We start from the raw sequence: 57,671 nt of genomic DNA on the forward strand, positions 1-57,671 counted from the left end.
GGCAGAGCATTTCGTAGATGTTCTGGTCGTTGAGGTCCAGCTCGGCGAGGTCGATCTTCTCGCCCTTGTATTCCTCGACCAGGTCGAGCATATAGTGCAGCGCGGAGAGCATGCCGAGCCCGAGCAGGTCGAACTTCACCAGCCCCGCCGCGGCGCAATCCTCCTTCTCCCACTGAAGCACGCTGCGGTTTTCCATGCGCGCCCATTCGACCGGGCACACCTGGCTCACCGGTTCCCGGCACATCACCATGCCGCCGGAGTGGATGCCGAGGTGCCGCGGGAAGTCTTCGAGGGCGAAGGCGAGCTGCACGACGTCGTTCGGGATGTCGTGGTCGTGGTCTTTTTCCGTGCTGCGCAAAGCGCCCCAGCGGTCGATTTGCTTGCTCCACGCGTCCTGCTGGCCGGGCGAGTAGCCGAGCGCTCGGGCGGCGTCGCGGATCGCGGAGCGGGCGCGGTAGGTGATCACGTTCGCGACCTGGGCGGCGTTGAGCCTGCCGTGTTTGCCGTAGACGTACTGGATCGCTTCCTCGCGCCGGTCGGACTCGATGTCGATGTCGATGTCCGGGTAGCCGTCGCGGTCGGGTGCGAGAAACCGTTCGAAGAGCAGGTGGTACTCGATGGGGTCGACCTTGGTGATCCCGAGCGCGTAGCACACCGCCGAGTTGGCCGCGGAACCCCTTCCCTGGCAAAGAATGTCGTTTTTCCGGCAGAACCGGACGATGTCCCAGACGATCAGGAAGTACCCGGGGAAGCCGAGCTTCTCGATCACCTCCATCTCGTGCTGGATCTGCCGCCAGGCCTCGTCTTCGTGGTCTTTGCCCGCGTAACGCTCCTTGAAGCCCTCCTGGACGAGTTTTCGCAGGTGCGTGGTCTCAGTCTCACCGGGCCGCACGTCGAACGGCGGCAGCTCCGGCTTGAGAAGCTCAAGCCGGAAGGCGCATTCCATGCCCAGCAATGCTGACCGCTGCACCGCGCCCGGGTATCGCTGGAAGACTTCCGCCATTTCGTTGCCAGAGCGCAGGAACGCGGCGGCGTCGCCGGGCAGCCAGCCTTCGAGGTCGTCGATGCTGCGCCGGGCGCGGATGGCGGCGAGGGCGTCAGCCAGCCTGCCGCGTTCCGGACGAGCGTAGTGCGCGGCGGTGGTCGCGACGGTGGGCAGCTTGAGTTCGCGGGCCATCTCGGCGAGCAGGTCGTTGTGCGTGCTGTCGAGCGGCTGGCCGTGGTCGATCAATTCGACATAGACCTGGGTGTGGCCGAAGAGATCGACCAGCCTCCGCAGTTCGGCGAACGCGGCGTCCGTACCTTCGCGCACCAGCGCGGACCGCACGGATCCCTTGCGACAGCCAGTAAGCACCGCGCATTGCCCCGCGACTTCCTCCGCTACGGCGGACAGATCGTAGATCGGACGGCCTTTCTCGGCCCGTTCCTCTTTTTCGTCGGCGTGGCCCCGCAACTGCCCGGTAGTGATCGCGCGGCACAGGCTGCGGTAGCCGTCGCTGCCGCGGGCCAGCAGCAGGAGGTGTTCGCCTTCGGGGTCGGCGACGCCGTTTTGCGGCCCGGACAGCCCGAAGCTCAGCTCGGTGCCGAATACCGTGGCGACGCCTAGTTCTTTGGCCGCTTCGGCGAAACGGACCACGCCGTACATGCCGTCGTGGTCGGTGAGCGCGATCGCGTCGAGCCGCAGCCGCGCGGCTTCCTCCACCAGTTCCTCGGGGTGGCTGGCGCCGTCGAGGAAACTGAAGTTGGAGTGGCAGTGCAGTTCGGCGTACGCCACTCGCGGCCCGGCTTCCAGGTCGCTGCGCGGCGGCGGGATGTCGGCGGGGCGGCGGTACGCCTCGCGTTTGCGTCCCCACGCGGGACTGTCGCCGTGGTCGCCGGGCGGTGTCCCGCCCGACAGCGCCCGCGCGAGGTCCTTCCACGGGACCGGCGGGTTGTTCCAGCCCATCGTCAGTCCATCCGGTTCTCGGGTGCTCGGCGGGGTTCCGGGATCAGCAGTGCGACCGGCACCGGGTCGAACGGGCACGGCGGTTCGACCGGGACTCGGGGCGCCGGCAGGTCGTAGTCCATCAGGTGCGGTTTCCTTCCGTTGTCTTCACCGGGTTTTCCGGTTTGCCGACCGGTTCGCAGTCTTTGTCCGTCAGTCATAACTTCCCTCCACTGTCCACACCGGATTTTCCGTTCCGGAGCAGAGGACGAGCACTGCCTCCGGTGCCTCGTTTTCCCCTGCCGCAAGCACTAGTTGCAGCCGGGCTTGCTGTGGTCCGGTCGAACGACGGCCCGACGTGACCAGCCATGGACCGGCCCATCCGGTGATCAGCCGCGGCGGCCCGCCCGCGACGCACAGTCCGTGCGGCGGCGCGGTCAACCGTTTGCGCGCGGTGAGGCCGACCGGCCGCCCCTGGTCGTCGATGACCTGGACGGGCAACGGTTGTTCCAGCACCGTCGCCGGGGACGGGGAGGGCAACCGGGCAGGCCACGTGGCGTCCGGTGGTCCGACAGGTTCCCGCGGATCGCCCCACGGAATGAGCCGGACCCGGCTCGCCGGATCACGCCCGCCGTCGAGCAACGGCGTGACCACGCCCTCCGGGCCGAGCAAGCCTTGCACCCGCACGAACGCCCGGCCAGCCCGTTCGGCAGCCAATTCCTCGTCCTCGCCTGGGCCAGTGCCGGGATCGCTTCCCCGCCACAGCCCCAGCTGCAATGACCTCCCTTCGACAGTCTCTTCCGGTTCGAGCCGCAACCGCGCGACCCCGGCCGTGGGCCGTTCGCCGGGCGCGGCCTTGAGCCAGCCCTCGAACTGCCACCGGACCCGGTCCGCAACCCCTTGCGGCGTCAGTGGTTCCGCACAACGCCAGACGCGACCGAGCTGTTCGCCGTTCTCGGTGGTCGCGTATATACCCAATCGAGTGCACGCGAGCCCGCGATCAGCGAGCGCGGCGTGGAATCGCGCGCCGAGTTTTTTGGCCACGAACGCGGCGACATCCACTCGGGCGAGCACCGGATCGAACGATTCGGCGAGCGACAGTTCCGGCGGCGGGCTGCGGCGCAACGGCGGCCGGTCGGACAGGCCCCGGGCCAGCCGGTGCGCGAGCACGCCGGTGCGCCCGAACCGAGCGGCTACGTCCCGCTCGCCGAGTTCGGCGAAGGCGCCGAGCGTGCGCAATCCGAGCCGGACGAGCAGGTCGACCAGATCCGCTCGCTCAGCATCCGGCTGGTCCAGCTCGGTCACCGGCAACGGGGCGAGAAATTCGGCACTCCGCCCCGGCTCGACCAGCGCGCCTTGCCGCGCGGCGAGGGTCGCCGCGAACAGCCCTTCCGCCACGCCGACCTGGCATTCGACCCCGGCTGCCGCGGCCACCTGGTCCACCAGTTTCTCCGCCAGCCGCGGTTCGCCGCCGAAATACCCGGCCGCCCCCGCGACGGGAACCGCGAGCAGCCCTGGCCGCACCACTTCCAGCCCGACGACCAGTTCCTCCACCGCCGACGCGACGTTCTCGAACAACCGCGCGTCCCGCGCCTCGTCAACGCCGAACACCGCCAGGTCGGGGCACTGGGATTCCGCTTCCCGCCGCCGCATGCCGCGCCGGATGTTCCGCGCCCGCGCGACCGCGGTGCACGCCACGACCCGGTTCGCGTGGAACACCGCCGCCGGCCGGGTAAGCACACTCCCCGCCGCGGCGACGGCAGCGACCGCGGGCCAGTCCGGACACCACAGCACCAGCATCCGCGCTGGATGGCGACGCGGGTCTTGCTGTCCTTTGTGGACATTTCGGTTCACCCGACTGCTTCTTCCCGTGCTGCGACGCGCTTCTCGCCGCGGGAAATCCGCCCGTCCGGACCGGGCAGAAGGACCTGCGCCGACCGGGGCCGGGCCGCTGCACCGCGTCCGCGGGCGTGCACTTCGACCGGACGGGAACGGAGGTGTCCGGCGCCGTGCTCGAGCACCCCGGTCCAAGCGCCTGGAGTGCAGTGCAGTTCGACGTCCGCGGAAGGCCAGTGCCCCAACGAAAGCAGCACCGCCCCGCGATGCCGAGCCCGCGCCGCGAGCCGGCGCGCGACGTCCGGCCGGACTGACCGAGGCTCGGTGACGACGAGGTCGACGCCGTCGAGCAAAGCGGCCATCACTGCCTGGTATTCGGCCCCCGGCTGAGGAACCAATGCGAGCCGCGAAACGGCGACCCCATGCTCAGCCGCCGCGACAATCCCCAGCGACGGGGCCCCGACCACCGCCGCCCACGCCCCGGCGACGGTCGCCTCCGCGAGCAACGCGAACAGCAGCGAGGTGGAGTGGTGAACCGCGACGATGCTCCCGCGCCGCAACCCAGCCCCGGGCAGGAGATCGGCCAGGGCCGGGGCGACGGGAAGCATCCGCCCGGCGGCCTGCCCCCAGTCGGCCCGGGAAGCCCGCTCCGCGGCGACGGTGCTGGCGGTGCTGACGCCGGGGAGGGCGGTCAGTTTGGCCAACGGATGTGCCGGATCCGCCGGTGAGGATGGGTCAGCGGGATGGAGCCGAGTCGGAGGACGGAGTTTCGAGGGTTCGGGGGTTGCCGGGTCGGGTGAGGGTGTCGGGTGCAGTGGGGTCGGAGGGGTGAGCGGAGTTTCGGGCTGAGTTGCCGGATCCGGTTCAGCGCCTGAAGGAGTTTTCGGACGCAGAGGAGACGGTGGATTGGAGGGAGTTTCCGGATCCCTTGACGAATCAGCCAGGATCGGCGGACGAAGCCGGGTGGGCGGCTCGTCCGAAGTCGTCGGCTCAGGCGAGTCAACTAGCGGGTGTAGGCCAGCCAGCGGCGCACTCGGGGTCGAGGGCGCGGGCGGAGTTTCCGGGCTCGAGTCGGCTGGAGTGAACGAGCGAAGCTGGCTCGCCGGTTTGAGTGAAGTCGGTGAATCACCGCGCGGGCCAGCAGATGACACGGTCCCGGAGGGAAACGAACGAGGCTCACTCCCGGGTTCTGCCGATGAGCCTGACCGGGTCTGCGACTCGGGCGAAGTTTCCAGGCTCAAGTCGGCTGGAGCAAACGAACATAAACGAGACGGCGAATCATGGTCAGCAGGTGAGCCAAAAGGCTGCGGGCGTGCTGGTGAATCCGGCTGACTCGCCGGCTGGAGCGGAGCCGGTGAATCACCGTGCAGGCCAACAGATAACGCAGTCCCGGCGGGAAACGAACGGGGCTTACGACCGGGTTCTGCCGATGGGCCTGACCGGGCCTGCAAACGAAGCCCGGTCGACGAAGCGGTTTCTGCAGCCCCGCTGGAACTGGATGGCGTCCATGGTCCGAACGCTGTGTCCAGAGAACTCAGCCGGGTACGGGATCCGGTCTCCCCCACCGAGAACGTCAACCTCGGCGAACCCGAGGACATCGCGGCGACCGGCGTCCGTTCCTTCGCCAATGCTTCGATCGCCGACCACGGCACCAGTACTTCCCACGAGCGTGCCGGCCGCGCCTCCGGCACGCTCGTGGGCGCGGAAGCCTGGGGTTCCGCGGCGGAAAAGACCTCCCGAGACGACCGGCCAGGTTTCTTCAGCGGGGCCGCAATCCCCGCAGCGCCAAGGGGATCGGCCGCAGCAGGGTCAGCGGGCAGAACCGGAGCGCTCAGTTTTCCGGGCACGGCCGAAGAGCCACTCGCCTCAGAAGCGGCCTCGGCCAGAGACCAAACGCCGCCTATTCCCGGCACCGCCGCAGCGCGACCCACTCCAGAAGCCGCCCCGGCCGCAGCTACAGCGTCACCCGTCGCAGAAACTCCCACGGCCGCCTCAGCCAAGGCTAAAGCGCCGCCCGCGCCAGACGCCACTCCAGCCAAGGCCGAAGCACCGCCCACGCCAGACACTGCCTCGGCCAAGGCTAAAGCGCCACTCGCACCCGAAGCCTCCCCAGCCCAAGCCGAAGCGCCACTCGCACCCAAAGCCGCCCCGAACGCAGCCCGAGCTTCCCTAGCCCGGGAAGCCCCCAAAGCCGTCCCGGCCATGACTGAAGACCCGGTCGCCGCCACAGTCCCCGAAGCCACCCCGGCCAGGGCCGAAGCACCTCCCGCTCCAGCAAAACCAGCCAGAGCCGAAGCGCCACCCGCTCCGGAACCAGCCGCACCCGAACCGTCCGCGAAGGTCACCCCGGCTTCACAAACCGCCCCCGCGGCCTCTGAAGCCTTTCCCGCGATCTCCGAAGCAATCCCCGAAGAAGCAGCCCCCGAAGCCGCTCCGGTCGTCACCGGTTTCCTCCCTTCCTCCGAATCGACCGACGGCCCGTCCCGGGCCAGGTCGTCACACCAAAGCCCGGGACGGACGCCGACACCGCGGGGAAGGCGGTTCCGCATCCTCATCCGTGCGGAAACCGCACGGTCACCCAACAATCACACCCAAAAACACACCGCTGCGCCGAACAGAATCGAACACCCGTTCGACACCATCCAGTCTCGCCCGCCCCTCCCCGGCTGTCAAGCGCGAACGGAGAAAGAACCCGGAAGATCACCGGACACCAGGAAAACCGCTCTTTACACTGGGAACCCTGATGAAGACAGGACACATCGCCCTGCGGGGTTTCGCCGAAGCTGACCTGCCCGTACTCGACCGGTTCTCCACGGACCCGGACGGCGCCGGGACTTTCCAGTGGACGAGGTTCACCGGACCGCAGGCACGACGCCGGTTCGCTGAGGACGGGTTCCTCAGCCCCGCGTCAAGCGCGGTCGCGGTGACTGTCGACTCGGTCGTCGCCGGGATGGCCACCTGGGAAGCGGCCGACCGGGGCGGGCCCGCCGGCGGGTGCTTCCGGGTCGGCGTCGCGCTGCTGCCCGACTATCACGGCCACGGCACCGACGCGAAGGCGTACCAGCTGCTCGTCGACCAGCTCTTCCGGCACACCCGCGCGCACCGGCTCGAAGCCTTCGTCGACAGCGAGGACCTCGCCGGGCAGCACACGCTGGAGAAGGTCGGCTTCCACCGCGAAGGCCTGCTGTGCCAGGTCACCTGGCGCGACGGCGGCTACCGCGACGAGGTCGTCTACGCGATCCTGCGCGAGGGATGAAAAACCGGCCGGGACCGAAAGTCCCGGCCGGCCAGCAACAACAATCAGTGCGCGAAGTGGCGCGTCCCGGTCAGGTACAACGTGATCCCGGCGGCCTCGGCGGCGGCGATCACCTCGGCGTCGCGGATGGACCCGCCGGGCTGCACGACAGCTCGCACGCCGGCCTCGATCAGCACCTCGAGCCCGTCCGGGAACGGGAAGAACGCGTCCGACGCGCCGACCGAGCCCTTCGCCCGGTCGCCCGCCCGCGAGACCGCCAGCCGCGACGAGTCGACGCGGTTGACCTGTCCCATGCCGACGCCGACGGTCGCCTGCTCGTGCGCCAGCAGGATCGCGTTGGACTTCACCGCGCGCAGGGCCCGCCACGCGAATTCCAGGTCCGCCAGGGTCTGCTCGTCCGCGGGCGAGCCGGTGGCCAGCGTCCAGTTCGCCGGGTCGTCGCCGGGGGCGTCGATCGCGTCGGCGGTCTGCACGAGCACGCCGCCGGAGATCGGCCGGACCTCCACCGGGGCCGCGTTCTCGAGCGCGGGCAGCTTCAGCAGCCGCACGTTCTTCTTGCGCTGCAAGATCTCCAGCGCTTCCGGCTCGAAGTCGGGGGCGAGCACGACCTCGGTGAACACCTCGGCGATCTGCTCCGCCGCCACGACGCTCACCGGCCGGTTCGTGGCGATCACGCCGCCGTACGCGGACACCGGGTCGCAGGCGTGCGCCTTGCGGTGCGCTTCGGCGATGTCCGTACCGACAGCGATCCCGCACGGGTTGGCGTGCTTGATGATCGCGACAGCCGGCTCGGAGAAGTCAAAGGCGGCGCGACGTGCGGCGTCCGTGTCGACGTAGTTGTTGTACGACATCGCCTTGCCGTGAAGCTGCTCCGCGTGCGCGAGCCCCGGCTGCGCGCTTCGGTACAGCGCTGCCTTCTGGTGCGGGTTCTCGCCGTAGCGCAGTACGTCCGCACGGTCCCACGTCGCGCCGAGGAAGTCCGGGAAGCCGCTGTCGTCCGCAGGCGCGTACGCGTTGGCGAACCAGGACGCGACAGCCGTGTCGTACGCAGCCGTGTGCGCGTACGCCTGCGCAGCGAGCCGCTTGCGGTCCGAGAGTTCGAAGCCGCCCGCGGAGACCTGCTCAAGCACCCACGCGTACCGCGCCGGGTCCACGACGACAGCGACACTGCCGTGGTTCTTCGCCGCCGCGCGCACCATCGCGGGACCGCCGATGTCGATGTTCTCGACGCAGTCCTCGGGGCTCGCGCCGGATGCGACAGTCGCCTGGAACGGGTACAGATTCACCACGAGCAGGTCGAACGCCGCGATGTCGAGCTGCTTGAGCTGCGCGACGTGGTCGTCATTGCTCTGGTCGGCGAGCAGACCGGCGTGCACGCGCGGGTGCAGCGTCTTGACCCGGCCGTCGAACGACTCGGGGAACCCGGTGACCTGCTCGACCGGCGTGACCGGAACCCCGGCGTTCGCAATGACCTTCGCCGTGCCGCCGGTCGACACGATCTCCACGCCGGCCGCGTGCAGGCCGGTCGCGAGCTCGAGCAGGCCGGCCTTGTCCGAGACGCCGATCAGCGCGCGCCGGACCGGGCGCCGTCCCTGTGCTGTGCTCACGAAAACCTCACCTTTCGTCCGTCCACGGTGCACCCACCACGGCCGAGTCGCTCGATCGTTTCAACCAGCAGCCTGCGTTCCACGGCTTTGATCCGCTCGTGCAGGACGTCTTCGGTGTCGTCGGTCTCCACCGGCACCGCCTCCTGGGCGATGACCGGCCCAGTGTCCACCCCGGCGTCGACGAAATGCACCGTCGATCCGGTGACGCGCACGCCGGCGGCCAGCGCGTCGGCGACCGCGTGCATCCCGGGGAACGACGGCAGCAGCGCGGGGTGGGTATTGATCACGCGGCCCGCGAACCGCGACAGGAACTCCGGCCCGAGGATCTTCATGAAGCCCGCGGACACCACGAGGTCGGGCTGGTAGGCCGCGACCGCCTCGGCGAGCGCGCGGTCCCACGCGGCCCGGTCCGGATGATCCGCGACCCGCACGGTGAACGACGGCACGTCCGCCCGTTCCGCTCGGGCAAGCGCCTCGATGCCGGTGCGATCGGCTCCGACCGCGACGACGGTGGCCGGGAACCCGGGCTGCCCGGCGGCGTCGAGCACAGCCTGGAGCAACGTGCCGGACCCGGACGCGAGCACGACGATCTTCACCGGAGTGGGCAGTTCCAAGCGGCTGGCCAGAACGGGCTCCTTGCACGGCGGTGCGCCTCGGGCGCACGGCGCTTCACCAGGTCGCCCCAACCCTAACGGTCGTCCTCGGCGGGCTTCGCGTCGCCGGAGTCCTCGGTGGACTCGGTCACAGCCTCCGGCTCTTCGGCGGGGGTTTCGGGCTTGTCTTCAGGCTTGTCCCCGGTCGCGGCGGCTTCGGTTTCCGGCTCGTGCTCGGGCAGGTCGAGGCCCAGTTCCGCGTCGGCCTCGGCGTCGAAGTCCTCGTCGTCCTCAACCAGGTCCGAGTCCTCCTCGGGGGCCTCGGATTCGTCGTCGGGTTCTTCAGCGTCTTCGGAATCTTCAGCGGCTTCGGCGTCTTCGGATTCCTCGGCCTCGTCCGTGTCCGCGACCTCCTCATCGGACTCGGACTCCTCCGCCTCAGCACCTTCGGACTCGGCTTCGGGCTCGGCCTCGTCCTCCACCTCAAGCGAGCCGACCGGCCGCATCGGAGCGTGCGCCCCCGCGAAGAAGGCCACGAACCCGGCCGGAATCACGATCCAGCAGAACGCGACGATCGACGCCACCCCGACCGGCACGCTGACCGGGTCGAACGGACCGTCACCCAGCCGTCCGCCGGCGAGCGTGCCGAGCAGCACGCAGCCGAACCCGACCACCGCGCCCGCCACGACCACCACCCGCAGCCGAGCCGCCGGATCGTCGTCCACCGCGCGGACCGACCAGCCGACCAGCACCCCGACCGCCAGCGGCAGCACCAGCAGCGCCGGCCACCACGACGCGGCGTGCTCGGGGATGCCACCGAGCAGCGGAACTCCGGGGACGGAACCGCCTCGGTAGCCGATGAGGTGCACGCCGAGGCCGCCGATGCTGAATCCGGGTCCGCTCACGAACGACATCGCGGCGACCACGGCGTTCGGCAGGTATAGGACGGAAAGCAGGAACAGGCCGAAGCTGCTGCCGAACGACGGCTCGAACAGGCTGGACACCGTGCGCGCGGACAGCGCCATGGCGGCGGTCAGCGTCAGAGCGCCAGCGGCCAGCAACGCGAACAGCCCGAGCAGGCCGGCGCGCAAACCGCGAAGAGCCAGCGGGTCGAGCCGGTCGGCCAGTACCTGCGGCATTCCGAACCGGCGCAGCACCCCGGCGGTGGCGGCGAGTCCGGAGATCACCGCGGGCACCACCGCGGCGAGCGCGAGATTCGCCCGGACCGGTTCGCCGATCGACAGCAACGAAATCAGCAGGCCGAACAGCAGATGCGCGCCGGAAATCGTGGCGATCAACGGGACCGTGTGCCGCAGCCTGGCGCAGCGAAGCCGTTGCACGGCCCTGGCCGCCGCCCGCGCGACGAGCAGCACCACGCCGACTGTCGGCAGCAGCGGGAGCATGCCGAGCGGATGGCCGCCGATCCCGAGTTCGACCTGGTAGGCGGCCAGCCAGCCAGGCCCCGCCGACAGCAGCACGCCGCCCGCGGAGAAGATCGCGTGCTCGGCGGTCAGCGTGACGAGCGCGAGCAGGGTGGCGACCACCGCGTAACCGGTGACGAGCGGGCCGAGCGCCGCGACGAGCAACACCCGCAACCGGGGTGCCTGCGGGACATCCTGGTCATGGGAGTCGCCCACCGGCTCGTCGCCCGCGGGGCGGCCGGGACTGGTGAGCACCTGCATGTCCCCGACCATGACATCCGCGCTCGGCCGTCCGGGTGAGGCACGCCGCCCGGTTGACGTGGTGAATCCAACGCCCACCCGGTCGTGGCACCAGGTCAATAAAAACACCCGCTGTGACACGGAGAGTCACAGCGGGTGGGTAATGCGAAGGGTTTTCAGCCTTGCTGTCCGAAACCTCCGGGCGGCGTGCCCGGTTTGTTCTGCTCCGACGGCGGCTGGAAGAACTGGCCCTGCTGCGGCGCGTACGTCGTGGCCTGCCCGCCCGGCGGCGGCGTCGCGGGCGGCTGCTGCTGGGAGGACGGCGGCTGCTGCTGCCCCGGAGCCTGCTGCGGCGGCTGCTGGCTCTGCTGGCCGAGCCCCGGCTGGTACTGCGTCGGCTGGTACTGGCCCTGCTGCCCGTAAGGCTGCTGGTAGGCCGGGGCGGACGGCTTCGGGGCCGGCGGCTTGAGCACCTCGTACTCGAAGAGCAGCACGGCGACCGACGCGGCCATCTGCAGGAGACCGAGGATCAGCACCACGATCACGATGGCGGACGTTCGCCCGGAGATGACGGCGTCGAGCGCGCCCAGCCCGCCGAGCACGCTGAACAGCGCGGCGAACGGCAGCGTCTTCGGCCCCTTCGGCAGCAAGTTCAACGCCGACAGCAGACCGCCCACGAGCAGGAACAGAATGGGCTGCCCAGCCGTGCCCGCTTCGGTAGCGAAACCGAGGAAGTACTCCACCAGCCCCAGCCCGGCCACGCCGAGGGAGAGCAGCAGCGGAAGGTTCGGCGGCGCTCCGGCGCCCGCGGCAGGCGGGCCCTGCTGCGGCTGGGGCTGCTGCGGGAACCCGCCCGACGGGGGCGGTCCCTGGGACGGCTGGCCCTGCTGGGGGTAGCCGGGCCCGCCACTGGGGAAGGTCATCGGAAACTCTCCTGTCTCATCGACCGGCGGTTCGGGATCCTGCGACGCCCGGGGCGCACCGGCGGCGTCCCCCCGCTCACGAGTGACTGCACGCTAGCGCATCCGCCATGGGCGTCCGCGACGTTGGACGCACTGACCGCCGGATCGGTTGCGGCCGGAAACGACGAAGGCCGGGCACCGTATCGGTGCCCGGCCTCCGCCAGTGGAGTCGCTGCTGGTCAGCCGAGGCTGTTGTACAGCTCACGCGCGAGAACAGCGGTCTCGCTCGGGGTCTTGCCGACCTTGACGCCGGCGGCCTCGAGGGCCTCCTTCTTCGCCGCGGCGGTGCCGGACGAACCGGAGACGATCGCGCCCGCGTGTCCCATCGTCTTGCCCTCAGGGGCGGTGAAGCCCGCGACGTAGCCGACGACCGGCTTGGTCACGTTCTCCTTGATGTAGGCCGCGGCGCGCTCCTCGGCGTCGCCGCCGATCTCGCCGATCATCACGATGACCTTGGTGTCGGCGTCCTTCTCGAACGCCTCGAGGGCGTCGATGTGGGTGGTGCCGATGATCGGGTCGCCGCCGATGCCGACCGCGGTGGAGAAGCCGATGTCGCGCAGCTCGTACATCATCTGGTAGGTCAGCGTGCCCGACTTCGACACGAGGCCGATCGAGCCCGGGCCGGTGATGTCGGCCGGGATGATGCCCGCGTTCGACTTGCCGGGGCTGATCACGCCGGGGCAGTTCGGCCCGATGATCCGGGTCTTGTTGCCGGTCGCGACCGCGTGCGCCCAGAAGTAGGCGGAGTCGTGCACCGGGATGCCCTCGGTGATGACGACGGCCAGCGGGATCTCGGCGTCGATCGCCTCGATGACCGCGTCCTTGGCGAACTTCGGCGGCACGAAGATGACCGACACGTCGGCGCCGGTCTCCTTGATGGCCTCCTCGACCGTGCCGAACACGGTGAGGTCCTTGCCCTCGATGGTGACCGTCTGGCCGGCCTTGCGGGCGTTGACGCCGCCCACGATGTTGGTGCCGGACTTCAGCATCTTGGTCGCGTGCTTCATGCCCTCGGAGCCGGTGAGCCCCTGGACGATGACCTTGCTGTTCTCGTTGAGGAAGATCGACATCTCACGCACCTGCCGCGGCGAGCTCGGCAGCCTTGTCGGCCGCGTTGTCCATTGTGTCCACCACGGTGACCAGCGGGTGGTTCGCGTCGGCCAGGATCTGGCGACCCTCGACGACGTTGTTGCCGTCCAGGCGGACGACCAGCGGCTTGGTGGCCTCGTCGTCCAGGATCTTCAGCGCCTCGACGATGCCGTTCGCGACCGCGTCGCAGGCGGTGATGCCGCCGAAGACGTTCACGAACACGCTCTTCACGTCGGTGTCGTTGAGGATGACGTCCAGCCCGGCCGCCATGACCTCGGCCGACGCGCCGCCGCCGATGTCGAGGAAGTTGGCCGGCTTCACGCCGCCGTGCTTCTCGCCCGCGTACGCCACGACGTCCAAAGTGGACATCACGAGGCCCGCGCCGTTGCCGATGATGCCGACCTCGCCGTCGAGCTTGACGTAGTTGAGGTTCTTGGCCTTGGCCTTCGCCTCGAGCGGGTTCTCGGCCTGCTTGTCGACGAGGTCCTCGTGCGCCGGGTGGCGGAAGGAGGCGTTCTCGTCGAGGGTGACCTTGCCGTCGAGGGCGATGATCTTGTCCTGCGGGTCGCGAACCAGCGGGTTGACCTCGACCAGGGTGGCGTCCTCGGAGACGAAGGTCTCCCACAGCTTCACCACGACGTCGGCGGCCTCGTCGATGATCTCGGCCGGGAAGTTGCCGGCCTTCAGGATCTCGAGCGCGGTGGCCTTGTCGACGCCCTTGATCGCGTCGACGGGGATCTTCGCGAGCGCGTCCGGGCGCTCGACGGCGAGCTGCTCGATCTCCATGCCGCCCTCGGACGACGCCATCGCGAGGAAGGTGCGGTTGGCGCGGTCGAGCAGGAAGGAGAAGTAGTACTCGGACGCGATGTCCGAGGCTTCCGCCACCAGCACGCGGTGCGTGATGTGGCCCTTGATGTCGAGGCCGAGGATGGCTTCCGCCTTCTCCTTCGCCTCGTCGGGCGTCTGGGCCAGCTTGACGCCGCCCGCCTTGCCCCGGCCGCCGACCTTCACCTGCGCCTTGACGACGACCTGGGTGCCGATCTGCTCCGCGGCGGCCTTGGCTTCTTCCGGGGTGCTTGCCACGGAGCCCGGCAGAACCGGTACTCCGTGGGCGGCGAAGAGATCCCTCGCCTGGTACTCGTAGAGGTCCACTACTCCAGTCTCCTGACGACACGCCACTGTGGTGGTCCGTTTTCCGGACCGCGCTGTCGGACCAGTCGAGGTTAGCGACCAGCGCAGACGCAGGGGACGCCGCACCTGGTGAAGTCGGTCACCGTGCGCGGTCAGAGGGTGTGCCGAGGGTGTGAGACCGCACACCGACAAGCATTTCGGCGGCCTTTTCGGGGCTTTCCTCGCCGAGTTCGACGACGGTGGTGCCGGGAAGCGCTCCGGCAAGCCCCTCGGGGAGCGGTCCGCCGAGGAGGCCCAGAATGTCTGGATCCTCCTGTTCGGCGGTGCGCACGATCTTCTCAGCCGTGTCGAGGTGTCCTACATGGACGACTTCGAGACCGGCGTCGCGCAGCATTCGCGCCAACGGAATCGCCGCGGTTTCTTCGGCCAGCTCCACGAGAACGACGCGGCGCGGGCTCACTTCTTCGCACCGGCGGCCGCGGTGACGGCGGCGACCACTGCCGCCACGACCGCGGCGAGCCCGAGCCAGAACCCCGCGCCCGGCTGTGCGCCGCCGAATGCCGAGCTGACCAACGGGACCTCGGCGACGTGCAACGCGAGGAGCACGGCCGTTCCGGCCAGCCCCGCCGCCGCGGCGCCGGGCCGCGAACGGACGCTCAACCCGAGCGTCCCGAGAACGACGAGCAGCGCGGCGAGCAACCCCCACGACGGGGTGTCGAAATCGGACCAAAGACCGGGCGTCGCGTAATCGGGCGCGGTGAATACCGGCGTGCCGAACGTCGCGATCGCCAGCACCGCGGCGATTCCGGCGGGAAGCAGGACTCGGGGCCGCGGACCTTCGGTACCGGTGTCGTCGCGTTCCACCACGCCGGTGATCACCGCGGCCAACGCGGTGAGCCCGGCGAGCCCCAGCGCGATCGCGGTGAAAACGGCTCCCGCACCGAGGCGGTAGTTGATCGCGCCGCCGAGCCCGCCGAGCCCCGTCGCTTCGGAGGCGGTGATGGCCGTGCTGAGCACGGCTGTTCCCGCGAGGACGACGCCAGCCCACAACACCGCGAGAATTCCGCGCGCGGCTGACGCCGTGCGCCGGGCGAGAAGGAAAGGTGTTGGCAGCACGACAAGAATCGCCGCGACCAGCAGTTGCCACCGGGCCGGACTGTCCGTGCCGGTGCCAAGCTGCGGAGCGTACGCGCCGATCGTCGCCGCGATTCCAGTCAGCAGTGCGAGCAAGGCGGTGAGCGCGCGCCAGATGGTCAGCCCTGGCACGCGGGCCTCGCCAGCCAGATCGGTGCGCTCAGTTTGCGTCTGCTGCGGTGTCGCAAGTGGAGTGAGGACGAGGACCAGCACCATCGGCACGACGGCGAGATACGCGCCCGTCGACACCTCCAGCCCGGGCACGGCCAGCCCGGCGACGAATGTCGGCACCGCGACCGCGAGCACCGCCGCGACGAGCCCGCCGAGCGTCCCGCGAGCGACGCCGTCGGATCCGGCGAAAACCCCGAGCACCGCCGCGATCGGCAACGCACCCGCGAGGAGCAGGTACCCGGCGAGCGCTAGTCCGGGACCCTCAAACGCTGACCGCGCAAGGAGAAACGGGTCGTCCGAGAGCACGGGGGTCATCAGCAATCCGACCGCGGCGACGACGGTGAGCAGCGGAATGATCAACCGCCAGCGGCGTTTGTCGTCGCCTCCGTCGATCTCGTTGCGTTCGCGCACGACGCGCGCGGCCGCGATCCCGGCGACGAGCGTCAGCAGGTGCCCGGCGATCAACAGCCAGAACCCGATGCCGACACCGCTGCGGTCGAGAAGCCGGTCCGGGAGGTACAGCTCGGGGCGGATGGTCCTGGAGCCGTTGACGAGGAATTGGAGATCGAGGATCAGCCGCCCCGGCGCGAGAGCGGCGAGACCGGTGACGAGACCAGCGGCGAGCCCGTGCCGCCCGCTGCGAGCCGCCGCGACCGCGATCCCGGCCGGGACGACGGCGAGGATGACGAGGAGCGGCCAGGAGAGGTAGCCAGGCCCGGCGTCCGGCGAGACCGGTGCGATGGCGCCGGCGGCCAGGGCGAGTGAGCCGACGCCGAGGAGAGCGGTGGCGGCTCGAAGCCTTGGCGAGGGGGTCTGGTCGGTGAGCTCCAGGAGGTTCTGCGGCTCGCCTTGCTGGCTCGACTCTCGACGGCTGGGGATGGTGCGGGGCGTGGACCTCGGCTCAGCCGGGATGGAAGCGGGGTTTTGACGGCTGGTCAGGCCTGCCTCGTCCCGCTGTTGCCTGGCGGACGACGCTTCTTCTCGGCTTCCTGCTGCGTTCTCGTCGCGCGGGTCGGCTGAGCCTCGCTTGGAAGTCGCTCTGGCACGGCGCACCTCGTCGGGTCCTTGCGCTGACTCGCCACGGTCTGCCGAGTTCCCCTCGGAAGTCGGCCCAGTTCGGCGCGATTCAGCTGCCCCTTCCGCTGGCGTCGACGCTTCGCGGCGGGACGAGCTTTCGGCAGAAGTCGCTCCGCCGCGGTCGGCCGGACTTGCCGGCCTCGGCTCGTCGCCGCTGGACGAGTCAGCCGACCGTCCGGCGGAAGCGGTCCCGCGGCCACGGGGCGAGTCGGCTGGGTCCGATTTCGCCCGACTGGCGTCGCGGCGTGCTCGGGCTCGGGCGGCCGCCTTGCGCTCGGCGAGGCTGGGACGCCGGGGTCCGGCGGAACGGCCCGGGATGTCCGGGGCGGAATCGCCGTCGGAAGGCTCTGGGGTCGGCGGAGTCATCGCTCGCGACGCTAGCAAGGACCGGTCTCGGCGCGGGGACAGCAGGGCCGCCTCGACCAGGCCGGAACGCACTTCCAGGTGAATTCCCCGCCGGATGAACCTCGGGCCGTCCCCGCGCGTCTGACGGGTGCGAAGAAAAAATCCGCCGATCCGCGTAAGAGGGGCGCGGGCCGGAGGTCTCGACGGCAGAGGGAGCGGAGTGCCGGAGGGAGCGTCGAGGAAAAAGTTCGGGGAAGTCGCGTAAGAGAGTGGCGTTCGGGGCGTCACTCCGGCGCGGGACGAAGCACGGGGACACATCGCGGGGGCGATGGACGAGGTCGGATGCCTGTTCGCGGCAGGTGCCCGACCAGGTCGCGGAGGGGAGCCGCGGCGGGTGTCGGCAGGTCGTGGGGACGGCTTGCCGGGACTGAGGTGGAGAGGGCCGAGACCTGCCGGGGAGGGCAGGTGAACGGCCATCTTGCGGAGGGGAGCCGCGACAGGCTTCGGCAGACCGTGGGGACGGTCCGCCGAGGATCGGGGACAGGGACGGCCGAGACCTGCCGGGGAGGGCAGGCATTCGGCCGCACCGCCGTGAACAGCGGAAACGGGGATCCGACCGAGCGGGAGAGGGTTGACCGAGCCCGCGTGGACGCCGGTAACCACTTGCGTCGCGGAGGTTGCCCGCCGACGGGTTCCAGGGGGTTGGAGACGCGGGCCGAGGGGCAGAGCCTTGCGGGCGAAAGCGGTGAACCGCAGCGCCAAGGTCGTCGGAGGATGCTGGCAGGCCGCAGAGACGGTTGCCGCACCGAGCCGGAGAGGCTGGGCGTTGGCGGGAAACCGGGTTTGACCAGGCGAAGCCATCTCAACGCGGCCGAGTGCCGCGGACGGGCTAGGTCTGCGGTCCAGGCAGATGGGAGCGGGATGGTTCGTCACCGGATGGCTGGCGCGAAGCCTTCGAAAAGTGCCGAGCAGACTTGGTTCGAGTGAGCGGCGTCACATAATTCGGCGTGAAACTGCTTCAACGCACCCGGACGGCCGGTTATTTCGTCTGCGAGGCCGCCGGGAGGGCCTTCGGTGGCCTTGGTCCATCCGAAGGTATGTGACTCAACACACAATCAGGGAAGTAGTTTCCGATTAACTTTGGGTAGTTTCCACAGCTAGAAGCTCGATGCGCGCCACTCGTTCGGCCGAAAGGCCGGTCGCGTCTTGCTCATTGAGGCACCGTTTCGTTACTGTCCTCCGGTCCCCATTACAGTCAGGTCACGAAGCACGACGCTGAGCGAATCACCCCCGAGGTTCGTTCACGGGATCCCCCGCCCGAGTCCGCTTCCGCCCGACTCCCCGACGATGGAAGGCCCTGTCTTGGCTTCACACCGCTCCCCCGGCGGCCAAGCCCCTTCCCCGGCGCTGAAAGACGCACTGGATGGTGCGGTCATCCGCGTCCGGGGACAGCACCGCATCTCCCCGCCCTCCTCCGCCCTTCGCGGGCGAGTCGTAGTCGCGGCCGTCGCGGCTGGCGCGTTCGCCGCAGCCGCCGCCGGGCAGACCTTCAAGGGCAGCAGCGGCGGCGACTCCGACGCCTCCGCCACCCCGCTCGCCAACGCACAGAACGCGAGCGCCTCGTTCACCCTCGGCAGCGCGGGCTCCGGGGGAGCTCCCGAACTGCTGCCGACCGGCCACGCCGTCGACCCCTCCGCCGAAGCCGCGAAGATGGCCGACGCCGCCAAGGTCACCCAGGCACGCGTCCAGGCGGAAAGCGCGGCCGCGCGCCAAGCCGCCGAAGAGGCCTCCCGCCCGAAGACCTGCCTCCCCGCTCACGGCACGTTCACCTCCGGCTTCGGCGCCCGCTGGGGTACGAGCCACCTCGGCATCGACATCGCCAACTCCATCGGCACCCCGATCTACGCCGCCTCCGACGGCACCGTCATCCAGGCCGGCCCCGCCAGCGGTTTCGGCCTCTGGGTACGCATCCAGCTCGACGACGGCACCATCCAGGTCTACGGCCACATGAACAGCTTCTCCGTCCGCGAGGGCCAGAAGGTCAAGTGCGGCGAGCAGATCGCCGAGATCGGCAACCGAGGCGAGAGCACCGGACCGCACCTGCACTTCGAGGTGTGGCAGGACGGCACCAAGAAGATCGACCCGCGCCCGTGGCTCGCCGCCCGCGGCGTGAACGTCTGAGCCGACCCGCGTTTCTTGCCCGTCGGGCGGGGCCCGGCACAGTGGTAGTTACCGCCGCATGAGGCCGCGTGAGCTTGATCCGCACGGATCGCTCTAGACGGCTCGCGGCGGAAACGCCTTCGCACGCAAGAACCCTGGCGACTGTCCCGCATCGCGTTGTGCGCTGGGCCGACTCGATCAGCGGCAGAACTTAGGCGCTGCTCGGCGAAGCAAGACGACGCCTCTTCTGCCAGCCCACCCGAGACGCAGAGACGGCCGTGATCCCCGCCTTCCCGCAGCGCCCCGGTTGAAAGTCGCTCCGAACAAGCGGCGCGCACCAGCAGGGAAAACATCGCCAGTCAGGTGCAGGGACGCGGTCGACGGCGTCACGGATCATTGCCTGGTAGGCGACGGACGAAGTAGGCGACTGCTACCTGCCACACCGTGCACAGGTCCGCGCGTCTTCGCCACGGCATCCATCGCGCGACGCCCTCGTCGGCGCGCGATGCTCCTCCGCACACGACGCATCTGCCGTCTGCGCCCAATGCGTGCTGCCTCAGCAGCGCGCACCATGCCGCGGCCAGCCGTGCCACATCCCCTGGCACGTCCCGAGCTGGCCGGGTCGCCGTCCCCACAGCAACCGTCCCCGCGACTCTCCTCAAGTACTCCTGTACCCCAGCGGCAAATACCCCAAACAGCACCGCGTCCATCCCCCTGCGTCCCTTCATAGCGTACCGCATTTCATCGAACTTGTGTTCGATGAAGCTCAGTATGCCGGAGGGGACCGACAAGATCATCGGGTTCGCCGGGGAGTTCACTCGGTTCGGCGAAAGATGTCCAGAACGGGGCGGGATAAGCATCGCGACCCCAGCGAGAGCGGCAAAGGCAGGGCGGTGACGGTGCTAGGACGGCTGGAGAGGCAGCTGAAGCCGAGCAGCGCCGTGCGAAGGCCGAGCGGATCCTGAAACAGTGGTGCGGTATCGGCGTGGCCGGTCTTCGCCGAGGCAAGCCAGTCGGGGTAGCCCGCGCTGACAACCGGATCAAGAGGAACCTGACCCCTGGGCAACGGCTCTCGTCAACACGGCATTGCTTGCCCAAAACCCTTGCGTGTTCCGGCAGAAAACGGCACGGCTTGCTCGCCACCCTGGCTTCCGAGTCGGGCACGACCGCGCGGGCCTACAGCCCCCTTTCGGCACGGCACGGCACGGCACGGCACGGCACGGCACGGCACGGCACGGCACGGCACGGCACGGCACGGCACGGCACGGCACGGCACGGCACGGCACGGCACGGCACGGCACGGCACGGCACGGCACGGCACGGCACGGCACGGCACGGAGGATCAAAGCCCCCAAGCCGCTCCGGCCGCAATCACCGCGGCCGAAACAGTCATGACAACAGCCACGACCACAGCCGCAGTAGCCGCGCCGGTAACCGAAAAACCAGCAGCCGTCAGAGTTTCACCATCGGCACGCTGCCGATCAGCATCAACCGGACCTTCCCCGAAGCTCCGAAGTCGATCGTCGCAGTCGCGCGCGGACCGACGCCGTCGCAGGAAATGACTGTGCCCAGGCCGTACTTGTCGTGGCTGACTCGGTCTCCGACGTCCAGCTTCAGCGCCACCGTGTCCTTCCAAGCCTTCCCGAACGGCGAACTCGAGGACGTCGACGACGAGGACCGGCGGCCCCACGTGGTCGCGGCTCGGGGGCCTGACGAGGAGCCGGAAGAAGAGCCGAAGTTTCCGAAGCCGGGCGAGGACGGTTCGAGGCGGCGCCAGTCGACGAGGTCCGGGGGCAGCTCGTCCAGGAAGCGGGAAGCCGGGTTCATCTGCGGCTGACCCCATGCCGACCGGGTGAGCGCCCGCGACACGTAAAGCCGTTGCCGCGCACGGGTAATCGCCACGTAGGCCAGGCGGCGTTCCTCGGCCAGTTCAGCCGGGTCGCCCAGGGCCCGCATGTGCGGGAAGACGCCGTCTTCCCAGCCGGTGCAGAAGACGACCGGATACTCCAGGCCCTTGGCGGTGTGCACAGTCATCAAGGTGACCACGCCCGCGCCACCGTCGCCTTCCTCGCCGCCGTCTGGCGAAGGGATCGAGTCGGCGTCCGCGACCAGCGAGACTCGTTCCAGGAAAGCGGGCAGGGAGCCGGGTGCGGGGACGCCGTCGTCCAGGACCAGTTCCGCGTTTTCGTCGTTGGTGACCTCGGCGGTGAACTCGGCGAATTCGCGGGCCACCGTCACCAGTTCGGTGAGGTTTTCGACCCGTGACGCGTCCTGCGGGTCGTCCGATTCCTCGAGTTCCGCGCGGTAGCCGGTGCGCTCCAGGACCGCTTCCAGCAGGTCGTGCACCTCGGTGCCGGACGACGCCATCTCCTGCAGTTCGTCCAGCAGCGTGACGAAACCGGTGATCGCCTTGGCCGAGCGCGGGTTCAGCAGCGGCACCTTGTCCTCGACCGCGTCGCGCAGCGCGGCCCAGAACGAGATCCGCTCCCGTTCCGCATGCGTCGCCACGACCGCCTCGGCTCGGTCGCCGATGCCGCGCTTGGGGACGTTGAGGATGCGCCGCAGGCTGACCGTGTCGTCCGGGTTCGCGAGCACGCGCAGGTACGCGATCATGTCCCGCACTTCGCGCCGCTCGTAGAACCGCACGCCGCCGACGACTTTGTACGGCAGGCCGAGCCGGATGAAGATTTCCTCGAACACCCGCGACTGGTTGTTGGTGCGGTAGAACACCGCGACGTCCGAGTAGTCCGCCTCGCCCCTCTCCGCCAGCGAGTCGATCTCCCCGGCGACGAACGCGGCCTCGTCGTGGTCGTTGTCCGACACGTAGCCGACGATCTTCTCGCCGTCGCCCGAATCGGTCCACAGCCGTTTGGCGCGCCGGTTGGGGTTGCGGGCGATCACCGCGTTGGCCGCGGACAGGATCGTTTGCGTGGAGCGGTAGTTCTGCTCCAGCAGAATCGTGTGCGCGTTCGGGAAGTCGCGCTCGAATTCCTCGATGTTGCGGATGGTCGCGCCGCGGAAGGCGTAGATGGACTGGTCCGCGTCGCCGACCACGCACAGTTCCGCGGGTTCGATCCCGGTGTCGGTGGCTTCGGTTCCGGCGAGCGCGCGCACCAGCGTGTACTGCGCGTGGTTGGTGTCCTGGTACTCGTCGACCAGGACGTGCCGGAAGCGCCGCCGGTAGTACTCCGCGACGTCCGGGAACGCTTGCAGCAACGACACTGTCTGCATGATCAGGTCGTCGAAGTCGAACGCGTTCGCGCTCGAAAGCCTGCGCTGGTACTCGGCGTAGACCTCGGCGACCCGGCGCTCCAGGTCGTTGGCCGCCTTCGAGGCTGCCTCTTCCGGATCGACCAGTTCGTTCTTCAGGTTCGAGATGTGCACCGCGAGCGTGCGCGCGGCGTACTTCTTCGGGTCGACGTCGAGATCGCGCGCCACGAGCGTGATGAGCCGCTTCGTGTCGTCCGAGTCGTAGATGGAGAAACTCGACGACATGTCGAGCGTTTTCGCCTCGCGGCGGAGGATCCGCACGCACATCGAGTGGAACGTGGACACCCACATCGCGTTCGCGCGCTTGCCGACGAGCGCCGCGACGCGTTCGCGCATCTCGGCGGCGGCCTTGTTGGTGAACGTGATCGCCATGATCTCGCCCGGGTGCACGCCGCGCTCGGCGAGCAGGTAGGCGATCCGGCGCGTGAGCACGCGCGTCTTGCCCGATCCGGCTCCCGCGACGACCAGCAGCGGACCTCCGGCGTGCGTCACCGCCTCGCGCTGGGCGGGGTTGAGGTCCTCGAGCAGGTCTGCGGTTCCCGGCCGGGCAGCGCGGGCGGGCGGGTCTGCGGGGAGATCGAAGAGGGTGTCCATCGTCTGTCAACGCTACCCCGGGGGTACGACAGTCCCGGAACAGCCACGGGGGTCGGCCTGCGCTTCCGGACGTACGCCGCAGTGTCGCCTCGCGCCCGACGCGCGACGCCGCTCCCGAGCGGAGCATCGAACGGTATGGACGACAAGATTCCCGCCCGGCTGAGGGCTTCCGACGGCGATCGCGAGCGCGTCGCCGAGATCATCCAGGCCGCCGGTTCCGACGGACGGCTCACTCTCGAAGAGGTGGAAGAGCGGCTGCGCACGGTCTACGCCACCCGCTACGCCGACGAGCTCGGCGAGCTCACCGCCGATCTTCCGCGGCCAGCGCCGGTCCGGCCCCGCGGCGGCGGCTGGCCGCTGACCCGGGCCGCGCTGCGCGAACATCCGGCGCTGCGCGTCCACCTCGGCATCGTCGCCGTGCTCGCGACCTTGCTGATCGTCCGCTGGGCGGTCGGCGGCGCGCTGTTCTTCTGGCCGGCGATGCCGTTGTTCTGGCTGTTCCTCAGCCTGGTCGTGCACGCGCGCGTGCGGGCGTTCCGGCAGCGGCCGGGCGCGCCTGTGCCATACTGAATCCGTGCGGCACAGCAGCGAGCGATTTTTTTACGGGACCCGGACTCCGGCTCCCGTGATCGCGTAGTGCCCCACCCGCCATCACCCGCAGCCCCGGAGTCCACTGGACCCGGGGCTTTCGCCGTCCCTGGGCAACCGGGAGTCCGGACTTCAGAGAGGTCCCGATGAACGCGCAGACGCAGAACGCCGACGGACAGCCAGCCGAGCACACCCCGGCGGGCGAGGACATCTCGTCGCTTCGCGAGGAGATCGACTGGCTCGACTCCGAAATCCTCCGGCTCGTAAAGCGCCGGGTCGAGGTGTCGAAAACCATCGGCGCGGCCCGGATGGCCGCGGGCGGCACGAAAATCGTCTACAACCGCGAGATGGACGTGCTGGCGCGCTACCGCGAGCTGGGCCCGGAGGGCAGGCAGCTGGCGATGCTGCTGCTGAACCTCGGCCGCGGCAGGCTGGGCCGCTGACGCGGTATCCGGGACATCCCCGATCCGCGCGGCCTGGAAACCGGGCAGACTGGACACATGATTAACCTCATCGCCGTCATCATCGCGATCGCGAGCGTGCTGGCGTCCCTCGGCCACGTCGGCTACCTGGCGCTGCTGAACAACGCGGCGGGGAAGCGGGCGGGCGGGGCTCCGGTGGCGCAGTACGTGCGCAGCCGCTGGGCGCTGGCCGGCGGTGCCACCGCGGCCTCGCTGTTCGCCTGGTTGCTCACTTCGGGCAACGTCGTGCTGGACGTCCTCGCCATCGTCATCGCGGTCGGTAGCGGCGCGACGTCGGTGAAGGCCCTCCAGTCCACGCAGGCGAAGTACCGCAGCGGCGGCTGACTGGCCCCCGAACTGGGCAAACCCCGGGCGACACGCTGCGCTGCGTGACGTGCCGCCCGTTCGGGCGCGCCCGGTCGAGTGAAACCGGTGCAAGTTGCAGGATGGGTGAAGACATTCGCCTGCCGGTTTCCTACTGTGAAGTCCGTGAGGACCCTGGCGTTTGCGCCGGGCTATGCCCGGAGTACGCGCGGGAGCTGCGGCTCCGCGCGTCGTTCTCCGCGTGCGCGTGCATTTGCTCGGGAGTTCGCAAGTGTGGACGCAAGGACAGTTCTCCGCTCGTCTGCTCCGTTCGGGTTGACGACCGCCTCGGTGCCGTCACGCCCCCCTCGCGGAGGGGTCGGACCGGCATGACGGGAAACACGATGGGCGGTTCGCGGCACGCTGACCGGCCCGCGGTGCCGGACGCCGAGGTCACCGTTCCCGGACGGCACCGCGTCCGCGCCGACGGCACCTGGACCCCGGTGGTGCCGCCCCGCGCCGCCGGACATCACCGACATCGCACCGGTGCTGCCCCGGCCGTCAACGGAGCCCCGACGCAACGGGGCAGCGAGAATCCGCAGCAGCGCGGCGCACCGGCTCCGCGCGCGAACCGCGTGCCCGACGACGGGAACCGCCCGGCCCCCAACCCGCCGGTTTTCCCCACCGCGAGCGGCACGTTGCCGATCGGCGAACCCCCGTTGCCGCAGCCGCAGCGCCGTCGGGCAGCGGTTGATCCGCAGATCCGCCGAGCCCCCGCGGAACCCCCGCGCCGCCGAGCCGCCGCCCCGGATCGGCTGGCCGAACCCAGCCAGACCGCCGTCTCCCCCGCAGAACCGCCGCGCCGCCAAGCCGCTCGGCAACCAGAATCCCCACGCCGCCGGGCCGAATCCCGCGCCGCCTTCGCTCCCCCGCAGGACCGGATTCCCGAGGACCACCGCGCCTTCGCCCCGCCGGAGAGCGCACTTCCCCAGCCGACGCGACGCAGCCGGCAAGAACGGGTTGCCACCACCTCCGCCGCGCTGGCCAACCGGCCGGACAGCCCCCGCGAACGTGTCGAACTGAACCAGGTCGCGGAAGAACCTCCCCGGCGCCAGCGCGTCACCCTCGCCGAGCCGTCCGTCTCGCCGAAGGAACAACAAGAGCAGCAGGACGACGAGGTGCGCGTGTACGCCGCGCCGATGCTGGACGGCCTCGGCACGTTCGACCTCGGCTCGGTGCCCGCCTCGGTCACCCCGCCGAAGACCTGGCGCAAGGCCGCGTGGTTCGCCACCGGCGCGTCCGGCGCGGTGGTCGTCGGCCTGCTGTTCGCCGGGACGTTCCTGGTCGGCGGGCCTGCCAGCACGACGACCGACGCGGTCGGTGGCGGCGGCTGGCCCGGCAGGCAGAACGGCGGCAACCCGAACCTGAGCGCGCTCCTCCCGGACGGGCAGCACGGCGGAATCAGCAGCAACGTCCCGCGCGGCGGCACCAGCACCAGCCCCGACGGCGGCACCTCGGACAACGGCACGCACCCGCAGCAGGGCACCGGTCCGAACAGCTCCGCGAGCAGCAGCTCCGCCGACGTGACCACGCCGTCCGGCCCTGGAACGGGCACCGGCAGCAGGACGTCCTCGCCGACCACCACGGACTCGTCCTCGTCCAGCGAACCGCCGGAGAAGCCGCCGGTCACCCCCGCTCAGCGGGAGACGAAAGAGCCGCCGTTTTACACCGCCAACGACCCGAACACGATGGGGAACAACTCGGAGAAGTTCTTCAACACCGTCACCACCGACCCGTCGGAGGCATCGTCGGTCACGTCCGGCGACCTCAAGCAGCAGGGCCCGCAGGGGCTGCGCAAGCGCTACGCCGACGTCGCGTACTTCGAGGTCAAGAAGGTCACCATCGATCCGCAGCACGGCACCACGGTGAACACCGTCGAGGTCACGCACAAGGACGGCAGCAAGAGCACCGAACAGCGCACGCTCACCTTCGACGACAACGGCAAGATCACCGACGACGGCCGCTGACCAGGACACTGTCTGCAAATGCCGATGCACGTGCGGTGCGGTGAGCGGTTGTTCCCTCGTCCGGTTGGGTGACATAAGCTGCCGTTCGTCGTACGACGGCGGCATTCCGGCGACGGAGTCTGGCGGCCGCCCGTCGGCACAGGGTTACCTGGCGACTACGAGGCCCGGATCCGACCACGAATCGGCCGGACCGCCCCGGGGACACCGCCACCGTGCCGGGTCCCGCCCCGAACCCCCAGAGCGAGGACTTTCGTGCTTGAACGGCAGCGAACCCGGCGAGAACCCGACGCCGTGCGCGTCGAGGACGTGATCCCGCCGGAACTGCTCGACGACGTGGCCGAGGCCGACCGCGAATATCTCGAGCAGGTGTTCCGCGAACCGCAGAAGTACCTGCCGCCGCGCACCCGCCGCCCGGTCGTCCAGACCGAGGAACCCGTCGAAGAGCCCGAAAGCAAGCTCGCCCGTCGCGCGAAGCTGGCCGGGCTCGTCGGGGCGGGCGCGCTCGTCGCGGGCGCCGTCGTCACCGCCTCGCTGCTCAGCGGCGGCCCGCGGCCCACCGTGCCGGTCGCCGGGGAAACCGCGATGCCCGCCGGATTCAGCGGCGCGGCAGCGCTCGGCGGCCAGGCTGTGCCGCAGCAGCGCAAGAGCCACTCGTACGGCGGCACGACGTCGGGGCAGAGCGAAAGCACGACGCCGTCCAAGCACACCGACGCCGCGGCCACGACGCCGTTGAATTCGGGGGCCACGACTCCGGAAACCACTTCCGGCACCTCGTCGTCCGCCGCGCCGACCGCCGCGTCCTCGGCGGAATCGCACAAGAAGTCCGCCACCTCGTCGGCCGCCGCGCCGGACCCGGTGAAGCTCGAAGCGGTGCGCAAGTTCTACGCCTCGATCGACCATCAGCCGGAGAACGCGCTTTCACTGCTCGCCCCGAACGTCGCGCGCGGCGAGATGGGCGATCTGGTCCGCGCGTGGAGCGGGGCTGACTCGATCGACGTCCAGGAATTGCACGTCCAGGACGACGGTTCGGTCTTCGCCGTGGCGCTCGTCCACCAGGCCGACGGCACCCTGTTGCGCGTGACCCAATTGTTCGACGTGGCCGAGCAGGATGTGATCTCCCAGGCCCGCGTCCTGTCGGCGGTCTACTCCTGACCTGCGCGAACGTGGTGGTGCCGGGTCGCGGCGAGTGTGCCGCGTGCGTGTGCGCAGAGTGAGCGCCTAGCCTAGTCACGGGTCGGTCTCGGCAAAACCGGCACACGGTCCACAGCAGGTGCCTACGCTCCGGTGCTGCGGCGGGTTCGAACTCACCCCTTCGGGGTAGAAAAGTCCCGCCCCGGGAAGTCGGAGCCCCAAAGGGAGGTCGCGTGAGCGACGAGGGTCGTCTGGTCGCCGACCGGTACCGGATCGTCGGGAAAATCGGTTCCGGCGCGATGGGGGCCGTCTGGCGCGCCCACGACGAGGTGCTGGGCCGTACGGTCGCCATCAAGCAGCTGCTTCTCCAGCCCGGGCTGGAGCACCACGAGGCGGAGGACGCCCGGCAGCGCACCATGCGCGAGGGCCGGATCGCCGCGCGGCTGCACCACCCGAACGCGATCACCGTGTTCGACGTCGTCACCGACGACAACGGCCAGCCCTGCCTCATCATGGAGTACCTGGATTCCACCAGCCTGGCGCAGGTGCTGCAGGAAAAGGGCACCCTGCCGCCGCTGGAGGTCGCCCGGATCGGCGCGCAGATCGCCGCCGCCCTGAGCGAGGCGCACGCGGTCGGCATCGTGCACCGCGACATCAAGCCGGGCAACATCCTGCTCGCCGGCAACGGCACGGTGAAGATCACCGACTTCGGCATCTCGCGGGCCAAGGACGACGTCACGGTCACCAAGACCGGGATGATCGCCGGCACCCCCGCTTATCTGGCCCCCGAGGTCGCGATCGGCGGCGACCCCGGCCCCGAATCGGACGTCTTCTCGCTCGGGTCCACGCTGTACGCCGCTTGCGAGGGCCAGCCGCCGTTCGGCCTGTCCGAGAACACGCTGAGCCTGCTGCACGCGGTCGCCGCGGGGCAGATCAACCCGCCGCGGCAGTCCGGTCCGCTGGCGAGCGTGCTCGCGGTGCTGCTGCACCCAGAGACCCAGCACCGGCCCACCGCCGAGGAATGCGAGGAGCTGCTGTCCGCCGTCGCGCGCGGCGAGACCCCGCTCGGCGGCCCGGACGGCGACACGATGATGGCCTCGTCCTCGGGAACCCTCGGCGCGGCAGCGCTCGGCGCGGCTGGGAGCGCGGCTGCCGCTGGTCTGCTGCATCACGACGACGAGCCGGCCGGCCACTCCGGCACGCTGCTCGCCGACCCGGGCGCCACCCAGCAGTACGACCCGAGCGCGCAGCAGTACTACGACGAGGACCCGTATCCGCCAGGCTCCGGCTACCCGGAAAGCGACTACGACGACCACGGCTACCACCAGGACGGCTACCAAGAGCCGCCGCTCTACGGCGACCCGAGCCGCAACGGTCTCGCCGCGACGCGCGCGGTCCCGGTGCCGAACGGCTACGAGGACGACCCGTACGACGAGGAGCCCGCGCAGCGGACCCGCGTGCAGACCGCCCCCGAGGACGACGAGGACGAGAAGCCCGGCGCGTGGAAGAAGCCCGCGCTCATCGGTGCCGTCGTGGTCGCGGCCCTGGTCGCGCTCGGCGTGTGGCTGCTGACTCCGGGGAATCCGCCCGACGCTTCGCAGCCGGCACCGCCCGCTTCGTCGTCCGCGGTCGCGCCGACGTCCGTCACACCGCCGTCTTCGGAAGCAACCACTACGTCCCCGCCTACGTCTTCCCGGGAAAGCGCGACCCGCGAGACCCAGTCGACGCGGCACTCGCGGCGGACCACCACGGCGGAGGACACTCCGACGCAGGAGCCGTCGCAGACGCAGGAGTCACCGGTGTCGTCGGTGAGCAAGCCGAAGCCGTCGAACACCTCGCAGCCAGCGTCGCCGACGGGTAGCGCGACCAGCTAAGCGATCCAGGGACAGCATTGAGTTCAGAAGGCAGCATCGTCGGCGAGCGGTACCGGCTCGACCAGCCGATCGGGCGCGGACGCGCGGGCATCGTATGGCTCGCGTTCGACACGCGGCTGTTCCGGACCGTCGCGATCAAGCGCATGTACCTGCCCGTCGGCCTGCCGCCGGACCGTGCCGAACAGGCACGCGCCATGGCCATGGAAGAGGGCAAGGCCGCGGCCCGGATCGACCATCCGTGCGCGATCACGGTGTACGACGTGCTGCCCGACGGCCAGGACGTGTGGCTGGTGATGGAGTACATCCCGTCGCGCGGGATGTCGGTGTTCCTCGCCGAGCACGGCCGCCTCACCCCGGAGCAGGCCGCGTTCCTCGGCATCCAGCTCGGCGACGCGATGGCGTCGATTCACTCGGCGGGCATCGTCCACCGCACGCTCGAACCCAACACCGTGCTGCTGGCCGACGACGGCAGCGTCAAGCTGACCGACATCGGCATCACCGGCGGCGGTCCGCACGCCGCTTACCGGGCGCCCGAGGTCGCTCGCGGCGCGCCTCCGTCCGCCGCCGCGGACGTGTTCTCGCTGGGCGCGACGCTGTACACCGCGGTCGAGGGCGTGCCGCCGTTCGGCGACGACGGCCAGTCCCCGGAGCGGCCGCCCGAGAACGCGGGCCCGCTCACCGGGGCGTTGCAGAAGATGCTGCGCGCCGACCCGGCGGCCCGGCCGACCATGGACGACACCGTCCACGCGCTGAAGGCGATCACCCTCGGACGCGAGCAGACCGCTTTCATTCCGCCCACCGCGCCCGCCCTGCCGACCGTTCCGGCGTCGCGGCCGGTCCCAGCGCAGCAGCCCAACGTGCCGGAACCCACCCAGCAGATCCGGCCGCAGCAGCAGCCGGCTCCGCTGATGCAGCTCCCGGTCCAGCAGGTGCCGCAGGCTCCCGCGCCGGCGCAGCCGATGCAGTCAATGCAGCCAATGCAGCAGCCGACCGCCCGGTACACGCCCACTCCGGCGCAGCGGGCCGCGTCCGCGCAGGCGGCTGCGCGAGAGAAGGCGGCGGCACGACGGCGGATCATCCTGACCGTCGCGGCGATCCTGTGCGCGATCCTGATCGGGATCGGCGTTTCGCAGCTGCTGTTCGTCTGAGCCGGCGTCAGGCGACGTTCTCGGTCGCCTCTTGCATGGCTTCGAGGAACGTCTGCACGGCCGGGCTGCCCGCGACCCGCGCGGCCACCGCGGCGTGAATGTGCCTGCTCGGCTGCGGATTGCGGACCCGGCGCACCACCACGCCCGGATGCGGCGTGCCGAGACCGAGCTCCGGCACCAGCCCGACCCCGAGCCCGGCGGCGATGAACCCTTGCGCCGACGGATAATCCTCGGACTCGACCACGACGTTCGGATGGAAACCGGCTGACGCGCAGGCACCTTCCAAGATCGCCCGGCAGGCACCGGGGATCGGGTCGACGCCGACCCAGGGTTCGTCGGCGAGGTCGCCCAGGTCGAGGACGCGTTTGCGGGCCAGCCGGTGCGCCCGCGGCAGCACCGCGCGATACGGGTCGTCCAGCAGCGGCACCAGCTCGATGCCCCGGCCCGGCTCGGACGGCCGCGGGTACACGATGATCGCCAGGTCAGCGCGGCCTTCCTCGACCTCGGTGAGCGGGTCGCCCGGGTCGATGAGCTTGAGATCGAGCCATACGCCAGGGTGTTCGCGGCGCAGCGCGGCCACCGCGTACGGCACCATCGTCGCGCCCGCGGTGGCGAAGTAGCGGATGGCGAGCTTGCCGGTGCGGCCTTCCTTCAGCTCGGTGAGCGCGGCTTCGGCGCGCGCCAGCTCCGCGCTGAGCGTTTCGGCGTGTTCGGACAGCAGCGTCCCGGCCGGGGTCGGCTGGACGCCGCGGCCGACGCGTTCCAGCAACGGCGTGCCCGCTTCGCGTTCGAGCACCGCCAGCTGCTGGCTGATCGCCGACGGCGTGTAGCCGAGATTCCTTGCCGCGGCAGTGATCGAACCGCTCGTGATCACCGCGCGCAGCACCTGCATGCGCCGTACATCGAGCATGGCTTCGATCCTACAGCTTTGCTTAAGCGTCCATGCAGTTATTTTCGCTTGTCCTTACACCTTGCCAAGGCGAAGCTGGCTAGCGAGGCGAAGGAGGAACCTGGGGTGGGCGAGACGAAGACGCTGCTGAGGATCGCGGCGCTCGCGTTGATGTGGGGTTCGAGCTTTTTCTGGATCAAGCTCGGGCTCGAAGCGTTTTCTCCGGTGCAGCTGGTGCTCGCGCGGCTCGTGCTCGGCGCGACGGTGCTGCTGGCGCTGTGTCTGATCGGCCGCCGTAGCTTGCCCGCGGAACGACGCACCTGGGGGCACCTGCTCGTCGCGGCGTTCTTCCACAATGCCTTGCCGTTCCTGCTTTTCGCGGTCGGCGAGACCACTGTGGACTCCGGCATCACCGGGGTGCTGAACTCCACGACGCCGCTGTGGGTGCTCGTAGCGGCTCCGTTCCTCGGCGCGTCGAGCCGGATGAACGCGACGCGGATCGCCGGACTGGTGATCGGACTCGGCGGGATTATGCTGATCTTCGCGCCGTGGCAAGCGTCCGGACTGCTCAGCTGGGGCGCGCTGGCCTGCCTCGCCGCCGCGGCGAGCTACGGGTTCGCGTTCGTCTACGAAGGCCGGTACCTGTCGAACACCGGCTCCTCGCCGTACGCGATCGCGGCCGGGCAAATGCTGCTGGCCACGGGTTTCCTGGTGCTGGCCATGCCGTTCGGCGGGTTCACGCCGGTGCACCTGAACCCGGTCGCGCTGATCGCGGTCGTGATCCTCGGGCTCGGTTCGACCGGGATCGCGTTCGCGCTCAACTACCAGCTGCTGGCGAGCGAAGGCGCGGTGGCCGCGTCGGTGGTCGGCTATCTGCTGCCGGTGGTGTCAGTGTTGCTGGGCGCGATTTTCTTGCACGAGCAGCTGAACCTGCGCGTGATCGCGGGCATGGTCGTAGTGCTGCTCGGAGTCGCGCTGACCCGGTTGCAGCGCAAACCGGCTGTGACTCCGGAAGAGGAACTGACTCCGGCTTAGACCAGGCGGCGGTCCGAGGCCCAGCGGGACAGCTCGTAGCGGTTGGACAGCTGGGTCTTGCGCAGGACGCTCGACACGTGGGTCTCGACCGTCTTCACCGAGATGAACAGCTCGGACGCGATTTCCTTGTACGCGTAGCCGCGGGCGAGCAGGCGCAGGACGTCGCGCTCGCGCGGGGTGAGCAGGTCCAGCTCGGGGTCGTTGATCGGCGCGGAGCCGGGACGGTCGGCGAAGGCGTCGAGGACGAAGCCGGCCAGGCGCGGGGAGAACACCGCGTCGCCGTCGGCCACCCGGACGACCGCGCGGACGAGTTCCTTCGACGAGATCGTCTTGGTGACGTACCCGCGCGCGCCGGCGCGGATGACCGCGATGACGTCCTCGGCGGCGTCGGAGACCGACAGCGCGAGGAACACGACGTCCGGCAGTTCCGGGCGCACGCGGCGGAGCACCTCGGCACCGCCGCCGTCGGGCATGTGGACGTCGAGCAGCACGACCTGCGGGCGGGTGCGCGCGATGCCGGCGACCGCTTCGGCGACCGACCCGGCCTCGCCGACCACCTGCACCTCGTCGGTGATCGAGTCGAGCTCCGTGCGCACTCCCGCGCGGAACAACGCGTGGTCGTCCACGAGGAAGACCTTGACCGGTTCCCGCTGGCTATCCGTCACGACTGCCCACTCCCTCGCTTGGCCTGTCCCCGAGCATAGCGAGGTCACGCCACCCCTTTGCCCGCTTTCACCGGCATGGCGAGCTGGACTTCGGTGCCTTCGCCGGGCGCGGTGCGCAGCTTGCAGGTGCCGCCGTGACGTTCCATCCGGCCGCGGATCGAGTCGGCGAGGCCGTGCCGGTCGGCGGGCACGACATCGGGGTCGAAGCCCTTGCCTCGGTCGCGCACGAACACGGTGACTTCGGTGGGCTCGACCTCGGCGAACACGCTGACCTCGTCGACGCCGGCATGCTTGGCCGCGTTGACGATCGCCTCGCGAGCGGCCTGTACCAGCGCGGTGAGCGGCGGGTTCAGCTCGGCGTCGCCGACCACGACCTGGCCGACCGAGATCGCGAACTGGTCCTCGACCTCGCCACACGCCGCGGCGAGCGCCTCGGACAGCTGCTGCCGGGTGCCTTCTTCCTCTTCTTTGGTCCGTTTGTCGCTGGGTTTGCCGTAGCCGCCGGGGCCGTAGAGCCAGCCGCGCAGCTCGCGTTCCTGGCCGCGGGCGAGGCGCGCGACCTCGGCGGGCTGGTCGGCCTGGCGCTGGATCAGCGCGAGGGTCTGCAGGACGGAGTCGTGCAGGTGCGCGGCGATCTCGGCGCGTTCGTCGGTGCGGATGCGGGCCTGGCGTTCCTCGCCGAGGTCGCGGACCAGGCGCAGCCAGAACGGAACCGTGAGCACGGCGACGCCGACCAGCGTCGCGAGCACCGCGATCAGCGCGAACTTGACCTGGTCGAAGTCGCCGCTGGCGAACACGACGAAGCCGATGCCGGTGGCCACCAGCGCGACCCCGGCGAGGATCCGGACGAACGCCGCGAGCCTGCCGCCCTCGCCGACCAGTCCGTCGCGGGCCCCGACGCGCCAGCGCCGCCGCTGCGACTCGTCCGCCTCCCGCCAGACGACCGCCGCACCGAGCGCGGCGAGCGCGAGCGGCACCGCGACCCAGCCGCGGATGGCCCCGGTGAGCGTGCTGCTGGCGATCGCGAGCCCGATGCCGAGCGCGATCAGCCCGTACGCCTGCTGCCGGTCGCGGGCCTTGGGCGCGGTTTCGGTTTCCTCGGCGCGCTGCGGGACGAACACCCAGAGCAGGCCGTAGGCGAGCAGGCCGGCCCCGTTGAGCGCGGCCAGCAACGCGAACACGACGCGGACCCAGACGACCGGAACCCCGAGGTGATCGGCGAGCCCGCTCGCGACACCCGCGACGGCGCGCCCGGAGCGTCGCCGGTACATCTTGGGCCGCGGTTCGGGTTCGGCGACCTCCCTCGCCTGGGCGGACATGAGTGCCGAGGGCTCCTCAGCGGTCGAGGAGACCCGCCCTGGGGCACTGATGTCGAGAAAGTCCTGCACGTGTCCCATCGTCACACGCGGGAGCGGCCTGGACATCGGGGAAGGCCCTGATCCATTCCCTCAGATGGCCGCCGCCGGGAAATTCCGCGAACCTCCCTGACGCCCGCCGGGACTCGGTACGATGCAGGAGGGAGTGATCACAGTGCGTACACGGGGCGGGGAGGCCGGATGACGGAGCAACATCGCGCGGAGCACGTCGAGTCCGCAGGCGATTACTACGCCCGGGCGCAGAATGTGCACCAGATCTTCGCCGTCGGCGTGAACTCGCCGGAGACGCGCGGAGCCACCGAGCGGGATGCTTCGCAGTACTCGGTCCAGCAGGGCCAGCAGTTGCTCCAGGGCCAGCAAACCCGGAGCGACGCGCCCACACCGGACGCGAACTACGCGTCGTACAGCCACGAAGACCTGCACAAAATGGTCAACGAGGGCTTGAACTTCGAAAGCATCAACGACCGCAGCCGCGTGACGAACACCTACGGCAACTGGCTCGCGGACGCGTCCAACCAGTTCCGCGACGCGGCCAACACCGCGGGCGCCGAGTGGCAGGGCGAGGCTGCGGCACAAGCGCATTCGTTCTTCCAGAGCACGGCCGACCACACGGAAAAGACCGGCAACGCGATGCAGCTGGTGTCGAACCGCTACTCCCAGCAGTCCGCGGCGGCCGATTACGCGCAAAGGAACATGCCGGAGCCGACCGGGTTCGACCAGAAGGCCGAAATGGCCAAGGCGACCGAGCAGTTCCAGAACGGCAACCCATTGCAGGGCGTGATCGCGTTGAACGACATCGCGACCAAGCAGCAACAGGCGGACGCGGCGCACCAGCAGGCAGTCCAGGTGATGCACGGGCTGGACACGACTTATCACGAGACGTCGACTACGCAGCCGGTCTATGCACCGCCGCCGCAGTTGAACAACGACAGCACGCAGGCGAGCAGTGCCTCGCCGGTGACTGTGCCGGGTGGGGCTTCTAGCGGGCCTTATGTCGGACCTGGTGGGCCTGGGACTGGCGGGCCTGGGCCGGGCTTCACTAGTCCGCCGTTGGGCGGGCCCGCGGCCAACACGTTCGGTTCGCCGTCCGTCGGCAACCCCGCTGTCTCGCCGCCTGGGATGCCTTACGCTCCGGGGCCGGGTGTCAACACTGGTACCGGGCCGCTCAGCAACACCGGCCTGACCGGCGGCGGCAACACCCTCCGGACGACGCCCAGCCCCCTCAGCCGCCTGTCCCCCGATGGGCTCGCGCTGGGCGGTGGCGGCGGCACTGGCAATGCGGGTGAGGACACGCCCCGGACCCGCTCGGGCGGCGGTATTGGCCGAGGCGGAGCTGGCGGCCGGGTAACCGGCGGGACTGGCTCGGGCGGTTCCGGAAAGCCGGGCGAATCCGGCGGCAAGGGGGCTGCTGAGCGGCTTGAACGCGGCGCTACCGCTGCCGCGAACGCCGGAAAGGGCGGAAAGCCAGGAGCCGCGGGAGCTGGCGCCGGCGCGGCGGGTGCCGGGAAGAAGAAGGAAGAGGACAAGGAACACAAGAACAAGATCCCGGCACAGGTTGATCCGGACGAGGTCTTCGAGGTCAAGTCAGAACGAGGACCGGACGGAGAGAAAATCACTCCCCCGGTCCTCGGCGGCTGATCCGCGCAGGATTTTCGCCACATGCCCACTGCCTTCGCGCGTTGAGCGCAGACACAGGAGCAGCCGATGTCAGGAATCGAAGTAAACGCGGAGCCGATCTCCGGAAGCTCGTCCGCAGCCGACACAGCGGGCAACGCCTTCCTGGCGGGGCTCACCGAGGGCCCCGGAAGCCACGAAGCCGCACTAAAAATACGCGAGGCTGGAAACACGCTGAAGGCATTGGCGCAGAGCGGGGCGTTCGCAGTCAATGAGGCTGGGTTCAACGCCTATCTGAAAGCGTGCAACTTCTTCCTGGACGGCTACCGGGACATGCGCTACGACTTGAATATCTTGACCCAGACCGCGCAAATGGGCAGCTCCGACTATGCCAACAAGGTAGCGAAATTCAACACCACAGTCGCCGAAGGGGACACCAGCGCGATGCTCCCCAATCTGGACCTTATGTACAACGGCGTCAAGGCCGCCCTGGACGCCCTGACCATCGCGCGCGAAAACTATAAAAAGAACGAATCAGAAAACACTACATCGTTCGCCGAACTCAACAAGAAGCTGGATAATTCGTGACGAAGACTCGCCGAACAGCGGGGCTACTCAGCGCCGCGTTGGCCCTGATCGGCACAGCAGCCTGCAGCAACACCGTTGACGGCTCGGCAACGCCGACCGCATCGGCACCTGCGGCAGCCACCAGCCCCGCTTCCAGTTCTGACAATCCATTCGCTTCGCTGAACCAGTGCCAGCTGGTCGATCAAATTCTGGCCGGCCAGGGATTCCCGCCAGCGCAACCGTCCATCGCGGACTCCAATCGAAGCTGCCGGACAAAGAAGATGTCCGAAAACGCCGCGAGGGACCCGGCAGCCGAAGTCGGCATCGCACTTCAAAACGGCCAAAAGTACACGGAAAATATTCAGAATCCTCATTCAGCACACGAAGGAAACATCGACGGCCGGAAGCTCATCGAGCAACGTGACCTGCTGGGCTCTCCGGGCGGATGCCAGATAGGCATGGAGGTCGGACCCAACGCACGCGCCCTGGTAATCGTGCTGATCGGCGACGATACTGCGGCCGCTTGCAAAAAGGCTGAAGACGTCGCGACGGCGTTGGACAAGCTGCTCCCCCGGGGCTGAAACCTCCAGCGCCCCGGACCCGCCTAGGAGAGCCGCAGCGTCACGCTGACTACATCGAAACGCTGCGAACGGTTTCCGGATCGTCAGTCGTTACCTCGAAGTGGTGGCAAGCCGGGCTGGCTGGTCGACTCAGGGTTCCGCAATCCCGCACGACACCCTGACCAAGGGACCCAATCTCCGGGATAACCTCAGGGACCTTCCCCGATGTGCCCCTCCCCGACCTCGACCATGCTGTACGGCATGAGTGGTGCGAACGACGTGCGGCCTCCGCGGAGCAACCCGTTGAACGGGTTCGAGGAGACCGTCAAGGACTTCTGGGCCAGCAGGCCTCGGCGGCCGCACTCGGGGCGGAAGGTCGCGGGGGTCGCGGCTGGGCTGGGGGATCGCTACGGGATCGATCCGGTGGTGATTCGGGTCGCGTTGGTGGCGGCGACCGTTTTCGGGGGGTTCGGGCTGGTGCTTTACCTGCTCGGGTGGCTGTTCTTCCCGGGGGAGGGCGACGAGGTTTCCGGCTTCGAGGCGTTGATCGGGCGGGGCCGCTCGACCATGACCAAGGCCTTCGCGGCCGTCTTGACCGTCGCGTTGATTCCGGTCGTCGGGTGGACGTTCGGCGGCGGCTGGTTCGACGGGGGCGGCCTGATCGGGTTCGCGTTGCTCGCCACGTGCCTCTATCTCCTGCACCGCACCCGCGGGCAGGACAACCGACCGGCGCCGGTCGTCGCGTTCGCGGCGGACGGGGCTGCTTCCGGAACCGGAGCTTTCACGATGAACAGCGACACCCCGACGCCCGCGGCAGCGGCACCGGGCTGGGACCCGCTGGCCGCCGACCCGGCGGGCTGGGATCTGCCCGACCCGGCGGCGCCGGTCCCGCCGCCGCCTCCGGCTGGCGACTACAACAACTATGCACACCGGCCGCCGCGGCGCCGGTCCAAGATCGGGGCCGCCACGCTCGGGGTCGCGGTGATCGTGGCCGGCATCGGCGTCGCGCTCGCGCTGAACGGCTTCGACTGGTTCTCGCTGCGGCACATCATCGGCATGACGCTCGCCGTGCTGGGCGTCGGGCTCGTGGCCGGGGCGTTCGCTCGCGGAGCGCGTGGCCTGATCGGGCTCGCGATCCCGCTGTCGATCGCCGGGCTGGTGCTCACGACCAGCACGTTCGACAACATCGACGTGCGCGGCGGCGTCGGCGACCTGTCCGCCACCCCGCGTACGGCGGCCGAGGTGCAGCCGGTCTACCGGCACACCGCCGGCAACATGAAGATCGACCTGACCCAGCTGACCGCGAGCGAGCCGGTCACCACGACGGTCTCGAACGGCGCCGGGGACACCGAGGTCATCGTGCCGCGCACCGCGGACGTCACCTTCACCTGCGAGAACAGCGCCGGTGAGGTCGACTGCCTGAACCGCACGTCCAACGGGGTCGGCCAGCCGGCCATCACCGGGACCGACAACGGCGACGACAACGTCGGCGGACAGAAGATCACGCTCCACGTCACCAACGGCGTGGGCCACGTGGAGGTGCGCCGTGGCTGAGAACCCTTACTCCTACGACGAGCCCGAAGCCCCGGTTCGCCGCCGCGGGGTCGACTGGATCACGCTGATCGTCGGGGTCGCGACCCTGCTGGTGTCCGGCTACGTCCTCACCGACGGCTCCAGCTGGCTGCCCACCTTCGACTTCCGCTGGATCATCGCGGGCGGCGCGGTGTTCTGCGGGATCCTGATGCTCGGCGCCTCCTTCCGAAAACGACGGCCGTAAGACACGAAAAACGGGGCCCGGAAGTCCGGGCCCCGTTTTTGTCAGCTCATTCCCATTCGATGGTGCCCGGCGGCTTGCTCGTCACGTCCAGCACCACGCGGTTGACCTCGGACACCTCGTTCGTGATCCGGGTCGAGATCCGCTCCAGCACCTCGTACGGCAGCCGCGTCCAGTCGGCGGTCATCGCGTCCTCCGACGACACCGGGCGCAGCACGATCGGGTGGCCGTAGGTGCGGCCGTCGCCCTGGACGCCGACGCTGCGGACGTCCGCCAGCAGCACCACCGGGCACTGCCAGATCTGCTGGTCGAGCCCGGCCGCGGTGAGTTCCTCGCGGGCGATCGCGTCGGCCTCGCGCAGGGTCTCCAGCCGGTCCGCGGTCACCTCGCCGATGATCCGGATGCCGAGGCCCGGCCCGGGGAACGGCTGGCGCTGCACGATCGTCTCCGGCAGCCCCAGTTCGAGCCCGACCCGGCGGACCTCGTCCTTGAACAGCAGCCGCAGCGGTTCGACCAGCTCGAACTGCAGGTCTTCGGGCAGGCCGCCGACGTTGTGGTGGCTCTTGATGTTCGCGGTGCCCTCGCCGCCGCCGGACTCGACGACATCCGGGTACAGCGTGCCCTGCACGAGGAACCGGTAGTCGCCCTGCGCCTTGAGGTCGCGCTCGGCCTGCTCGAACACGCGAATGAACTCGCGGCCGATGATCTTGCGCTTCTGCTCGGGGTCGGTGACGCCGGCCAGCGCGTTCAGGAACCGCTCGCGCGCGTCCACGGTGACCAGGTTGACGCCGGTCGCGGCCACGAAATCGCGCTCGACCTGGGTGCGCTCCCCTGCCCGCAGCAGACCGTGGTCCACGAACACGCAGGTCAGCCGGTCGCCGATGGCGCGCTGCACGAGCGCGGCCGCGACCGCGGAGTCGACGCCGCCGGACAGGCCGCAGATCGCCCGTCCGTCGCCGATCTGCGCGGCGATCTTGGCGACCTGTTCGTCCACAATGGACGAAGTGGTCCAGCTGGGTTTGACGCCGGCGATGTCGTACAGGAACCGGCGCAGCACCTCCTGGCCGTGCGGCGAGTGCGCCACCTCCGGGTGGTACTGCACGCCCGCGAAGCGCCGCTCGACGTCCTCGAAACCGGCGACCTCGGCACCGTCGGAGCTGGCCGTGACGACCGATCCCTCGGGGGCCTTGGTGACGCTGTCGTTGTGGCTCATCCACGCCGTCTGGTGGCCGGGCAGCCCGGTGTGCAGGACTCCGCCCTCGCCGACGATCCGCACGTCGGTGCGGCCGAACTCGCGCACGCCGGTCGGCTCGACGACGCCGCCGAGCGCGCGGGCGAGCAGCTGGTGGCCGTAGCAGATGCCGAGGATCGGCACGCCGGCCTCGACCAGCTTCGGGTCCATCGCCGGGGCGCCCTCGGCGTACACGCTCGACGGGCCGCCGGACAGGATGATCGCGGACGGATTCTTGGCGAGCAGCTCCTCGGCGGTCGAGCTGGAGGGCACGACCTCGGAGAAGATCTGCGCCTCGCGCACGCGACGGGCGATCAGCTGCGCGTACTGCGCCCCGAAGTCCATGACGAGTACCGGACCGGTGGGAGTGGCCACCTACGACCTCCAGGCGAATGAGCGCTTTTGCCACCATCGTCCCAGGTGGGCCCCGTCACGTCGGCAATGCCCCCGGAAAGAGGACAGTCGCTGTCCGCGAACCGGCTTACCTTCGCTCGCATGACCAACGACTGGACCAACGAACTGACCGAGCAGCTCGACTGGCACTGGCAGAACCACGTGCGCCCGAGGCTCGAGGGGCTCACCGATGACGAGTACTTCTGGCAGCCGGTCGCGGACTGCTGGACGGTGCGCCCCCGCACGAGCGAGAACGAACCCGGCACCGGCGACTTCACTGTCGATTTCTCGTTCCCGGAGCCGACTCCCCCGCCGGTGACCACGATCGCGTGGCGGCTGGCCCACATCATCCCGGGCGTGCTGGGCATGCGTTCCGCGTCGCACTTCGGCGGACCGCCGGTGTCCTATCAAGACTTCCCGTACGCGGGCACTGCTGACGAAGCGCTGAAGCAACTCGACGACGCGTACGCGACCTGGATCGCCGGCGTACGCAGTCTCGACGCCGAAGCGTTGGCGCGTCCGTGCGGTCCGGCTGAAGGGCCGTACGCAGAGCTGTCGATGGCCGCACTCGTCCTGCACATCAACCGAGAGATGATCCATCACTGCGCGGAGATCCTGCTGCTGCGCGACCTTTACCGAAACCGGTGACCAGCAATCCCAGCGCGATGCCGAGCAGCGCGGGCATGCCGTGGTTGTCGTGCAGCAGCGTGTCGAGCACGGCCAACGGCGCGATCAGCAGCGCGGCGCGGTAGAGCGCTTGCGGCGGCTCGGCGTCGCGCGCCCGCCACACCACGACGGCGAGCGCGCCGAGCAGCCCGGCGACGCACATCGAGTTCCCCGCCCCCACCGGGTTCAGCCAGACGGAGCTGAGGTACTGGCCGAACAGTCCGCAGCCGAAGTACAGGACGAACCAGGACACGCGGCCGAGGCACCATTCCGCGAAAGTGCCCACCACGGCGAGGGCGACCAGGTTGAAAATCCCGCCGAACAGCTTGCCGTCCTGGAAGAACATGCCGGTCAGCAGCCGCCACCACTCTCCGGCGTCGATCGCCGTGGCGTCGCGCTTGAAGCGGTCGAACAGGTCGGGGTCCGCCAGTTGGACCAGGAGCACGGCCGCGGTCACGAGGAACACCGCGCCGGTCAGCACCGGACGGCGCGGTGTTCCGACGCGAGCGAAGAAGGCCCGGAACGGGCTAGCGGACCAGCGCGAGACAACCGAATTGGTCATGCGCTGACGATATGGCGGGCGGTCCCCGCGGACCCCCGACAAATGTCATCCCGGCGCCGGGACAGGTGCCACAATCGAAGGACCGAGTCCGGCGTGCCGGGCCTGGCGCTCCCTAATACCTTGAGCGCATGGACACGATCACCCCACAGCCGCGGGCCGCGTGGATCGCCGGTCAGGCTGAGCAGGGCGCGAGCACCCTCGTGGTGCACCACCCGTTCGACGGCAGCGAAGTGGCGACGGTCGCGGTGCCCGGCGCCGACCAGGTGGAACGGGCGGTGGCCGCGGCGGCCGCGGTCGCGAAGGAGTTCCGGCGCACTCCCGCGCATCAGCGCGCGGCCGCGCTGGAGCACGTTTCGCGCGGGCTCGCGATGCGGGCCGAGGAGCTCGCCGAGGTGATCACGGCCGAGAACGGCAAGCCGTTGAAGTGGGCCGAGGCCGAGGTGAAGCGCGCGGTGTCGGTGTTCCGGATCGCGGCCGAGGAGGCCCGCCGGTTCAGCGGCGACGTCCAGCGGCTCGACGCCGATCCGTCCGGCGACGCCCGGCTCGCGCTGACCCGCCGGGTGCCGCGCGGGCCGGTGCTCGGGATCGCGCCGTTCAACTTCCCGCTGAACCTGGTGGCGCACAAGGTCGCTCCCGCGCTGGCGGTCGGCGCGCCGATCATCGTCAAACCCGCGCCGCGCACGCCGCTGTCGTCGCTGGTGCTCGGCGAACTGCTCGCCGAGACCGACCTGCCGGAAGGCGCGTTTTCCGTGCTGCCGCTGGGAAACGAGGAGACTCAGGCACTCGTCGCCGACCCGCGGCTGCCGGTCGTGTCGTTCACGGGCTCGGGCCCGGTCGGCTGGTCGATCGCGGACGCGGCGGCGCGCAAGCACGTGGTCCTCGAACTGGGCGGCAACGCCGCAGCGGTCGTGCTGCGGGACTGGCCGGACCTCGAAGGCGCCGCGCAGCGGATCGCGACGTTCGGGAACTATCAGGCCGGCCAGTCGTGCATCGCGGTGCAGCGGGTGATCGTGGACGCGGCGATCGCGGAGGAGTTCGTGCCCGCGCTGACCGAGGCCGTCGAAACGCAGCAGACCGGTGATCCGTACGACCGCAACACCGACGTCGGCCCAGTCGTCGACGAGGCGGCCGCGGAGCGGATCATCGCGTGGGTCGACGAAGCGGTGGCTGGTGGCGCACGGGTGCTGACAGGCGGAACCCGTTCGGGCGCAACGGTTGCGCCGACTCTGCTGACCGACGTGCCCGCGGACGCGAAGGCTTGGTCGGAGGAAATCTTCGGACCAGTGCTCGCGGTGTCCATTGTGGATGGCGTGGACGAGGCTTTCGCCGCGGTGAACGCGTCCGCGTACGGTCTTCAGGCCGGGGTGTTCACCAGCGATGTACAGCTGGCCTTCCACGCTTCGGCGGAGCTGGAAGTCGGTGGCGTCATCATCGGTGACGTGCCGTCGTATCGGGCGGACCAGATGCCGTACGGCGGCGTGAAGGGTTCGGGCGTCGGCCGGGAAGGCGTGCTGTCGGCGATGAACGACCTGACCGAGGAACGGGTCACGGTCTTCACCGGGGTCGACCTCTGACCACAGTGGACCTGCGACGGGCAACGGCCGCTGACGCACGCGACATCGCCGACGTGTGGCTGCGGTCGTTCTCCGCCGCGCTGCCGACTGTCCGCCGCGCTCACGACGACGACGCGGTGCGCTGGTGGTTCGCGAACATCGTGGTGCCACAGCAGGAAACCTGGATCGCGGTTGCCGAGTCCACTGTGGCCGGACTGCTCGTGCTCGACGGCACGGAGCTGGCACAGCTTTATCTCGATCCTCCGTGGCGCGGCCGGGGAATCGGCGACCAGTTGGTGGACTTGGCCAAACAGCTCAGACCTGACGGGCTGACCCTGTGGACATTCCAGATCAACGAGCCAGCACAACGGTTTTACCGCCGCCACGGTTTCGTCGCGATCGAATACACCGACGGACAGCGAAATGAAGAGGGTGAGCCAGACGTGCGGTACGTCTGGCTCCCGCCTCAGACGGACTGAGCGAACCTGAAAAACGCGTCAGGATCGTATTTTTTCGCTACCTGGTCCAACCGGGCCGCGTTGTCGCCGTAGTAGGCCGACTTCCAGTCCGGCAGATCAGGGTCGATGTAATTGACGTAGCCGCCGCGCGCGCCCGCGTCCGCCAGTCCAGCGACCACAGTGGACACCGACTTGCGCGCGCTCCCCTGGCTGTCCGCGGTGGCCGGAGCGTAAACCTGAATACTGGCAAGCGCTTTCCGGTGCGGAAACGCCGTCGCCGTCGGCGCGATTTCGGCCACCGCGCCGCCGAGTCCGTCGATCAGCAGGTCCATTCCCTTGTGTCCGGAGGCGAGATCGGCGATCTTCCCACCGTCCACCGGGTCGGTGATGATTCGCGACGACGCCACAAACGTCTGACGCTCCGAACTGCCGGAGAAGTAGTTCATCGCCGCGCCGTAGCCAAGGGCTTTCATCGTGCGGCCAGACGGCGACACCGACAATCCGCTGAGCGCCGATGTCAGCCCCGCCGAACCGCCCACGAACGCCCCGCCGATCCGGCACGCCCCGCCCGGGCCGCCGGAAACCACGCAGTTCGACCACAATTCGGGCGGAGCGCTCGGCAGCCAGCGCTGCCACGCGTCGACCACGTCGCTCGTCGAACCGGACGGAAACTTCAGCGAAAACACCGTGACGGTCGGCGCTTCCACGGTAGCGAAGGTGAACGAGGTGACCACGCCGAAGTTCCCGCCCCCGCCGCCGCGCAGCGCCCAGAACAGGTCGTCGTCCGCTTGCGCGCTCACCGTGCGCAGCTTGCCGTCCGGCGTGACGATCTGCGCGGACTGCAGCCGGTCGCAGGTCAGGCCGTATTTCCGGGTCAATACGCCGATTCCGCCGCCGAGCGCGAGCCCGGCAATGCCGACAGTCGGGCACGAACCGGCAGGCAGGCAACGACCCGCCTTCGCCAGCTCCGAATAGACGTCGCCCAGTTTCGCGCCCGCGCCGATCACGACCTGATCGCCCTGAACATCCACGCCAGCCAGGCCTCCGACGTCGATCACCAGCCCACCGTCCGGCGCGGAATACCCGGCATAACTGTGCCCCCCCGCTGCGCGCGGCGACCGGGATCCGTCCGCCAGCCGCCTCGACGCACGCCTGCACGTCCTCCGGCTTCGCGCATTTCGCTACCGCGGCGGGGTTACGCCCGTCGAAAAGCGGATTGAACGCCCGCTTCGCGGTGGCGAATCCGTCGTCGCTGGGCAGCACGAGGTCACCGGAGAGCTTGCCGCGCAACGCGTTCCAGTCCGGTGGCCCGGACGGCTTCGAGCTGGTGCTCGGCGGGACGGACACTCTCGACGTCGGGCTGGTCTGCGGCACCGATGGTCCCGGTTTCGCGGTGCACGCCGCGGCCACCGCACCGACCGCCGTCAACCCGGCAGCGCGCAAGAACGTCCTTCTCCCCAGTGTCATGTTCATTCAGACGTCCCAGACCGCGAGTGGGTTGCGAAAAGTCCGGCCAGTAATGCCCGAAGGGCGAATTCGAACCGCTCTTCGTGCCGGGCCCCGCCCCGCAGCGCTTGTGCGAGCAGCGGAAAGCGGTCCTCGTCGAGGTGCGCCAGACTGTCCATATCGGACCGTGTGCCGGGAGTCCGGCCAGCCTCGGCGAGCGTGTGGCCGAGGACGAAAGTCATCACGGCGTTTACCATGTCGAGTCCGCGCGCCGGCGGCAACTCAAGCATCTGCAATGCGGTTTCGAGCATCTGCAGCGAGTCCGGGCTGACCGCGGGCCGGGCCGCGGCGAGCGGCAGCACGCCCGGATGCGCGAGCAACTGCTGCCGGTATGCCCGGGCCACCCGGCCCAGCCACTCCGGGCCGGACCCTCCCGGCTCCGGCTCGATCCCGGCCAGCGCCGAGACAAGCCGGTCGACCAGGGCGTCGAACAGCGCTTCCTTGCTCGGCACGTAGTGGTAGAGCGTCATCGCCTCGACGCCGAGTTCCGCGCCGAGCTTGCGCATCGACAGCGCGGCGATGCCGTGCTCGTCCGCGAACGCGAGCGCGGCGTCCACGACCCGCTCCCTGGTCAGCCCCGCACGCGGCCGGGCCCTCCGATCGGACACTGGTCCCCCTTGACGTTTCTTACGCCGTAAGATATCGCTGTTCTCGGCTCTTACATCGTAAGAAAAGAAGAGTCATGCTCGATCCCAAGACCGAGTCCGGCCCGGTCGTGGTCGACGCGCCTACCGGCGGGCTCGCCGCCTTCCGCACCGGCTGGACGCAGATGCTGACCGCGTTCCCGGACCTGCGGGCGGACGTCGATTCGCTGCTCGCCGAAGGCGACCGGGTCGCGGCCACGTGAGGCTCAGCGCGACCAACACCGGCTACTACCGCGGAGGTTCGCGACCGGCAAACGCGGAACGTGGCGCGGTTTCGTCCTCGCGCGGGTGACCGGCGGCCGGATTTCCGAACTCGACATCCAGACCGACCGGCTCGCCATCCCGCAGCAACTGGGCATCGTCGGGGACGACGACGAACTCGCCGCCGCCCGGCAAGCCGGCTGAAGGCTGGGTCAGAGCAGCGGAGCCATGTCCGGCACCGGACCGGAAAGCGCGGAACTGTCGCCGCGGCCGGTCAGCCAGGCCAACACCGAGCCCGGCGTGCCGGTGACGAGGTCACCACCCTCGCCGAGGGTCCAGGTGCGGACTCCGTCCGTGATCCGGAACGAGGGCAGCGGGCGCGGGCACATCTTGATCAGCGTCGCGATCACCGCGTCGAGATGCTCGCCGAGCAGGGCGGTGGCGCTGTCGAGATCGTGGCCTGCGTCGAGGTCGGCGAGGTGGATGGTGGTCTCGGACAGCCGCAGGGTAAGCACATCCGCGCCGGTCAGCTCGCCGCCGTGCCGGTGCCGCACCCGCGCTGCCCACGCCTCGTCCGAGAGCCGTGCGGCGTGGTCAGTCAGCCGCTTCCCGGATGCCACCAGGTCGGCCACGATCTCCGCCGGGGCACGACCGGCCCCGGCCTCGATGTCGTTGTCCCGGGCGTTGCCGGGGCCGTACATCGGCCGCTCGACCCCGGTTTCGGCCCAGGTCAGCAAGTTGCCGAGGGCGTCGGCGTTGCGCGCGAGGTGGGTGAACAGATGCGCACGCGTCCAACCGGGCAACGCGCTCGGCTCGCCGAACGCCGCGTCCGGCAGGGCCTCGGCGATCCGGGCCCATTCGTCGTGCAGTTCCCGGATCCGGTCCAGCGCCGCAGTCGTCACCGGACGATCTTAGGTCAGCGGCGCAGTGCCGCGGGCGCGTTCGCCGGAACTGCCGGGTTCTTCGGCGAGATCGGTTCCATCCGGGCGTACCCGCTGCTCTGCTCCGGGCGCTGGTCGGCCTCGCCCTTGTTGGGCCAGAACGAGAACGCCCGCTCGGCCTGCGCGGTGATGGTGAGCGACGGGTTCACCCCGAGGTTCGCGGTGATCGCCGAACCGTCCACAACGGACAGTCCGGGATAGCCGTAGACCCGGTGGTACGGGTCGATCACGCCGGTCTCGGCGCTGTCGCCAATCGGCACGCCGCCGATGAAGTGCGCGGTGAGCGGGATGTCGAAAATCTCGCCCCAGGTGCCGCCCGGCATGCCGTCGATCCGTTCCGCGGTAAGGAGGTTCGCCTCGTAGCCCGCCGGGATGAAACTCGGGTTGGGCTCGCCGTGCCCCTGTTTCGACGTGTACTTCCGCCGCCCGAACAGGCCGCGTTTCGTGTAGGTGGTGATGGAATTGTCGAGGCTCTGCATCACCAGCAGAATCACCGTGCGCTCGCTCCACCGGTACGCGTTGAGCAGTTTCGCCGACTGCACCGGGTGCTTGGCCAGGAACGTGAGCGCCTGCCGCCAGCGCGGAACGCTCGAAGACCCGTCGGTGGCAACGGTTTGCAGCATGCTCATCGCATTGCTGCCCTTGCCGTAACGCACCGGTTCGATGTGCGTGTTCTCGTCCGGATGAATGGACGACGTGATCGCGACACCGCGGCTGAAGTCCCGTTCGGGGTCCACAGTGGTCCGCCCCGCGCCGATAATCGCCTCGGAATTCGTCCGCGTCAGTTCTCCGAGCCGCTGCGACAGCTTCGGCAGCACGGCCGTGTCCTTCATGCGGTGCAACAGGTTCTGCGTGCCCCAGGTACCCGCGGCGAACACCACCTGCGACGCCGTGACCGTCGTCCGGAACCGCCGTGAACGAGTGCCGGTTTTCTGCAGGGTGATCGCGTAACCGTTGCTGCGCGGGCTTACCGACGTCACCGTGGTCAGCGGGATGACCTTCGCGCCGTCCTTCTCCGCGAGGTACAGATAGTTCTTCACCAGTGTGTTCTTCGCGCCGACCCGGCAGCCGGTCATGCACGAACCGCATTCGGTGCACCCGACCCGATCCGGCCCGGCACCGCCGAAATACGGATCCTGGACCGTCTCGCCCGGTTTGCCGAAATACACCCCGACCGGCGTGGCGTGGAACGAATCCTCGACGCCCATCTTCTTCGCGACGTCCCGCATCACCACGTCGGACGGCGTGATCGTCGGGTTCGTGACGACGCCGAGCATGCGGCTGGCCTGGTCGTAATGCGGCGCGAGTTCGCTTTCCCAGTCGGTGATGTGCGCCCACTGCCGGTCTTGGTAGAACGGCTTGAGCGGCCGGTACAGCGTGTTCGCGTACACGAGCGAACCGCCGCCGACGCCCGCGCCGGCCAGCACCATCACGTCGTTGAGCATGTGGATGCGCTGGATGCCGTAACACCCGAGCTGCGGGGCCCAGAGGTAGCGCTTGAGATCCCAGGACGTCTTGGCGAACTCGTCGTCGGCGAATCGCCTGCCCGCCTCGACCACCGCGACGCGGTAGCCCTTCTCGGTCAGCCGCAACGCCGCGACGCTGCCGCCGAACCCGGAACCGACCACGAGGACGTCGTAGTCGGGTTCTTGCCGCGCGGTGGTGGTGTTACTGGCAGTCACAGGTAGGAGGGTAACCCCCGGAAGTCCGGCTGACCAGAGGTAAGTTACTGACGGGTTACACCACCTGGGCACAGCAACGGGCCCGCCGCGGGAGATCCCCGCGACGGGCCCGTCGAGAAAAACGTCAGCCGCGGACGGTCAGGCCCACCCGCTGGAACTCCTTCAGGTCCGAGTACCCCGTCTTCGCCATCGCGCGGCGAAGCGCGCCGAACAGGTTCACCACGCCCTCCGCGTCCGAGGAGGGGCCGAACAGCAGCGTCTTCAGGTCCACCGCGTAGTCCGAGTCGGGGCCGGCGACCACGCGCGAGCGCGGCAGCGACGGGTGCGCCGCCGCGGCGGTCCAGTACAGGCCCTGGCCCGGGGCGTCCGACGCGGTCGCCAGCGGGGCGCCGAGCATGACCGCGTCCGCGCCGCAGGCGATCGCCTTCGCGATGTCGCCGGACGTCGTGATGCCGCCGTCGGCGAGGACGTGCACGTAGCGGCCGCCGGTCTCGTCCAGGTAGTCGCGCCGGGCGGCGGCCGCGTCCACGATCGCCGTCGCCATCGGGGTGCCGATGCCGAGCACTCGGTCGGTGCTGGTGACGCCCTCGGTGTAGCCGTGGCCGACGATCACGCCCGCCGCGCCGGTGCGCATCAGGTGCATGGCCGTGCGGTAGTCGCTCACGCCGCCCGCGATCACCGGCACGTCGAGGCGGCCGATGAACTCCTTGAGGTTGAGCGGTTCCGCGTCGCGCTGGACGTGCTCGGCCGAGATGATCGTGCCCTGCACGACCAGGATCTCGACGCCCGCGGCGATCAGGTCCGGCGTCAGCTCGGCGGCGTGCTGCGGGCTGACCCGCGCGGCCACCGTCACGCCGGATTCGCGGACCGTCTTGATCGCCTCGCTCAGCAGGTCCAGCCGGATCGGCGCGGAGTGCAGCTCCTGCAGCTCGCGCACGACCGCGGTCGGGTCGTCGCTGTCCTCGGCCGCGCGCACCAGGCGGAAGATCGCTTCCTCGACGTTCGCGTGCCGCGCCCACAGCCCTTCGGCGTTGAGCACGCCGAGGCCGCCCAGCTCGCCGATCGCCACCGCGGTCCCGGGCGACACGATCGCGTCGGTCGGGTGGGTGACCAGCGGCAGGTCGAACCGGTACGCGTCGATCTGCCAGGCAGTGGACACCACCGACGAGGACCGGGTCCGCCGCGACGGCACGATCTCGACGTCCTCGAGGTCGTACGCCCGCCGCGCGGTGCGGCCCATGCCGATCTCGACCAGATCCCGCACGTGATGTCCCTTCTCGCGCCTGACGACAACGCGGTCCATTGTCGCGAGTCGGCACGGGTGACCTGCGCGCGGGGGACCGTTGCGGTGGCGACAACCACCGGTTGTGCGCGCGGTTGTTTGCCACCGGCGCGGGCGGATGGTTGGCTGCCCGGCTGAACGAGGGGGACGGAATTGGCGCTGGGCAAGGACTTTCACCGGCTGTGGCTGGCCTACGCGGTCAGCATCGCGGGCACCTATTTCGCCCTCGACGCCTTCTCGATCGTCGCGGTACGGGTGCTGCACAGCAGTGCCGCGCAGGTGTCGCTGCTGGCCGGAGCCGGGCTGGCGGCGGGCTCACTGGCCGCGCTCCCGCTCGGCCCGTGGGTCGAATTCCGGCGAAAACGCCCGGTTCTGATCGCCATGGACCTCGTCCGCTTCGCCGCCCTGCTCACGCTGCTCCCCGCGTATCTGCTGGACGTGCTGACGTTTGCCCAGCTCGTGGCGGTCTCGGTGCTCGTGTCCGCGGCGAACATCGCGTTCACGTCGGCGAGCGGCGCGTATCTGAAATCACTCGCGGCTGGTCCAGACCTGCTCACCGCCAACGGCCGGTTCGAGACCACACTCTGGACCGCGACCGCGCTTGGTCCGCCGGCGGGCGGGGCGGCGATCGGGGCCTTCGGCCCGCTCGCCACTGTGCTCCTGGACGCGGTCAGCTACCTGCTTTCCGCCCTCTCGCTCTCGACGATCCGCACCCGCGAGCCCAAGCCAGCCCGCCCCGCCGCTTTCCGAGCCGCCGACCTGGTCGAGGGCTGGCGCTATCTCTTCCGGCACGCCCGGCTGCGGATGCTGTTCCTCAACAGCTGCCTGGTCAACGGCCTGATCATGGCCACCGCGCCGCTGCTGGCGGTGCTGTTGCTCGGCGAACTCGGCCTGCCGACCTGGCAGTACGGGCTCGCGTTCGGCGTCCCGTGCCTCGGCGGCCTGGTCGGATCCCGGCTCGCCCGCCGGCTGGTGCCGCGCTACGGCCGGGTGCGCCTGTTGCCGATCCTCGCCACGGCCCGGTCGGGCTGGGTTGTGCTGCTGGCATTCGTACCGCCCGGGATCGGGGGACTGTTCTGGGTGATGGCGGTGGAGTCCGGCCTGATCGTCTGCGCGGCGGCGTACAACACCGTCCTCGCCACGTACCGGCTCGAGGAAACCGAAGATGGCTACGTGAGCCGGATGTTGTCCGCATGGCGGATCAGCGGCAGCGCCGGCACGGCCGGGCTGACGCTGCTGTGGGGCTTGGTGGCGGCCTGGCTGGGCACGCGCGGCGCACTCGGGCTGGCGGGCGCGTTGATGCTGGCGACGCCGTTGCTGCTGCTCGGGTGGAACCGCGCTCAGAACGAGACTCCCGCGGTGGAATCGGTCCGCGGCACGGATTCCTGATCGAACAGGGCAGCCGCGGCGTGAACCTCCGGGAAACCGCATTCGCCCGCTCCCCTCGCCGTCACCTGGAGATCCAGGGTGGCGGGAAGAAGGAGCGGGCGAACAGCGTCGGTCAGCGGGTCGTGTAGTTCGGGGCCTCGACCGTCATCGTGATGTCGTGCGGGTGGCTTTCCTTCAGCCCGGCCGCGGTGATCCGGACCAGCTGCGCCTCCTGCAACGCCGCGATCGTCTCCGCACCCGCGTAGCCCATGCCCGCGCGCAGGCCGCCGACGAGCTGATGGACGACGTTCGACAGCGGACCGCGGAACGGGATCCGGCCCTCGATGCCTTCCGGCACCAGCTTGTCCTCGTTGAGCACGTCGTCCTGGGCGTACCGGTCCTTCGAGTACGACTTCGCCTCGCCGCGCGACTGCATGGCGCCCAGCGAGCCCATGCCGCGGTAGACCTTGAACTGCTTGCCGTTGACCAGGATCAGGTCGCCCGGCGATTCGGCGGTACCGGCGAGCAGGCTGCCGAGCATGACCGAGGACGCGCCGGCCGCGATGGCCTTCGCGATGTCGCCGGAGTACTGGATGCCGCCGTCGCCGATCACCGGGACACCAGCCGGACGACAGGCCTGGTCAGCCTCGTAGATCGCGGAGATCTGCGGCACGCCGACACCCGCGACGATCCGCGTGGTGCAGATCGAGCCCGGGCCGACGCCGACCTTCACGCCGTCCACGCCCGCGTCCACGAGCGCCTGCGCACCGGCCCGTGTCGCGACGTTGCCGCCGACGACGTCGACCGTGTCGCCCAGTTCCTTCTTCAGCAGCCGCACGGTGTCCACGACCGCACGCGAGTGGCCGTGCGCCGTATCGACCATCAGCACGTCCACCCCGGCCTCGGCCAGCGCCATCGCGCGCTTGTGGCCATCCGCGCCCACTCCGACCGCGGCGCCGACGATGAGACGGCCGTCCGGGTCCTTCGACGCCCGCGGGAACTGCTCGGTCTTGACGAAGTCCTTGACCGTGATCAGGCCGCGCAGCTTGCCCGCGCCGTCGACGATCGGCAGCTTCTCGATCTTGTGCCTGCGCAGCAGGCCCAGCGCGGCCTCCGCGGTGACGCCGACCTGCGCGGTCACCAGCGGCGTCTTCGTCATGACCTCGCTCACCAGCCGCGTGTGGTCGACCTCGAACCGCATGTCGCGGTTGGTGATGATGCCCACCAGCGCGCCGGAGGCGTCGGTGACCGGGACACCGGAGATCCGGAACCGCGCGCACAGCGCGTCGACCTCGGCGAGGGTGTCGTCCGGGGAACAGGTGACCGGGTCGGTGACCATGCCCGCCTCGGACCGCTTCACGACCTCGACCGCCGCCGCCTGCTCCTCGATCGGCAGGTTGCGCTGCAGCACGCCGATCCCGCCCTGCCGCGCCATGGCGATCGCCATCCGCGCCTCGGTGACCGTGTCCATCGCCGCGGAGACCAGCGGAATGTTGAGCTTGATGTTGCGGGTGAGCTGGGTGCTCGTGTCCACCGCGCTGGGCACCACGTCCGATTCCGCGGGCAGCAGCAGCACGTCGTCGAAGGTCAAGCCGAGCATCGCGAACTTGCTGGGCACTGCGGGGGTGATGCTTTCGCTGGTCATGAGGGGCGAAGGGCCTTCCTGGCAGGGGTGGGCTGGAGTCGCGGGCGGCGATGCCTGGCGTGGGCCGAGGGTGGTCGGGCCTTCCCCTCATGATATCCAGGCCGGGGCCCTGGCCCGGGTGGGTGGCCCGCCGGGTACCGTGCAGGCCGTGCCGCACGATGTGTTGCCCCCCGATCCGTTCGCGGACGACCCGGACGATCCGGCCCGGGCCATCCCCGACCCCGACGACCACTTGGAAGAGCCGATCAGCGCGGACGAGCGCACCGAGCTGCTGGCCGACCTGTCCGACCTCGCCGTGTACCAGGCCCTCCTGGAGCCTCGCGGGGTGCGCGGCATCGTGGTCGACTGCGGCGAGTGCGACGAACCCCACTATCACGACTGGACGCTGCTGCGCGCGAGCCTGGAGCAGCTGCTGTCCGACGGACGGATGCGCCCGCACGAGCCGGCCTTCGACCCGAACCCGGCCGACTACGTGAGCTGGGACTACTGCCGCGGTTTCGCGGACGGGGTCACGGCGAACGAAAGCGCGTACTGACCCGTTCGGTTCCGCACAGCCTGAGAGAAGGCCCTGGTGAGCTTGGCCACCAGGGCCTTCTTCATGTGTGCACACAGTTGTCCACAGCCGTTGTCCACAGGTGTGTCGACTTGTGGACAACTCTGGGGCAGCGATGGTGTTTCGCTGGCTGAGCGATTATCGCCCGCTCGGGCAGGTTCGGCCCTTGATCGACCGCGGGCGTCCAGGTCACGCTGTCCGCGTTGACCGACCGGACGTCCCCGGCCCGCCCTGGCGGCCCTGCCGGATGACCGTGAGCAGCATGACCCCGTGGGCCGTCTCGTAGGGCTCTCCGAAAACCAGCCTCGCCCGGCGATACGAAGAAGGTCCCGGCACTGTCCGTGCCGGGACCTTCGGAAAACCTAGGAGCCGCTGGTGCCGTTCGGGGCCTGTGCCCCCTGCGACGACTCGTTGCGTGGACTGCTGCCCGTGCCCGGATCGTTCGGGGTGGCGCTCGGCGACGGCGGCGGCGAACTCGGCGTGGACGTGACCGGCGGCAGCGGCGTCGCCGAGGTGACCGGCGGCGGATTGTCGCTCCCGGTGCCCGGCAGCGACGTCGACTGGCCGGGCGGCTGCGCCGCGCTGCTGACCGGGTTGTGCACCGGCGGCACGGCCGGCGGCGTCGACGACTTCTGCCCCGAGGGCGGCGCGGTCGGCTGACCGAGCTGGGCGGCCAGTTCGCGGTGCTGCTGCAGGAGCTGGTTGCGGTTGTCCGCGTCGGTGACCTGGATGAGCGCGGCCTGCGCGTCGGCGAGCGCGCGCCGGGCGTCCGCGAGCCGGTTGTCGGCCAGCGCCAGGTTCGCCTTCTCCAGATCGAGCTTCGCCGCGGCGGCGGCCTCGACGGAGCGGGCGTGGTCGGCGTACAGCACCTTCGTGAGGCCCCACAGCGTGTCGCCGGGCTGGGCGTCACGGGCGGCGAGGCCGGTGCCGGTGAAGGCGATCGCGGCGGCGGCGCACGCGGCGGCCACCGGCACGAGATAGCGGCGACGGCGGCCGCGGCTTTGGTACTTGCGCGCCAGCGCGGCCGTCTTCACCGTGGTGACCGCGGTGTCGACGTCCACCAGCTCGGCGAGCGGCTCGCTGTCGATGTCGCGGCGCCACGCGAGCAGCAGCGCGTTCAGTTCCTGGTCTCCGAGCCCGTCGGCGACAGCCGGATCGGTCCCGCCGAGCGCGTCGAGCAGCGCGTCGTCGGCCTGGATGGCCGTAAGGTCGCCATCGGTTTCCGCGTCGTACCCGGTCAGGCCGCTGGCCTGGGCGGAAGGTGACAGGTCTCTGTCCCGGTCTTCGCGATCGGTCACTCAGATCACCTCCTCGGCGGCAAGCACCTTGCGCAGCCGGGCGAGTGCCCGGTGCTGGGCGACGCGGACGGCGCCCGGCGTGGAACCGACGGCTTCCGCCGTCTCCTCCGCCGACAGCCCGACCACAACCCGCAGAACGACGATTTCCCGCTGTTTGTCCGGCAGCACCTGCAGCAACTGCGCCATCCGCTCGTTCAGCTCACCCTGCAGAGCACGCTGCTCCGGGCCGACGCCGACCTCGATCTCGTCGGGGATCTCGGCGACCGGCTCCGCCCGGTTGCGAGCCGCGGCGCGGTGCGCGTCGGCGACCTTGTGCTGGGCGATCCCGTAGACGAACGCGAGAAAGGGGCGGCCCTGATCACGGTACGAAGGCAAGGCCGTAAGCACCGCGAGACACACCTCCTGCGCAACGTCGTCTGCCGAAGCGAACGAACGCTCCTGCCTGCCAACCCTGGCGCGGCAATACCGCACCACAAGGGGACGAATGGCGGCCAGCAACCGCTCGACTGCCTGAGGGTCTCCCTCGACAGCGGCGGCGACCGGCTCGTCCAGTCCATCCCCCACAGTGGCCATCGCAGACAACAGTCCCAGCGTTACGTGTAGGCGTGCAAAGAATCCGGCGCGTGGTCGTCCCCGTCCTGCGCCGGTCACAGCTACCGTACCGTCGGAGTCCTACCAGACAACCGCCAGAGGTGGTGACCGGCGCGCCGGGCGCGGCCGGACGGCGATTGTCGCAGGCAGACGGGCTGGGGCAGTGCCGTCACGCGGTGGGGACGCGGGCGAGGCACGAGAGCAGGGGCCAGGACAACAGGTACGGGCCAGGGCTGGGTCGCCCTGGCCCGTTCGTCACCGGCCGAATCGGATCGGAAGTCCCGTATTGGCTTGCTCGGCCTCGGTCAGGACACGAGGCCGCGGCGGAAGCCGTGCGCCACGGCCTGCGCGCGGTCGCGGACGCCGAGCTTGCGGAAGAGCCGCCGCGCGTGCGTCTTGACCGTGTCCTCGGAGAGGTACAGCTCGCGGCCGATCTGGCCGTTGCTCTTGCCCTGGCTCATGCCGCGCAGCACCTGCAGCTCGCGCTCGGTGAGCTGCACGCCCGGGTCGGACGGCTGCCGCGGCGCGGGCACCGACGTGCTGGCCAGGGTGTGCGCCAGCGCGGCGACCAGTTCGGGCCGGGAGGCGTCCCAGCGCAGGTAGCCGCGCGCTCCGCCGGCGATGGCGGCCGCGATGCTGCCCGCGTCGTCCGGGGCTCCGAAGACGATGACGTTCGCCTGGGGGTTCGCGGAGACGAGCCGGCGGGTCGCCTCGACGCCTGTCGGGACCGCGCGTTGCGTTCCGACCAGCACGACGTCGACCGGCTGACGGGTGTACCGGGCCAGCAGCTCGTCACCGTGCGCTACGCAGTCGATGCGACTGACCCCAGGCACCGCGGACATCACACGGGTGAGCCCTTCGCGGACACTGCGTCGGTCGTCGCAGATCAAGACCGTCGTCACGGGGTTTCCTTCCTGCAGCCGGGTGACATTCCACTTCCCCTATCGGACGCTTTAGCCCGAACCTTGACACGATCCGGTGGCTTTTTTTGAAGTTTCTTAGCCCGGATGCCGGAACGCTCGTTCCCGCAGGCCTACCCGGGTCCGACAGGCACCCATGGCGATTCGTGTGCGATGCGCATCACGCAAGGATCCGCGTGCCGTAACACTGCGTGCAACACCTGGCGACTCCTGAATCGATACTCCTCGGCCCGGTCGTGGTCCAGATCGGCGGCGACGCGGGCCGCCACCCAATTAAGTGAATCGAGCTCGTATTTCTCGGCGTCGGCGGCGGCCGCGACGACGAGTTCCCGCGCGCCCTCCTGTCCGGCGGCGAGCAGGGCGACGCCGAGGACGATGCCGGACTTCACGATGTGTCGCCGAGCGTTCCGCGCGACGGCGGTCTCGTAGGCGAGACGGGCCGGGGCGACTGCCGCTTCGGGCTGCCCGTCGGCGAGTTCGATCTCGGCTCCGACCCAGCCGCCACGAACGGTCGCCCGCCAACGCCGGTCGGCTTGAGCGGCCCGGACGGCCAGACGGCGGGCGGCGGAGATACGGCCGAGGGCGAGGTTGTCGGCGGCCAGGCCGAGAAGGGCATCGGCTCGGGCTCCTGGGAGGTCGAGGCCGTGGGGGTCTTCGGCTGGTACGCCGAGGCTGTCTGGGTTGGCGGCCGACCCGCCGGGGCTCGCGGCGGGCTTTGGACGAGGTGAGTCTGTTCTGGAGCCAGTTCGGCCCGAGTCGGCGGCGGTCCCATCCGAGCCTGAGCCCGCAGCAGCCGAGCCCGCACCGGTACCAGCTCGGCCCGGGTCGACGCCAAGCGAGCCCGAGCCAACCGCAGCCCAGCCGCCGACAGACAGTCGCGAGCCGTCACCCGCCACCCCAGTCCGATGGTCCCCCGCCCCGCGCAGTCCGACCGCCAGCAGCGCCTCCCCGTCCAGCTTTCGCGCCAAGACGTGTGCGCCCAGCTGCCGCCGATGCGACGCGAGCGTGCTTGCCGCCAGCGAGGCCGTCAGCGGATCCCGGTCGCGCCGAAGCGGGTCGAGCAAGTCCGCGGCCGCCGCGTACCGGCCTCGCGCGCCCAGCACGATCGCCGCCAGGAGGCGTTGCCTTGGCGAGCCGTCGCGAGGTATCGGATCCAACGGCCCAGCGTCCGGACCGAACGCGAGAGCCGTCAGCGCTTCTTCGTCCACTCGACCTTTCTAGCGTGGAGCACCGACAAGAACGTGCTCCACGCGGTCCGCGGCCGCGGAAAGATCGCCCAGCAGCTCGACTTTCGGCGGCAGGAGCGCCGGATCCCAGCCGGGGCCACACGCGAACAGCCGGGTTCGCTGCCGTCC

At 69.8% G+C, this 57,671-nt stretch carries 48 protein-coding genes and 1 pseudogene (2 of these 49 only partly in view); 21 read left to right on the forward strand and 28 right to left on the reverse strand.

Annotated features, from left to right (window positions below; translation table 11 throughout):
* The 3 genes from ATK30_RS13635 to ATK30_RS13645 all read right to left on the reverse strand — a co-directional run.
* On the reverse strand, window positions 1-1,945 hold the 5' portion of the coding sequence (locus ATK30_RS13635; protein WP_101435926.1) for an error-prone DNA polymerase. It extends 1,388 nt beyond the left edge of the window; 1,945 of the gene's 3,333 nt are visible here — the first part of the coding sequence; it begins with the start codon at window positions 1,943-1,945; the stop codon falls past the left edge of the window.
* A gap of 192 nt (window positions 1,946-2,137) precedes the next feature.
* Entirely contained in the window at window positions 2,138-3,724 is a 1,587-nt protein-coding gene (locus ATK30_RS13640) for a DNA polymerase Y family protein (protein WP_167442170.1), read from the reverse strand.
* A gap of 50 nt (window positions 3,725-3,774) precedes the next feature.
* Window positions 3,775-4,368, reverse strand: a complete 594-nt coding sequence (locus ATK30_RS13645; protein ID WP_101440812.1) for a hypothetical protein — start codon at window positions 4,366-4,368, stop codon at window positions 3,775-3,777.
* A gap of 2,135 nt (window positions 4,369-6,503) precedes the next feature.
* Here ATK30_RS13645 and ATK30_RS13650 point away from each other — a divergent pair.
* Window positions 6,504-7,016 (forward strand): GNAT family N-acetyltransferase, encoded by a 513-nt coding sequence (locus tag ATK30_RS13650; RefSeq protein WP_101435927.1) that lies wholly within the window; start codon window positions 6,504-6,506, stop codon window positions 7,014-7,016.
* A gap of 44 nt (window positions 7,017-7,060) precedes the next feature.
* On the opposite strand, the gene purH is transcribed toward ATK30_RS13650, so the two are convergent.
* The 8 genes from purH to ATK30_RS13690 form a co-directional block, all read right to left on the reverse strand.
* Window positions 7,061-8,623, reverse strand: coding sequence for a bifunctional phosphoribosylaminoimidazolecarboxamide formyltransferase/IMP cyclohydrolase (purH, locus tag ATK30_RS13655; RefSeq protein WP_101435928.1), 1,563 nt, complete (start codon window positions 8,621-8,623; stop codon window positions 7,061-7,063).
* A complete protein-coding gene (gene purN, locus ATK30_RS13660) occupies window positions 8,620-9,237 on the reverse strand; it encodes a phosphoribosylglycinamide formyltransferase (RefSeq protein ID WP_101435929.1) in 618 nt (205 codons plus the stop codon). The genes purH and purN overlap by 4 nt, the downstream gene beginning before the upstream one ends.
* Before the next feature lie 74 nt (window positions 9,238-9,311).
* Complete coding sequence (locus ATK30_RS13665) at window positions 9,312-10,898, reverse strand: cell division protein PerM (RefSeq protein WP_244194606.1); 1,587 nt, start codon at window positions 10,896-10,898, stop codon at window positions 9,312-9,314.
* A 155-nt stretch (window positions 10,899-11,053) separates the two neighbouring features.
* Window positions 11,054-11,800 carry a DUF5336 domain-containing protein gene (locus ATK30_RS13670; protein WP_101435931.1) on the reverse strand — a complete coding sequence of 249 codons (747 nt, stop codon included), beginning with the start codon at window positions 11,798-11,800 and terminating at the stop codon, window positions 11,054-11,056.
* A 218-nt stretch (window positions 11,801-12,018) separates the two neighbouring features.
* Window positions 12,019-12,909 (reverse strand): succinate--CoA ligase subunit alpha, encoded by an 891-nt coding sequence (sucD, locus tag ATK30_RS13675; RefSeq protein ID WP_037356476.1) that lies wholly within the window; start codon window positions 12,907-12,909, stop codon window positions 12,019-12,021.
* Between the two features lies 1 nt (window position 12,910).
* A complete protein-coding gene (gene sucC / locus ATK30_RS13680; protein WP_101435932.1) occupies window positions 12,911-14,080 on the reverse strand; it encodes an ADP-forming succinate--CoA ligase subunit beta in 1,170 nt (389 codons plus the stop codon).
* Between the two features lie 118 nt (window positions 14,081-14,198).
* On the reverse strand, window positions 14,199-14,519 hold the full coding sequence (locus ATK30_RS13685) for a hypothetical protein (RefSeq protein ID WP_101435933.1): 321 nt from the start codon (window positions 14,517-14,519) through the stop codon (window positions 14,199-14,201).
* Window positions 14,516-16,417, reverse strand: a complete 1,902-nt coding sequence (locus tag ATK30_RS13690; protein WP_244194607.1) for a hypothetical protein — start codon at window positions 16,415-16,417, stop codon at window positions 14,516-14,518. The genes ATK30_RS13685 and ATK30_RS13690 overlap by 4 nt, the downstream gene beginning before the upstream one ends.
* Before the next feature lie 1,731 nt (window positions 16,418-18,148).
* On the opposite strand from ATK30_RS13690, the gene ATK30_RS13695 reads away from it, so the two are divergent.
* Complete coding sequence (locus ATK30_RS13695) at window positions 18,149-18,967, forward strand: M23 family metallopeptidase (protein ID WP_220817076.1); 819 nt, start codon at window positions 18,149-18,151, stop codon at window positions 18,965-18,967.
* A 1,431-nt stretch (window positions 18,968-20,398) separates the two neighbouring features.
* Here ATK30_RS13695 and pcrA read toward each other — a convergent pair.
* Window positions 20,399-22,810, reverse strand: a complete 2,412-nt coding sequence (gene pcrA, locus ATK30_RS13705) for a DNA helicase PcrA (RefSeq protein WP_101435934.1) — start codon at window positions 22,808-22,810, stop codon at window positions 20,399-20,401.
* Between the two features lie 135 nt (window positions 22,811-22,945).
* Between pcrA and ATK30_RS13710 the strand changes: the two genes are divergently transcribed.
* The 7 genes from ATK30_RS13710 (at window position 22,946) to ATK30_RS13740 (ending at window position 30,342) form a co-directional block, all read left to right on the forward strand.
* On the forward strand, window positions 22,946-23,380 hold the full coding sequence (locus ATK30_RS13710; protein WP_101435935.1) for a DUF1707 SHOCT-like domain-containing protein: 435 nt from the start codon (window positions 22,946-22,948) through the stop codon (window positions 23,378-23,380).
* A gap of 164 nt (window positions 23,381-23,544) precedes the next feature.
* Window positions 23,545-23,841: a chorismate mutase gene (locus ATK30_RS13715; RefSeq protein ID WP_009072470.1), complete on the forward strand. Its 297-nt coding sequence runs from the start codon at window positions 23,545-23,547 to the stop codon at window positions 23,839-23,841.
* Window positions 23,842-23,898: 57 nt separating this feature from the next.
* On the forward strand, window positions 23,899-24,204 hold the full coding sequence (locus ATK30_RS13720; RefSeq protein WP_101435936.1) for a hypothetical protein: 306 nt from the start codon (window positions 23,899-23,901) through the stop codon (window positions 24,202-24,204).
* Between the two features lie 347 nt (window positions 24,205-24,551).
* On the forward strand, window positions 24,552-26,189 hold the full coding sequence (locus tag ATK30_RS13725) for a hypothetical protein (protein ID WP_244194608.1): 1,638 nt from the start codon (window positions 24,552-24,554) through the stop codon (window positions 26,187-26,189).
* 252 nt (window positions 26,190-26,441) lie between these two features.
* Window positions 26,442-27,341 (forward strand): hypothetical protein, encoded by a 900-nt coding sequence (locus tag ATK30_RS13730; RefSeq protein WP_101435938.1) that lies wholly within the window; start codon window positions 26,442-26,444, stop codon window positions 27,339-27,341.
* Window positions 27,342-27,553: 212 nt separating this feature from the next.
* Window positions 27,554-29,194 carry a serine/threonine-protein kinase gene (locus ATK30_RS13735; protein WP_101435939.1) on the forward strand — a complete coding sequence of 547 codons (1,641 nt, stop codon included), beginning with the start codon at window positions 27,554-27,556 and terminating at the stop codon, window positions 29,192-29,194.
* Window positions 29,195-29,211: 17 nt separating this feature from the next.
* The gene (locus tag ATK30_RS13740) at window positions 29,212-30,342 is read left to right on the forward strand and encodes a protein kinase domain-containing protein (RefSeq protein WP_101435940.1); all 1,131 of its coding nucleotides are present in this window, start codon (window positions 29,212-29,214) and stop codon (window positions 30,340-30,342) included.
* Between the two features lie 7 nt (window positions 30,343-30,349).
* On the opposite strand, the gene ATK30_RS13745 is transcribed toward ATK30_RS13740, so the two are convergent.
* Window positions 30,350-31,252 carry a LysR family transcriptional regulator gene (locus tag ATK30_RS13745; RefSeq protein WP_101435941.1) on the reverse strand — a complete coding sequence of 301 codons (903 nt, stop codon included), beginning with the start codon at window positions 31,250-31,252 and terminating at the stop codon, window positions 30,350-30,352.
* A gap of 105 nt (window positions 31,253-31,357) precedes the next feature.
* Here ATK30_RS13745 and ATK30_RS13750 point away from each other — a divergent pair, with 105 nt between their 5' ends.
* Entirely contained in the window at window positions 31,358-32,266 is a 909-nt protein-coding gene (locus ATK30_RS13750) for a DMT family transporter (RefSeq protein ID WP_101435942.1), read from the forward strand.
* Here ATK30_RS13750 and ATK30_RS13755 read toward each other — a convergent pair.
* Window positions 32,263-32,931 (reverse strand): response regulator, encoded by a 669-nt coding sequence (locus ATK30_RS13755; protein WP_037368656.1) that lies wholly within the window; start codon window positions 32,929-32,931, stop codon window positions 32,263-32,265. The two genes, ATK30_RS13750 and ATK30_RS13755, sit on opposite strands and share 4 nt — an antisense overlap.
* A gap of 44 nt (window positions 32,932-32,975) precedes the next feature.
* A complete protein-coding gene (locus tag ATK30_RS13760; protein WP_376772173.1) occupies window positions 32,976-34,334 on the reverse strand; it encodes an ATP-binding protein in 1,359 nt (452 codons plus the stop codon).
* Between the two features lie 153 nt (window positions 34,335-34,487).
* Here ATK30_RS13760 and ATK30_RS13765 point away from each other — a divergent pair, with 153 nt between their 5' ends.
* The 5 genes from ATK30_RS13765 to ATK30_RS13785 all read left to right on the forward strand — a co-directional run bounded on the left by ATK30_RS13765 (window position 34,488) and on the right by ATK30_RS13785 (window position 38,825).
* The gene (locus ATK30_RS13765; protein ID WP_101435944.1) at window positions 34,488-35,945 is read left to right on the forward strand and encodes a hypothetical protein; all 1,458 of its coding nucleotides are present in this window, start codon (window positions 34,488-34,490) and stop codon (window positions 35,943-35,945) included.
* Between the two features lie 66 nt (window positions 35,946-36,011).
* Window positions 36,012-36,509 (forward strand): hypothetical protein, encoded by a 498-nt coding sequence (locus tag ATK30_RS13770; RefSeq protein ID WP_101435945.1) that lies wholly within the window; start codon window positions 36,012-36,014, stop codon window positions 36,507-36,509.
* Window positions 36,506-37,069, forward strand: coding sequence for a DUF3558 family protein (locus ATK30_RS13775; protein ID WP_101435946.1), 564 nt, complete (start codon window positions 36,506-36,508; stop codon window positions 37,067-37,069). Before ATK30_RS13770 ends, ATK30_RS13775 begins: the two co-directional genes overlap by 4 nt.
* Window positions 37,070-37,309: 240 nt before the next feature.
* Entirely contained in the window at window positions 37,310-38,602 is a 1,293-nt protein-coding gene (locus tag ATK30_RS13780; RefSeq protein ID WP_167441904.1) for a PspC domain-containing protein, read from the forward strand.
* Entirely contained in the window at window positions 38,595-38,825 is a 231-nt protein-coding gene (locus tag ATK30_RS13785; protein WP_101435948.1) for a hypothetical protein, read from the forward strand. The genes ATK30_RS13780 and ATK30_RS13785 overlap by 8 nt, the downstream gene beginning before the upstream one ends.
* Window positions 38,826-38,871: 46 nt before the next feature.
* Here ATK30_RS13785 and guaA read toward each other — a convergent pair whose 3' ends face one another.
* Window positions 38,872-40,428, reverse strand: a complete 1,557-nt coding sequence (gene guaA, locus ATK30_RS13790; protein ID WP_101435949.1) for a glutamine-hydrolyzing GMP synthase — start codon at window positions 40,426-40,428, stop codon at window positions 38,872-38,874.
* 120 nt (window positions 40,429-40,548) lie between these two features.
* Between guaA and ATK30_RS13795 the strand changes: the two genes are divergently transcribed.
* The gene (locus ATK30_RS13795) at window positions 40,549-41,094 is read left to right on the forward strand and encodes a DinB family protein (RefSeq protein WP_101435950.1); all 546 of its coding nucleotides are present in this window, start codon (window positions 40,549-40,551) and stop codon (window positions 41,092-41,094) included.
* Here ATK30_RS13795 and ATK30_RS13800 read toward each other — a convergent pair.
* Window positions 41,027-41,674 carry a rhomboid family intramembrane serine protease gene (locus ATK30_RS13800; protein WP_101435951.1) on the reverse strand — a complete coding sequence of 216 codons (648 nt, stop codon included), beginning with the start codon at window positions 41,672-41,674 and terminating at the stop codon, window positions 41,027-41,029. The two genes, ATK30_RS13795 and ATK30_RS13800, sit on opposite strands and share 68 nt — an antisense overlap.
* A gap of 128 nt (window positions 41,675-41,802) precedes the next feature.
* Here ATK30_RS13800 and ATK30_RS13805 point away from each other — a divergent pair, with 128 nt between their 5' ends.
* Together ATK30_RS13805 and ATK30_RS13810 are read left to right on the forward strand one after the other, a co-directional pair.
* Window positions 41,803-43,248 carry an aldehyde dehydrogenase family protein gene (locus ATK30_RS13805; protein WP_101435952.1) on the forward strand — a complete coding sequence of 482 codons (1,446 nt, stop codon included), beginning with the start codon at window positions 41,803-41,805 and terminating at the stop codon, window positions 43,246-43,248.
* Between the two features lie 5 nt (window positions 43,249-43,253).
* Window positions 43,254-43,706 (forward strand): GNAT family N-acetyltransferase, encoded by a 453-nt coding sequence (locus tag ATK30_RS13810; protein WP_244194610.1) that lies wholly within the window; start codon window positions 43,254-43,256, stop codon window positions 43,704-43,706.
* Here ATK30_RS13810 and ATK30_RS13815 read toward each other — a convergent pair.
* Together ATK30_RS13815 and ATK30_RS13820 are read right to left on the reverse strand one after the other, a co-directional pair.
* A pseudogene (locus tag ATK30_RS13815) lies at window positions 43,694-45,158 on the reverse strand (FAD-binding oxidoreductase). The gene ATK30_RS13810 and the pseudogene ATK30_RS13815 sit on opposite strands and share 13 nt — an antisense overlap.
* The gene (locus ATK30_RS13820) at window positions 45,155-45,748 is read right to left on the reverse strand and encodes a TetR/AcrR family transcriptional regulator (RefSeq protein WP_208637342.1); all 594 of its coding nucleotides are present in this window, start codon (window positions 45,746-45,748) and stop codon (window positions 45,155-45,157) included. Before ATK30_RS13820 ends, ATK30_RS13815 begins: the two are co-directional and overlap by 4 nt.
* Window positions 45,749-45,873: 125 nt before the next feature.
* On the opposite strand from ATK30_RS13820, the gene ATK30_RS13825 reads away from it, so the two are divergent.
* Complete coding sequence (locus ATK30_RS13825) at window positions 45,874-46,038, forward strand: ester cyclase (RefSeq protein ID WP_101435954.1); 165 nt, start codon at window positions 45,874-45,876, stop codon at window positions 46,036-46,038.
* 210 nt (window positions 46,039-46,248) lie between these two features.
* On the opposite strand, the gene ATK30_RS13830 is transcribed toward ATK30_RS13825, so the two are convergent.
* The 3 genes from ATK30_RS13830 to ATK30_RS13840 form a co-directional block, all read right to left on the reverse strand.
* Complete coding sequence (locus ATK30_RS13830; protein ID WP_101435955.1) at window positions 46,249-46,938, reverse strand: maleylpyruvate isomerase N-terminal domain-containing protein; 690 nt, start codon at window positions 46,936-46,938, stop codon at window positions 46,249-46,251.
* 14 nt (window positions 46,939-46,952) lie between these two features.
* Window positions 46,953-48,659, reverse strand: a complete 1,707-nt coding sequence (locus tag ATK30_RS13835) for a GMC family oxidoreductase (RefSeq protein WP_101435956.1) — start codon at window positions 48,657-48,659, stop codon at window positions 46,953-46,955.
* Between the two features lie 124 nt (window positions 48,660-48,783).
* The gene (locus ATK30_RS13840; protein ID WP_101435957.1) at window positions 48,784-49,923 is read right to left on the reverse strand and encodes a GuaB3 family IMP dehydrogenase-related protein; all 1,140 of its coding nucleotides are present in this window, start codon (window positions 49,921-49,923) and stop codon (window positions 48,784-48,786) included.
* A gap of 171 nt (window positions 49,924-50,094) precedes the next feature.
* Between ATK30_RS13840 and ATK30_RS13845 the strand changes: the two genes are divergently transcribed.
* A complete protein-coding gene (locus ATK30_RS13845; protein ID WP_101435958.1) occupies window positions 50,095-51,330 on the forward strand; it encodes an MFS transporter in 1,236 nt (411 codons plus the stop codon).
* Between the two features lie 112 nt (window positions 51,331-51,442).
* On the opposite strand, the gene guaB is transcribed toward ATK30_RS13845, so the two are convergent.
* Window positions 51,443-52,954 carry an IMP dehydrogenase gene (gene guaB / locus ATK30_RS13850; protein WP_101435959.1) on the reverse strand — a complete coding sequence of 504 codons (1,512 nt, stop codon included), beginning with the start codon at window positions 52,952-52,954 and terminating at the stop codon, window positions 51,443-51,445.
* A 139-nt stretch (window positions 52,955-53,093) separates the two neighbouring features.
* On the opposite strand from guaB, the gene ATK30_RS13855 reads away from it, so the two are divergent.
* A complete protein-coding gene (locus ATK30_RS13855) occupies window positions 53,094-53,489 on the forward strand; it encodes a DUF5319 domain-containing protein (RefSeq protein WP_020662715.1) in 396 nt (131 codons plus the stop codon).
* 380 nt (window positions 53,490-53,869) lie between these two features.
* Here the strand turns inward: ATK30_RS13855 and ATK30_RS13860 are convergent, their stop codons facing one another.
* From ATK30_RS13860 to ATK30_RS13880, 5 genes are all read right to left on the reverse strand, one after another.
* Complete coding sequence (locus ATK30_RS13860; protein ID WP_101435960.1) at window positions 53,870-54,805, reverse strand: anti-sigma-D factor RsdA; 936 nt, start codon at window positions 54,803-54,805, stop codon at window positions 53,870-53,872.
* The gene (locus ATK30_RS13865; protein ID WP_101435961.1) at window positions 54,806-55,378 is read right to left on the reverse strand and encodes a sigma-70 family RNA polymerase sigma factor; all 573 of its coding nucleotides are present in this window, start codon (window positions 55,376-55,378) and stop codon (window positions 54,806-54,808) included.
* Between the two features lie 323 nt (window positions 55,379-55,701).
* Window positions 55,702-56,298: a response regulator transcription factor gene (locus ATK30_RS13870; protein WP_020662719.1), complete on the reverse strand. Its 597-nt coding sequence runs from the start codon at window positions 56,296-56,298 to the stop codon at window positions 55,702-55,704.
* Between the two features lie 131 nt (window positions 56,299-56,429).
* Complete coding sequence (locus ATK30_RS13875; protein ID WP_101440816.1) at window positions 56,430-57,473, reverse strand: hypothetical protein; 1,044 nt, start codon at window positions 57,471-57,473, stop codon at window positions 56,430-56,432.
* 60 nt (window positions 57,474-57,533) lie between these two features.
* Window positions 57,534-57,671, reverse strand: the final stretch of a protein-coding gene (locus tag ATK30_RS13880; RefSeq protein ID WP_208637343.1) for a MerR family transcriptional regulator. Its footprint extends 768 nt past the window's final position; 138 of the gene's 906 nt are visible here — the last part of the coding sequence; its start codon lies off the right edge, out of view; the stop codon is at window positions 57,534-57,536.

Source organism: Amycolatopsis echigonensis (genome assembly GCF_002846615.1).
GTDB lineage: Bacteria > Actinomycetota > Actinomycetes > Mycobacteriales > Pseudonocardiaceae > Amycolatopsis > Amycolatopsis echigonensis.

Excerpts from the sequence above, each read along its gene's own strand:
- ATK30_RS13640 (WP_167442170.1), bottom strand. The coding sequence starts at position 3,724 with ATGCTGGTGCTGTGGTGTCCGGACTGGCCCGCGGTCGCTGCCGTCGCC.
- ATK30_RS13645 (WP_101440812.1), bottom strand. The coding sequence starts at position 4,368 with ATGCTTCCCGTCGCCCCGGCCCTGGCCGATCTCCTGCCCGGGGCTGGG.
- ATK30_RS13650 (WP_101435927.1), top strand. The coding sequence starts at position 6,504 with ATGAAGACAGGACACATCGCCCTGCGGGGTTTCGCCGAAGCTGACCTG.
- ATK30_RS13665 (WP_244194606.1), bottom strand. The coding sequence starts at position 10,898 with ATGCAGGTGCTCACCAGTCCCGGCCGCCCCGCGGGCGACGAGCCGGTG.
- ATK30_RS13670 (WP_101435931.1), bottom strand. The coding sequence starts at position 11,800 with ATGACCTTCCCCAGTGGCGGGCCCGGCTACCCCCAGCAGGGCCAGCCG.
- sucD (WP_037356476.1), bottom strand. The coding sequence starts at position 12,909 with ATGTCGATCTTCCTCAACGAGAACAGCAAGGTCATCGTCCAGGGGCTC.
- pcrA (WP_101435934.1), bottom strand. The coding sequence starts at position 22,810 with ATGGACACCCTCTTCGATCTCCCCGCAGACCCGCCCGCCCGCGCTGCC.
- ATK30_RS13710 (WP_101435935.1), top strand. The coding sequence starts at position 22,946 with ATGGACGACAAGATTCCCGCCCGGCTGAGGGCTTCCGACGGCGATCGC.
- ATK30_RS13715 (WP_009072470.1), top strand. The coding sequence starts at position 23,545 with ATGAACGCGCAGACGCAGAACGCCGACGGACAGCCAGCCGAGCACACC.
- ATK30_RS13720 (WP_101435936.1), top strand. The coding sequence starts at position 23,899 with ATGATTAACCTCATCGCCGTCATCATCGCGATCGCGAGCGTGCTGGCG.
- ATK30_RS13725 (WP_244194608.1), top strand. The coding sequence starts at position 24,552 with ATGACGGGAAACACGATGGGCGGTTCGCGGCACGCTGACCGGCCCGCG.
- ATK30_RS13745 (WP_101435941.1), bottom strand. The coding sequence starts at position 31,252 with ATGCTCGATGTACGGCGCATGCAGGTGCTGCGCGCGGTGATCACGAGC.
- ATK30_RS13765 (WP_101435944.1), top strand. The coding sequence starts at position 34,488 with ATGACGGAGCAACATCGCGCGGAGCACGTCGAGTCCGCAGGCGATTAC.
- ATK30_RS13770 (WP_101435945.1), top strand. The coding sequence starts at position 36,012 with ATGTCAGGAATCGAAGTAAACGCGGAGCCGATCTCCGGAAGCTCGTCC.
- ATK30_RS13780 (WP_167441904.1), top strand. The coding sequence starts at position 37,310 with ATGAGTGGTGCGAACGACGTGCGGCCTCCGCGGAGCAACCCGTTGAAC.
- ATK30_RS13795 (WP_101435950.1), top strand. The coding sequence starts at position 40,549 with ATGACCAACGACTGGACCAACGAACTGACCGAGCAGCTCGACTGGCAC.
- ATK30_RS13800 (WP_101435951.1), bottom strand. The coding sequence starts at position 41,674 with ATGACCAATTCGGTTGTCTCGCGCTGGTCCGCTAGCCCGTTCCGGGCC.
- ATK30_RS13805 (WP_101435952.1), top strand. The coding sequence starts at position 41,803 with ATGGACACGATCACCCCACAGCCGCGGGCCGCGTGGATCGCCGGTCAG.
- ATK30_RS13825 (WP_101435954.1), top strand. The coding sequence starts at position 45,874 with ATGCTCGATCCCAAGACCGAGTCCGGCCCGGTCGTGGTCGACGCGCCT.
- guaB (WP_101435959.1), bottom strand. The coding sequence starts at position 52,954 with ATGACCAGCGAAAGCATCACCCCCGCAGTGCCCAGCAAGTTCGCGATG.
- ATK30_RS13865 (WP_101435961.1), bottom strand. The coding sequence starts at position 55,378 with ATGGCCACTGTGGGGGATGGACTGGACGAGCCGGTCGCCGCCGCTGTC.